Here is a 56724-nt window from a genome sequence, read left to right on the forward strand (position 1 = left end):
GCAGGACCATCTGGGTGCTGAAGCGGTAAATTTTGGATTTTGCGATTGAAGATGGAACAGCCCATGTCACAGTTGGTAGTCAACACTCTATCAAACCGTGGGCGAATAGCTGAAGTGTGCTGACGGGATCCCGTCTTGCTTTGGCAGAACCGCCATCCACGGCGATGAACCGCTCCAGCGTCAGTACGATCAACCGGACCGTATTCGTGGGCGGGTAGCCGCTCTCCATGGCTATCGGTGAATAGTTTTGCCACGCGGGCGGCTTCAATCTTGGAAAGGCGCCTTCCATTTTGTACGAAGGTGTCAACGCACTTCGGAAATGATGAATGCGCAGCGTGGGTGTCTTTGCCAACGCACTGATCAAATTAGGCAATGGCTTGTTCTCCAACCGCTGAGTTGAGTTCCGACGAGCTTTCGCGAAGCACATTCGTGGCAGATGTGGACGGGTAGACGCCGGTTTAAACGCAGCGGATGTTTGCTCGAAGGAGTCTGTCGTGGAACCGCAGCAACAAAATTAAACACAATTGTTGCTGACAACCATCCTGTGAAACGGGCTTACTAATAATCGGATCCCGACACAAATGGCCAAGCCTATGAATAACATCGTGTACAACGTTCCTACTCAAGCTTCATCCCGAATCCTCGTCGTCGAGGACGATCGGGATATCGCGAGCATGCTGATCGACCTGATGACGGAGGCAGGTTACGCCGCCGAGGCAGTCGGATCGTCGATTGAAATGGACCGCGTATTAAAAAAGAAGGACTTCCACCTTATCGTCCTGGATGGAATGCTGCCAGGTGAGGACGGTTTCAGCATATGCAGGAGAATCAGGTCGTTTGATACAATACCCATCCTCATGCTTACCGCGCGAACGAAAGAGATAGACAGGGTCGTTGGATTGGAATTGGGCGCCGACGACTATGTCACAAAACCGTTTAAATCCAGGGAACTTTTGGCGAGAATAAAGGCGCTCCTGCGCCGATCGTCGTATTCAGTACAAGTCAAGCCAAAGCAGGAACCGATGACGTTTGCGGGCTGGCGGATCGACCCGGTCACCCGAGAATTGACTGACCGTGACGGTTTTCATGTGTCGCTCACGACGGCGGAGTTCGATGTGCTGCTGGTGTTTTGCCAGAATCCTCGAAAGGTAATGAACCGCCAGGAAATACTTGCCCTCACCCACGCAGGCTCTGCGGGACCTGTTGAACGCAGCATTGATGTACACGTTAGTCGTGTCCGGCAGAAAATCGAACCGAATTACAAGGATCCGACATTCATCAAAACTGTGCGCCTGGGCGGGTATATCTTCACTCCGGAGGTTGCGATAGCACCATGATTGATCGCTTCCGCAAGGCGTCCATACGAACACAATTCATGGTGTTCGCATCTATTCCTGTTCCGTTGATGGTTATCTGTATTATTGCGGTTCTACCTGAGCCGTTCATTTTCCAAAATGAAAAAATGCTTATGGTCAAAGGCGCTCAAATCGAGCTGCTTGTGAATCAAGTCAGAAGCGCCAGAAATGACGCCGAAGTCGAGCATCTGGTGAGGGCAAGCGCATCCAGCGGTCTCGAATTGAAGATCCTGCCATGGAGCGATGTCAGTAGCGAAGGGGCGCGTCAAACGGATGACCATCTCATCTTGGATGAGCTTCAGGACGTCCTGCCCGCCGATTTTGAAGCGGTAGTTCTTGAAAACACTTCGGATGGCGAGGGACACAGTACACTTGCGGTGCGCCTTGACGCGCTGCGTGCTCTCGTCATCGGGTTCACCGGTGCCGATGTTTCGCCCTCATCTTTCAGCGCAGTCGTCGAGTTCATCGCCAAAGCCAACATCCTGATGCTGCCGATGCTCCTCCTGGTGCTCTATATAAGTCGCATGATCACGTCGCCTCTCGTTCGCTTTGCCGACGCGGCAAAGAGACTGCGCCTCGACGGCAACGAAGGAGAACAGTTCACCGCCGAAGGCGCCAAGGAACTTCGCACGCTTGCGATGGCGCTCAACAACATGCGTCACCGTATTCGTAAAATGGTCGATGATCGCACACGGATGCTCACGGCTGTGAGCCACGATCTAAGGACGCCACTGACACGACTGCGAATGCGCGTGGAGCGCTCGAAGGACCCCGCGTCAAGGGAAGCGATGCTGGCGGATATTGACAACCTTACCACTATGATTGAGGAAAGCCTTCAGTATTTAAGTAGCACTGCTACAGTCGAACCGCTTCGAAAGGTTGATATTTCAAGTCTTCTGCGGACCATCGCGTCGGAATTTTGTGATCTCGGGCATAGCGTAATTTACTGCGGACCAGAGCGGTTTGGATATTTGTGCCAACAAAAGGCTCTCATACGCGCTATCACCAATATTGCGGAGAACGCGGTAAGGTTCGGCACGAAGGTAGCTGTCGAATTGCGCAATAGTCCGCAAGGTGGAGCGGTCATCATTGTGAGCGACAACGGCCCCGGCCTTGAAGAAGGGCTCCACGGTAAAGTCCTGGAGCCCTTCTTCAAGGTTGACGAGGCCCGGTCACTAAATTCCAACAGCGGTTTTGGACTGGGGCTTTCGATTGCGGATGAAATCGTAAAAGGTCACGGTGGCTCGCTGTTGCTTGAGGACATATTGCCGCATGGTCTGCGAGTGACGATACAATTGCCGCCGGCTCAGGTTGTTCAACACCAAAGCAGCATGCCGTCCGCTGCCAAAGGAGAAGCACTCGATCGAAAGGCTTTCGCCAAGGAGAGGTAGTCGACCATATGAGCGGTTCGATCGCAAAATTCCTCCCACATCCATTGGGCCTGATCACATAGACGCCAGTGTACGACGCCATCGAGATAGGGCGTTAGGCCGGGCTTAAAAGCTTGCGCTAAGGCCGTGCGCTGATCGTCGTTCAACAACGACGGCTTGCCTGGAGCTTGGCCGTTGGCCAAGCCGCGCGCGTTGAAGCGCACCACCCAGTCACGCACGAACTGCAGGGTCCCAGCCGGCCAGCATCTTCGCGTGAGCCACCATCATAGATCGACGCAAGCGCCAGGAGCGCCGCGCCTGCCTGGCATCTTTTGTTTGTCGGTCCAGAAGACGCAGCCTGTCCCCATCAAAGTCTGCCCGTAAAGAAACTGCTGACCCCATCGCAAACCTCCTGTTTGCGCCATCGATTCAGATTGGTCGCCTTTTGGGAATCTCGAGCGTCAACATCAAAGAGGTTTGGTATCGGTCATTCCCTTGGTCACCACAGCATAACTTAACATGTCTTAAAACACAGAAACACGTCTTCCGCCTATCTGGGTAAGCGAAACTTCAGCCCTCAGGAGCAAGCCATATGTGTGTTCTACATCCACGCCAAGCGGTTGACAGGCTGCTGGTAACAATTGACCTCAGTAGCGCCTTCCTCGCCTCGCTTATGGGGATGTCTCTTCCTGTCCTGCCGTCCTATGTTCTTCTCCCAGCAATCGAAGTGAGAGCATCAGGCGTCGCTGACCTTGTTTTGCGATGTGTCTCTTGGTCCATACATCGTCGGCATCGGGATCGCGATCCGGTGGTGGTTTAGCGAGATGGACGACCGCTACGACTCGGCACCAGAAGCCGCGAGCACGGCTAGAGGGCGGCTAACTTTTGAGGCAGACCAGTGAACAATGTTTCGCTTTCCACTGTCCAACTCACCCGCATCAACATCCTTCGAAGTCTCGCATTCTTGTATTTTTGGGGTGTTTGTATCAGTCAGTCGTCCTGGCCGAGCGATGGCTTGGCTCACACGATTTTGGCTTCGACAGGTCTCGTCGCAACATTTGTAGCAATCTTTGGACGTATGTGGTCGACACTGTACGTGGGCGGAAGGAAAAGTGCCACCTTGGTCATGGACGGACCATATTCTGTAACCCGCAATCCACTCTACTTCTTCAGTCTGGTGGGGATCGCTGGTATCGGGGCGCAAACGGGCAGTATCTTGGCGATGCTAATTTTCGTCGCGACAGCCTTCGTCGTCTTTGCGGCAACCGTCGCCCAGGAAGAAAAATTCCTGCGGGAACGTTTTGGGACAGTCTTTCAAGATTATTTGGCTTCAACACCAAGGCTGCTTCCCAAGCCATCCCTCTGGCGTGACACGAACGAATTGGAAATAAAACCCCGAATCTTTCTCAGGACGCTACGAGATGGTTGTATTTTCCTTATCCCGTGGCCGGTCTTTGAGCTCATCGAAGCCGGGCAAAGCAATGGAGTCCTGCCAGTTCTTGTTCGTCTGCCTTTCTGAGAAGGCGCTGGCGGACCCGAAGGTTTGACAACTGAGTTTAATTGAAAGGGATCGATCTAAGGACCGGTATTCCAGCTGACTTAGGGTTCGATAGCGACCCGGTGTCGCGAACCTACTAGGGCATTCACGATCTTCGCAAGGCAGCTCCTTGCCGTCGTCTATCTCGGACGAATTGGCCCCAATTGGTCCGAGGTAAACTGACCGGGCTCAGCCCAAGTCCGGTCAGTTCAACCATTAATCTTCAAGAAGACTTTTATGTAGACCGCGCGAGATCGCAAGGCTTGGCCATCTGCCCATGCAACGCCGCCGTCAAAAGACAAGAGATCGAGGCGGCGATGGTTGAAGCCGCCATCCGACCATCGATGCGGTTCATGGGAGAAAACGTGCAGCGGCGTATGAGGCCTGCCCTCCGATCTTCCGGGTAAACGTGCTCCCGGCACATTAAGCGGAGCACAGGCTTATTGCGTCACAGGCATAGCGAACTGACCGTGGCAACACATGAGGTGGCTGCTCTTCTGCAATGGGATGTCGGTCGCGGACGAGCAACAACTCTTAGTAATACAAAATCCATAGCAATGACGAACCTGAATTAATTCAGCAGATACGATCCAGAAGGAAGATTACAATGAATTTCAAAAGCTACCTTATGCTGCGGAATTTCACCATAAGACTATGGAACGCGCAAACAGAACTCGCGGATGTCTGCTGTGCGGCAGGCAGAGACGTGGATGTCTCCTGCGAACAGTCGCCCGGCGCAAGGCGATAGACGTGCATCGTCTAATTGCCATCTTCATGCTGGCTTTCCTTGCTGGCTGCATGGCGCCGGACCGTATTGCCTACGGGCCGAAGGCTGCCGCGACCGCCAATATCGAGGGGTTTGGCGATATCCGTATCTATGCGGATACGAGCCGGAATCTGCCCGAGGCGCATGCGTGGCTACCCATCCCGAGACACAAGGAAATCAACTACCTCGTTTTGTCGGGCGGCGGCGCCGGAGGCGCGTTTAGCGTCGGGGCGCTGAAGGCCTGGTCGGATAGGGGACAGCGGCCCGAATTTGACATCGTCAGCGGCGTCAGCACGGGTGCGCTGATTGCGCCTTACGCCTTTCTTGGCTCGGCCTATGACAACATCCTCGTCGACCTGTACACAAGCGGCGTTGCCAAGGAGTTGGTCGATGCAGATTTCCTGCCTCAGGGTCTGTTGGGCGCAAGCCTGCTAAAGCAGAAGCCGCTTCGAACGATGGTCGAACGGTACCTGACGCTGGACGTACTGGCGAAAATCGCCACAGAGCATCGCAAGGGACGGCGCCTACTTGTTTTGACCTCGAACCTCGATTCCCAAAGAGCGGTGATCTGGAACATGGGCGCCATCGCCGACAGCGGCCGGCCCGACGCGCTACAACTCTTCCGAGACATTATCATCGCCTCGGCAAGCATCCCCGGCCTTTATCCAGCCGTGCTCATCAAGGCAAAATCAAGCGATCGGTCGTTCGAGGAGATGCACTCCGACGGAGGGTCGGCCTCCCAAATCCTGACGATTCCGGAGGGATGGATGGCCAATTCGGACAGGGTCGAGTGGCCCAAGGGCGTGAAGCTAAACATGTACATTATCATCAATAACGCGCTGATGTCTGAATTTTCAACCACCACGAACAACACGTTTACAGTCATGGCCAGGGCGAATTCCTCCCTCATCAAGGCACAGACACGAAGCGCGCTGGTGGCCACTTACGTCTATGCCCAAAAGAACGGCATTCGGTTCCGTGTGGCCTCGATCGATGCGCAGGTCGCCTACAGCATGACCGATCCATTCAACACCAATTACATGCGTGCGGTCTACAACCTCGGATACGCAAAAATGGCAAGCGACAGCCTGTGGAAAGACAGGCCTTCGTTCACCGACACGCTCACAGCCACACAGGCAGCACAGTGGCGATAGCCGCACCGACTTTCCCTCACCCAGTAGGAGAACGAAATGTTACATCCCCGACTTGGCTTGGCAGGCATCCAGCCGTGTCATCGACTGATTGCGCCCGCTCTCCTTGCTTTGTCGCTTGGTGGGTGCGCCGCTGTGCCACTCGAACGGGCAAATTCGCTGACATCCTACGACAGTTTGACATCGAACAACGGGCGATTGACCAAGGCAAATTATCGAGTCGCTTCAACCGAACTTGTATCAACCAAAACGATTTACATTGAGCCAACGAAGGTTTCAGGCGGTGCTGCACTATCCATCAAGAAATCTTCCGATCAAGCCTTGGTCGCGAATGTAATCAGCCGCGCCCTCTGCCTTGGCGTCAGCGATCGTTTCGTGGTTGTGGAGCGGAAAGAGGATGCGGATCTGGTCGTTAACGCAACCATCACCCGCATCGTGCCGACCAATGCCACGGTGGCCGCCCTCTCGACTGCAACGTCGCTCGGAGCCAACTTCGTCGTTCCGGTGCCCGTCCCGAGGCTGCCCATGGGGCTTGGAGGTCTTTCCGTAGAGGCCGAGGCAACCACAAGGGAAGGCAAGCAAGTGGGTGCGATGGTATGGGCAAAGGGAGCGAACTTCGTGACCACCAGTGCGCGCGTGTCACAGATTGGGGACGCCTATTCGCTTGCGGCGAGCTTCGGCAGTGATTTTTCCAAGATGCTCGTCACCGGCAAGACGCCCTTCAAGGGCCTCCCAAAAATTCCTTCTGGACAGAGAATCAAGTCCGGTCTTGGTGGAAAGCCGAAATACCCTGCTTGCGAGAAATTTGGCCGGTCGCCCGGTCTGGTGGACTTCGCGGCCTCTCAGGTCGGGATGCCACCGTCCTGGACCGACAAACAGCGTCCGGCCCAGGGCCAATGAAAAGGAACCGAAGAGCAAATGTTTCAAGTCGCCGAGGACCGCGTCGCACTGCCGCTCGACACGCTCGGATCATCAAGGTTGGGGTCAATGTACGAGAACGCTTCCGCACCATGATCCAGAAAACGCTTATCCTGAAACGGCTAACGGCGCTTCAAGTCGTCTGCCTGCACGACCTCGGGCGCAAACCGCCCTCGTTCGTCCGCTTCCATCAACTCGTTGCTGACGTTGCGGATATGGCGGGCCATAGCCTTGTAGGCGGCGTCAGGATTGCGAAGGCGCAACGCTGTCAGGATTGCATGGTGATCGCCGATCCAGAGCGGGCGCACGCTTGGCGCATGGATATGCTCATGCAGTTTTTTCCACATCAGCGACTCGTCGCGCTGAACCCAAAGCGCCTCGACGATTGAAACGATGATGGCATTTCCGGTCATGCGGGCGATCGTCATATGGAAATCGCGGTCGCCCTTTTCGTTATTCAGAGTGACATCGGTCTCATGCTCCATCTGAGCGATACAGTCTTCGAGCACGGCAATGTCGTAATTCGTGGCGCGTTCGGCCGCCATGGCGGCGGCACTCGCCTCAACTGCAAGCCGGGCTTCCAGAAGCTCGAACGGGCCGGGGCCGGCATCCGCGCTGATCTTGTCGAAATTGACCTGGTTGCCGCGGACCGGCAGGACGACGATGCCGGCCCTGCCCTTGACCTCGACGAGACCGCGCATCTCCAGAGCAATAACCGCCTCGCGCACGACCGGGCGGCTCACTTCGAGTTCTTCAGCAAGCTCGCGCTCTGAAGGCATGCGCCAATCCGGGTTTTTGGCGTTTGCCTCGATCATGCGCGCAATACGGCGTGCAACGATCTGATAAAGCCGCTGTTCCCCCTGAAGCCGAAGCGCTGGTACGGCTGCCCCCATGATACCTCCTTGCGGCGCCACCCTTAAGAGGGGTGGCGCATTTCTGTTTGGCGCTCAGGCGCTGGCTGCCATACGCCGCTCTTCGTCCGGAAGCCACGAGTGGTAAAGCGGATGTTCGGCGGTGATCGGCAGCGGCGTCGGCGTGCCGGTGCGCTGCGAATGATAGGCAGCCGTCACCAGTTCCAGCGAATTACGCGCGTCCTGCAGCGTCACCGGTGGCTCCTTGTCCTCGATGATCGCCTGATGGAAGAGCTCGAACTGGCGGGTATACCCGTCTTCCTTCACTTGATAGCCTGCGAGCGCTTCGTCGACCCGTTTCTGGTGTTCTTCGGTTCCCGCAATGAAGGTCCACGGATCGCGACCCATCGTATAAGGTTCGAGAATGCTTTCGGCGACGAGATCATGGAAGCAGAAGCGCAGGCGCGAGATTTCCTTGCGCGAGCCGAGCGTCATGGAAAGGGACGCCAGCGAGCCGTTCTGCATCTTGACGGCAAGCGCCATCGTGTCTTCGACTTCGATCTTATTTACCAGCGTCGCGCCAAAGGCAAAGACTTCGGCGCAGGCGCCGTGCACGTAGTTCAGCATGTCGTGCGCATGGATCGCGTGGCCAAGCAGGCCGCCGCCGAGTTCGCTCTTCCACTTTCCGCGCCACGGGACTTCGTAATAGGCAGGCCCGCGCCACCAATGGGTCTCGATCGTCGTCATGAAGGGACGCCCGGTCAGTCCACGTTCGATCAGCATCTTCAGCTTCTGAAGACCAGAGCCGTAGCGATACTGGAAGATCGGCATAAGTTTCTTGCCGCCGGAACGCGCAACGATGCGGCTCATCTCGTCCACGTCGGCGATTGAGCCGAAGAGCGGCTTTTCGCAGATCACGTGTTTTCCGGATTCGATACCCATCTTGCAGAGCTCAAAGTGGGAATCCGGCGGCGTAGAAATATCGATGATGTCGAGATCGTTCCGCGCAAAGAGTTCATCGACGTTCTGCGTATATTCCGCAATGCCGTGCGTCGCGCAAAGTTCGCGGCCGCGATCCTGGTCCAGCGAGCAAAGCACCGGCACGTCGAAAAGATCCTTGTTCCAGTCGTAGCCGATGAGATGGCGGGAAGCGATGCCCGCGCCGATCACGCCGACGCGCAATTTCTTCGTCATGATATCTCCTCCTATCGTCCGCCGAGCCGGACGGCCTTGGCCTGCGCTTCGAGTGATAGGCGGCAGACCTCGTAGACATGCGTTTGCGTCATCGCCGTTTCCGTGCGGTCGCGCACGTCCGCGGTGAATGCTTCAAAATAGTCGAGCTTCTCGCTGCTGCAATCGATGTAGGTGTTTTCCTTGCCATTCACGAGGAACAGGTGATCCTTGCCGGGGCGGCCGGAAATGTCGATGTACTTGCGAAGCTCGATGTAGCCTTCGGTGCCGAGAATGGTCAGTCGGCCATCACCCCAGGTCGGCAGCGCCTCGGGCGTGAACCAGTCGACGCGCACATAGCCGGAAGCCTTATCGGAGCGAAGCAGCACTTCGCCGAAGTCCTGAAACGCCGGCTTTTCCGGCATGCCGAAATTGCCGATCGAGCTTGCGACCACCTCGCCGCTCGTCGAGCCGGTATAGAAGAGAAACTGGTCGACCTGATGCGAGGCGATGTCGACGATAATGCCGCCGAAGGCTTCGGGATCGAAAAACCAGTCCGGCCGCGTCGGCAGCTGCAGCCGGTGCGGCCCCATGCCAAGCGTCTGGATGACCTTGCCGATCGCACCTTCCTTGACGAGATTGGCCGCTTTGACCGCCGAGCGAACGCAATGACGCTCGGAAAAGCAGATCGAGAAAATCTTGTCCGTTTCGGCTGCCGTCTTCTTGACCTCCTCCAACTGCTCGAACGTCGTGACGCCCGGCTTGTCCGTCATCACGTCCTTGCCGGCTCTCATCGCGCGGATCGCAAGGCCGGCGCGATCGCGCGGAATGGCGGAGATACAAATGACGTCGATGGACGGATCGGCGAAAATCGCCTCGCGATCGATTTGCGGTGTCTCCGGATAAGTCTTCTTGAAATTTTCGAGCAGCGCCGGAACGGAGGTCTTCGGGCAATAGCCGGCAAATTCTCCTCCCGCCGCGAGCAATCCTTTAACATGATCGAACGTGTGCCCATGGTCGATCCCGACAACGGCAAATCTCAGCATTTTAATGTCTTCCTCCTGCAAAAAGCCGCGGGAGCAGCGGCCCTCATCTCCTTGTAATTGGTCAAACCAGATACTCAAAGCTCGGACCTGTCAAGGACGTTTTTGTGACGAAATCGCGACAAAATGTGCCGCTTCTGCCGGATTTCAGCCGGCCGAAAATCTTTCAGTTTAGCGGTTGACAAACTGGTAAGACCAGACATGTTTATTGCAGATCGCCACCCGGGCGGGAGGCTCGGCCGCGATCGCTGGAGGAGCTGAATATGAAACTCACCCGCATTGGCTTATGGGCGGCGTCAACGCTACTTACGGCCACGGCGCCGATGGGTATTGTCCAGGCGCAGGAAATCACCGTTTATTGCGACGATATCGGCTTCGGCTGCCTGACGATGGATCCTGTCGTCAAACGATACGAAACTGAGAATCCGGGCGTCAAGGTCAAGCTGGAGACTGTTCCCTACCAGTCGCTTGTCGAAAGCCTGCCGGTACAGCTCGAATCCGGCGAGGGTCCGGATGCTGCGATCATCACCGACCTCGGCGGTTTGAGCCGCTACTATCTCGACCTGACACCCTATGTGAACGCGGCGAATTTCGAGAAGGAATACAGCCAGACGCTGCAGTGGCTCCGCGGTTCCGATCCGACGAGCAAGGCGATCAACGGCATGCCGACGACGCTCACCGTCAATGGCGCCTATGTCAATCTCACCTTATTCGAGCAGGCCGGCGTTCCGGTTCCCAAGGAAGGCGCTACCTGGGCTGAATGGGCGGAAGCCGCGCGCAACGTGGCCAAGGCCACCAATACCGAATTCGCCATGGAGATGGACCGTTCCGGCCATCGCTTTGCCAGCCTTGCCATCAGTTACGGTGCAGAACTGGTCGATGACCAGGGCAAACCTGTTATCGACAAGGGCTTGAAAGATGCCGTTGAACAGTTCGTCGCCTGGCACAAGGACGGGACAATGCCGATGGATCTCTGGGGAGCGGTCGGCGGTGCGACGCATCGCGAACTCTTCACAGACTTCCTGAATGCCAAGACCGTGCTTTATTTCGGCGGCTCCTGGACGCTGAGCCAGATGGATAAGGAGGTCGGCGACCTCTTCGACTGGGAAGTGGCACCTGCGCCCTGCGGGCCTTCATCCTGCACGGTCATGCCCGGCGGTGGGGCGCTCGTCGGCTTCAAGCACACCAAACAGCCGGAAGCCGTGGGCAAGCTGATCGACTATATCGCTCAGTCCAAGAACAATGCGGAAATCGTCTCGGCAGCCGTCGAAATCCCGGCATCTAAATCACTGATCGAGGGCGGCGTGCAATATCCGGGTGCTTCGCAGCGAACGCAGGAATCGCTTTCGACCTACATCGCCCAGATCCCAAAAATGGCGCCGGCAGCATACCGCTTCCAGGGCTGGCGTTATCAGCGTGCCATGATGAACGCACTGACGACGCGCATCAGCCAGGTCCTGAACAGCGAACTGGAGGTCGATGCAGCACTTGATCGTGTCAGGCAAGACGTCGAACTCGCCATCAAGGCGGCTGGCCAATAGACAGACGGATCCGGAAGGAGAGCGGTATGGGCACAAGGGCTCGACTTGCAGCAATTGCCGGTGGCATCATCCTGCTGCCGGCAAGGCTCGCGGAGCCTTTGATGGCGGGACTGCAGAAAATCCTCGGCATCAAGCGTATGCCCTGGGTCTTTCTTTTGCCGAACCTCCTCGCCGTCATGCTCTTCTCTCTCCTTCCGGTCGCAATCAACGTCTTCTATTCGGTGACCGGCAGCGACCGGCTCTATCCGAGCGAGCGGCCCTTCGTCGGCGTGGTCAATTACGAAACGCTCTTCGACTGCACCAACTATCTCGATGCATCCACCTGCTCGAGTGATCTGTTCTGGCGGGCGCTCGCCAACAGCCTCGTTTTCGTTCCCGTCCAGGTCACCTCCATGATCGGCATCGCGCTGCTTGCGGCTGTCTGCCTCAACCGCGAGATCCGCGGCCGCGGCTTCTTCCGCGCCATCTTCTTCTTTCCGGTCATGCTCTCACCTGTCGTCGTGGCCCTGACCTGGCAGTGGATCCTGCAGCGCAACGGCGCGCTGAACGGCGTTCTGACCTGGCTCGGCGTTTCGCCCGTCAACTGGCTGGTGTTTCCAAATACGGCCTTCTTCTGGTCGGTCTTCGTCACCGTCTGGGCGCATATGGGCTTCTATACGATTATCCTGCTTGCCGGCCTGCAGTCGATCCCGCGCGATGTCTACGAGGCCGCCAAGATGGATTCTGCTACGAACTGGCGTGTGTTCACACGCATCACGCTGCCGCTTCTAAAGCCGGTCCTGCTCGTCGTTTTCGTGCTCTGCGTCATTCGCTCGGTCCAGACCTTCGACGAACTCTACGTGTTGACAGGCGGCGGTCCCGGATCTGCGACGATGCTGATCGTCCAGTATATCTACGAAGTCGGTTTCGCCGTGCAGCCTCGCAATTTCGGCCTTGCGGCCGCAGCCTCCCTGCTGCTCGGCGTGGTGCTCTTGATCTTCACCGGCCTGCAGCTCCGATTGTCGAGGAATTCGCAAAATGGCTGACGTCGCCTTGTCCAAATCCGGATCTTCCATGCGCGGCCTCCTGTCTGCCCGGCGCGGCCGCAACAGGCTCGATGTTTCCGATTGGCTGACCTATGGCTTCCTCGTTCTTGGCCTGCTGATCATGTTCACGCCGGTCGCCTGGGTCGTTCTGTCTTCTTTCAAGACGCAAGCCAATCTGCAGGAATTCCCGCCGAGCATTCTGCCCTATTCCAGCGAAACAGCCATGGTTGGAGGTTTCGACCAGCCGCTGCCGCTCTTCGATGTAACCTTAAAGGACGGCACGAAGGCTAGGCTTGCGCAAATCCGCCGTGTCGGCAGGAATGCGCAGATGATCGATCCGGAAAATCCCGGCGCCGGCCGCGTCACCGTCGCCGTGACCGACGCGGTCGCCGTGCGAAAGGTGCGGCTTGCGACCGAGAACTACACCAATTTGGTCGCAAGCTCCGGCCAGGCGATGGGCCGCTATGTCTATAACAGCCTTTTTATCACGACGGTCGCGACCATCATTACACTGGTGATGAATTCCATGGCCGCCTTTGCGCTTTCAAAATACCGCTTTGCAGGCAGCAACGTCGCCTTGATCTCGATCCTGTCGACGCTGATGATCCCTGCGACCGTCGTTCTCGTGCCGACCTATCTCATCGTTGCCGAGCTTGGACTTGTCGGAAATCTCTGGGGCGTCATTTTGCCGACCGTCGCGACGCCGACCGGCGTCTTTTTGCTGCGCCAGTACATGCTGACGATCCCCGATGAACTAATCGAAGCAGCACGCATGGATCATGCGAGCGAGTGGCGCATCTTCTGGAGGATCGTCCTGCCGCTTTCCAGCCCGGCGCTTGCCGTTGTCGCGATCTTTTCGATCCTGTCGCGCTGGAACGATTTCCTGCTGCCCTTGATCGTTCTCAATCGCCGCGAGGTCTATACGCTGCAGCTGGCGCTCAACTCTTTCCAGAGCGAGTTCGAGATCCGTTACGATCTGCTGCTCGCCATGACGACCTTGACGGCGCTGCCGCTTGCCTGCGCCTTCATTTTCCTGCAGCGCTACATCACCGTCGGCGTCGCATCCACGGGTATCAAGTGAGTTTCATTCATGGCCAACCTCGTCCTTGAAAATGTCAACAAATCCTTTGGCCCGCTGCAGGTGATCCCCGATATCAATCTCGATATCAAGGATGGCGAGTTTGTCGTCTTCGTCGGCCCGTCCGGTTGCGGAAAGTCGACGCTGCTCAGAATGATCGCAGGGCTCGAAGAGGCAACAGGCGGCGACATCCGCATCGATGGCGAAAGCGTCATCGACACGCCGGCCGCCGATCGCGGCGTCGCCATGGTTTTCCAGTCCTATGCGCTTTACCCGCACATGACGGTTCGCCAGAATCTGAGCTTCGGTCTTGAGAATATCCGGATGCCGAAGGACGAGATCGTTCGGCGGGTTGAAGCAGCCGGCAAGCTTTTGCAGATCGACACGCTGCTTGAGCGACGCCCCCGCCAGCTGTCCGGCGGTCAGCGTCAGCGCGTCGCAATTGGCCGCGCCATCACCCGCGACCCGAAGATATTCCTCTTCGACGAGCCGCTTTCCAACCTCGATGCGGAATTGCGGGTGCTGATGCGCGTCGAGATCACCAAACTGCACGAGCGGCTCGGCAATACGATGATCTATGTGACGCATGACCAGATCGAGGCGATGACGATGGCCGACAAGATCGTTGTCCTGCGCAAGGGGGTGATCGAGCAGGTCGGCGCGCCGCTTGATCTTTATAATCGCCCGCGCAACACCTTCGTCGCGGGCTTCATCGGCTCGCCGCGCATGAACCTCATCGAAGGCGCAATCGGCGCTTCGACCAATGGGAGGCTCCCCTTCGAGAGCGCCGGCCTGCCGCCGCTGGAACTGGCGTCCGGAGCCGAGCTTGTGGCCGGACAGAAAGCGACGCTCGGTGTGCGGCCCGAAGATTTCCTTGCCGGCGAAAGCGGCTGGCCCGCCGAGGTCGCCGTTGCCGAACAGCACGGCGCCAACAGCTACCTGCATTGCACCCTTCCGAGCGGCGAGCCTATCCTGGTCCACCAGCAAGGCCAGAGCCGGGTCGCGCGCGGCGATGTCCTGAACATTGCGCCCCGTTCCGGCCATTGGCATCTGTTCGATGAAAACGGCCTGCGGATCAAAACGGGTTGATCCCGCCGGGACAATTCTCCGAATGAACGCTTAATGTCCGTCCGGTGGAACGGCGTCCGGCGTGATCGTGTCCCTGAGGTTCTTCCGGTGGAAGATGAAAAGCCCTGCAACGACGATGATCGCCGCACCGACGAGAATCTGCATGTCAGGCACATCATCGAAAAAGATCATGCCAAGCACGATCGCCCATAACAGCGGGGTGTATTGCAGCGGCGCCAGCAGCGAGGCGGGCGCAAGCTTCAGCGAGCGGGTGATCAGCAGATGGGCGCAGGACGCGACGACGCCGAGAAGCAGCATTCCGGAATAATCGAGAAGTGTTGCCTGACGCCACTGGCCGATACTAAGGACGATCCCCGTGACAAGAGCGGCGATCGTCTGCCAGGTGACCAGCGTGGTGTCGCTTGTTGAGCGCAGATAACGGTTCATCACCAGCGTTAGCGCGAAGGCGAAGCTACCCGTCAGACCAAAAAGAGACGGCAGGGACAACATTGCAGACGATGGACGGAGCGCAACGACGACACCGGCAAATCCGACGAAAACCGCAAGCCACCGGCGCCAGCCGATCCTCTCGCCGAGGAAGAAGTGGGAAAGCGCGGCGACATAGATCGGACCTGCCATGTAGAAGGTCATGACGTCGGCAAGCGGCAGATAGGAAACCGCGGCATAAAACAGGCTGACGTCGCAGGTCGTCATTGCGACGCGCATCACCTGCAGCCTCTTCTGCTCGACGATGAAGAGCTGCCGCGTCCCTTGCCGGATTATCATCGGACCGAGCACGATGAAAGCACCGACCGAGCGGATCACCAGCACCTGGCCGACAGTGAAACTCGCAACCAGCCATTTGCCCATCGCGTCGTTGAGCGCAAAGAGGAAATCGCCGAGCAGCATCAACAAGACGCCCGTCAGGATCACGTTCGAACTGACGGCAACGGCGTTGAGCTTCATCTCGACATTCCTTGGAACAGCCGCCGGACAAGGGGCCGTGTGCGGCTTCTGCTTTAACAGCACCGATGTCAAGCTCAGGATGAGCTTTGCAGGTTGTTAGCGGCGCGATTCTAGCGCCATGCGAACAGCAAGTCCTCCAAGCACGGTTGCCATTAGCATGCGCTGCGCCCGCATCCAGACCGGCCGCTCGCCGAGAAAGAGTGCAATGGTTCCGGCAGAAAGGGCGATCAGTGCGTTGACGCTGACGCTGATTGCGATTTGCGTAAAACCGAAAACGATCGATTGCAGAAAGACGCTTCCGACCTGCGGGTTTACGAATTGCGGCAGAAGCGAGAGATAAAGGATGGCGATCTTCGGATTGAGCAAGCTGGTGACGAAGCCCATGGCGAAGAGCTTGAGATTGGTATCGCGCGGCAGGTCGCGAACCTGAAAGGCTGAGCGGCCGCTGGGCTTTAATGCATTCCAGGCAAGCCAGGCAAGATAGGCGGCGCCTGCCAGCCGAAGCGCATCATAAGCGAGCGGCACGGCGAAGACCAATGCCGTGATGCCGAGCGCTGCCGATAGCATGTAGACGACGAAACCGAGTGCCACGCCGCCAAGCGAGATCAATCCGGCAGTCGGTCCCTGGCAGATCGAGCGCGATACGAGATAGATCATGTTCGGGCCGGGCGTCAGCACCATGCCGAGAGCGATCAGGGCAAAGGCAAGCAGACCTGGAAGTTCGGGCATGGCGGATCTCCGGCTCGATCGCCTACTGATGAAGGAGCCCCTGACACGCCGCAAGAGTGGGATTGTGAGGATGACAATTTCGAGCGGCAGCGGCTATCGTCCGCCGCCCGGAGCCCTGTCAGAGCGGGTGTTTCATGGACCGGATCAGGCGCAGGCTGCGCCGGCCCGCGGTCGCGGCGGCACCGGCAAGGACGACCCAAAGCGCAAGCCAAAGGACATGGTTTTGCAGACCCCAGTAAGGCTCGCAGATCGAGACAACAGCAGCCACAGTGACGACCGCCATGCGGTGCTGCTTCGCCATAGGGCCGGAGAAATCGCTGCCATGACCCGTCGCCCGCCCAAGCTCACGGACATAGGCCGTCAGCACTGCGAAGGCTGCAGCCGCCCAGCCAAGGCCCGGATAGCCGATGCCGAGCCCGATGCCAGCAAAGATCAGTATGTCGGCGGCGCGATCTGGAAATTCATTCCAGAAGGCACCGTCGGCTTCCGCCTTGCCCCCTTCGACCGCCACCATGCCGTCAAAGAGATTGCAGAGCAGTCTCGCCTGGCAAGAGAGCGCTGCGAACGCGAGAAGACCCATGCGCGAGTAGCCGGCGTCGCGTCCGGCAAGAAAGAACAGGAGACCGGCGATCGCAGCGGCAGCGATGCTTGCCTGCGAAATCTGGTTCGGCGTGATGGATCTTGCCGCGATCTTCTGCGCGATCGCCTTTGCCCACCAGCTGTTCCGGCTGTTCAGTGGCCGGCGGTCTTCAGTGTCGGTCATCACTTACCTTTCGCGATCGCAATGGAATAGTTGTATATCGCTGCATAGCTGGTGGAGACGGCAAGCGGCACCGCAACGGTTCTTAATATTTCGGGTGTTCCGCTGAGTGTATGGATGACAATGAGAATGCTTGCCGAGCCGAGGCAGGCGATCAGAGGAGGGGCAATGAAGTCAGCAGAACCTGAGAAGCGCTTCGAGAGGCTTTCGACCGCCGATTTCAAGAACATGGTGAGGCAGGCAGAAAGCGCACCCTGAACAAACCCGGCAAGCAGCATGCGCGGCAGCGGATGAGCGCTATTGGCGAAGATTGCCCAGCTGCCCATCGCGAGAAAGGCGAACGATACATGCACGGCGCTGCTGCGCCCAAGCCGTCCGATCCAGCCACTCATGTCAGCGACCACCAGTAGCGGACGAGGTGAAAGAAGATTGGTGCCGAAAAGACCACGGAATCGAGCCTGTCGATTAGGCCGCCATGACCCTCGATGAGATTGCCCCAATCCTTGACACCCCGGTCACGCTTGATAGCCGACATCACCAGGCCGCCGAAGAAGCCCATTAGAGTGATGACCAGCGAAAGCACGCCTGCCTGCAATGGCGTAAACGGTGTGATCCACCAGAGCGACGCCCCGATCAGCGTTGCACTGGCGACGCCGCCTGCGAAGCCCTCGACGGTTTTCGACGGCGAGAGTTTCGGGGCGATTCTCGTTCGCCCGAAAAGTTTGCCCCAGACATACTGCAAGACGTCGCTAAGCTGCACGACGATGACCAGAAATGCGATCAAAAGAACGTTGCGGCCCTCGTAGCCGGGAATATTCAGCGTCAGCAGCGCCGGCACGTGCGACGCGCAGAAGACGCAGATCATCAAAGCCCACTGAACCTCGGCAATGCGGATGAGGAAGCGTTCGGTGTCTCCCCGAAGCACGGAAATGATCGGCATCAGCAGGAACGCATAAACCGGTACGAAGATCGAATAGATCCCGTATTCTTCCGCCCACAGAAGATAATATTGAATGGGTAGAACCACGAAGAACGCCGAGGCAAGCGCCCAGTGATCGGCCCGCTTGGTGTTCGTCAGCGTGATGAATTCTCGAAGCGCTGCAAAGGAGCAGAAGGCGAAAAGAACGATGACGCCCGCGCGGCCCGCCAGAAAGGCGATACCGATGAAGATCGCCATGATCCACCAGGCCTTGATGCGGGCATTCAGGTTTTCGACGGCACTGTTCGAGCCGTCCGGCGAGAGACGCCGATGCAGGACATAGCCGACCAGCGAGGCAACGATCAGCACGGCGAAAATGCCGAGCACCAGCGTGATGAGATCGGAGCGCGCGTCGTTCATTCGCTGCCGCCTGAATGTTTCGGAGAAAGGGAAATCAAGGCTGCCCTTGCCCTTCCCAGGAAGCCATCCTTGGTCTCGCCGGGTTCAAGCCGTATCGGATTGCCGAACGTGACGGTGCAGATCAGAGGGATTGGCACGATCTCGCCTTTCGGCATCACGCGGTTGAGATTGTTGATCCAGACGGGCACGAGATCGATGCCGGCGCGCGCCGAGGCGAGGTGGAAGATGCCGCTCCTGAAGGGCAGAAGCGGCTCGTCGGTCTGGTTGCGCGTGCCTTCTGGAAACAGGATCAGCGACGAGCCGGCATCGATTGCGGCGACCATCTGCTCGATCGGGTCCTGCGTGCGCTTTTCACGGTCACGCTCGATCAGCACGGCATTGAAGACTTCGCGGCCAATGAAAGTGGTGAGCGGCGATTTCAACCAGTAGTCGGCCCCGGCCACAGGCCTTGCGCGCCTGCGCAGGCGCGGCGGCAAGACCGCCCAGATCAGAATGAAATCGCCATGGCTCGAATGATTGGCAAAATAGATGCAGCGCCGCGGTGGCAGACCTTCGCCCGCCCAGATCGCACGCACCGCCGTGATTGCGCGGGCAAACAGGACGATAGTGATCGCGACTGGCTTTGCGATCAGTCTTTGCATCTGCCTCATCAGGCTCGTATTCCCACATTCAGGAAACACGAGCGTAGCTGCGTTTTTGCCAAACCGGAAGATGTTCGAAGAGCCGGGTAAAGATTTCCACATGCGGCGGGCGGACTATGCCGTGCGCTCTTCACCTTGGGAAAGCTCCCGCGAAACGAGGATCTTGTCGACGCGGCGGCCGTCAAGATCGATGATCTCGAAGCGCCAGCCATCCTTCACGAAGCTTTCGCCAAGGTCCGGCAGGTGTTTCAACTCTTCCAGCACAAGGCCGGCGACGGTCTGGAATTCAATGTTATCCTCCAGCTTGAAGCTCATGAATTCCGCGAACTCGTCGATCGGCGTCCAGCCGGAAACAAGATAAGAACCGTCGGCGCGGCGAACGATTGCCTGCTCATCAGCAGGTCCTTCCTGCAGCGCGCCCATGATCGCTTCCATGATGTCGCCGGACGAAACGATACCCTCGAAATGGCCGTATTCGTCATAGACGAGAACCATGTGGACCGGCGATTTACGGATTGCTTGGATGACATGGGTTGCCGTCGAAAGATCCGAGATCACAGGAACGTCATGGGCAAGGGACTGGATATCGGCATGACCATGTGTGTGCAGCGCATCATAGAAGTCTTTCACGAAGAGTACGCCGAGCACCTCGTCGGAGCTGTTGCGGCGCACGGGCAAGCGCGAGCGGCGCGTCTGGTGCAACTGCTTTCGCGTTTCCTCAAGGCTGTCTTCGATATCGATGACTTCGACGTCGCGGCGCGGGGTCATCAAGGCTCTCGCCGTGCGGTCCGCAAGGCGCATGACGCCGGAGATCATTGCCGATTCCTGGCTCTCGATCACGCCGGCACTCTGCGCCTCGGCGAGCACGGTCTTGATTTCCGCGTCTGTCACGCCATCGCTGCCTTTTCCGGATTGCCCAAGTAACGAAAGCACAAGCTTACCGGAGGCATCGAGAAGCCAGACGAGCGGCAAAGCAATCTTGGAAAGTACAGCCATGGCCGGGGCCACCTTGCTGGCGACCGCTTCCGGTTCGCGCAGGGCAATCTGCTTCGGCACCAGTTCGCCGACAATGAGCGAAAGATAGGTGATGGCAACGACCACCGTGCCGACGCCAAGCGCATCGGAGACGGCAGAGGAAACGCCCTGTGCGCCCAACCAGGCAGAGAGACGGCCGCCAAGCGTGGCGCCCGAAAAGGCACCCGAGAGAACGCCGACAAGTGTAATCCCGATCTGAACGGTTGAGAGAAAGCGTCCGGGATGTTCGGCGAGTTTGATAGCTTGGGCTGCCCCTCGGCTTCCCTGATCGGCTAGCACCCTGAGACGCGCGGGACGCGAGGAAACGACGGCAAGTTCGGACATTGCGAGCACACCGTTCAAGATCGTGAGCAGCACAACGATTGTGATTTCCAGAAACAAAAGAAGCCTATGATATTGACAGCAATGCCTCAAAATAGGGGCAAAGCGCCGACAATGAAAGCAGGGCTGCACCCTTTGCGTCGGCTATTTTTGTTTTGACGCTTCCATGTGTTCGTGCGGATTGGTCTTATCACTGTGCCGAAGCCGGTGAGACCCGCCATATGGTGTTGCCGACGTCGTCGGCAACGAGCAGCGCGCCCTTGATATCGATTGCAACGCCGACAGGGCGGCCAAAGGCTTTGTCGTCAGAACCGACGAAACCCGTCAGGATATCTCGCGGCGGCCCAGATGGCTTGCCGTCGGCGAAAGGCACGAAAATCACTTTGTAGCCGCTGCGGGGCTTGCGGTTCCAGGAGCCATGCTGGCCGACGAAGGCGCCGCCGACATAATCCGGGCCAAACAGATTGCTCGTATTGAAGGTGAGACCGAGTGAGGCGGTATGCGGACCAAGGGCGTAATCCGGAACGATCGCCTTGGCGACGAGATCGGGATTCTGCGGCTTAACCCGGCTATCGACATGCTGCCCGAAATAGCTGTAGGGCCAGCCGTAGAAACCGCCATCCTTCGCCGCGGTCATGTAGTCGGGCACGAGATCGCTGCCGAGCTCATCGCGTTCGTTGACCGCAACCCACAGCGCGCCGGTCCGCGGCTGCCAGGCAAGACCATTCGGATTGCGCAAGCCGCCTGCGAAGACGCGAACGGCCGTTGAGGCAAGATCGATTTCGAGGATCGCGGCACGGTTCTTTTCGGCTTCCCTGCCGTTTTCTCCGACATTGCTGTTGGAGCCAACGGTGGCATAGAGCTTGGTGCCATCGGGACTGGCGATGAGATCCTTGGTCCAGTGACGATTGATCGGACCTGCGGGCAGATCGGCGATCTTCTCGCCTGGGGTGGTGATTTCCGTTTCACCATCCTTATAGAGAAAAGCCATGACCGCATCGGTATTGGCAACGTAAAGGATGCCGTTGGAATGCGCCATGCCGAAGGGTGAGTTGAGACCCTTCAGGAAAGCCGCCCGCATCTCGGCTACACCATCGCTATCGGCGTCGCGAAGCAGGGTAATGCGGTTTGCACTCGGCATCTCCGCTCCGGCTTTGCTCATCATCAGCCCCCCAATCCAATCACGGGCGCTGAAACCGGTCTTATCGGTATTTGGCGGCCTGTTGCTTTCGGCAATCAGGACATCGCCGTTCGGCAGGACATGGATCCAGCGCGGGTGGTCTAGGTCCTTGGCGAAGGCCTGAACCTTCAGCCCATCCGCGGCTATCGGCGTGGCGCCATCTGGCCAGCCTGCTGCTTCCGCGACATTGACCGTCGGGATCAATGTCGGGTTCGGCGCGGGCAGCGCGGGTGAGGCACCGTAACCTTGCTCGATCGGGACGGTTGCGGATTCACGCTCAAAAGCGAATATCCACCCGCCCGCGACAAGGATGAGAAGAAGGACGGCAGCGACGATCTTCTTCATGGAAGACCTCCATGCAAGTCGGGTGCTAACGCCTTGGCACGCTATAGGTTTCAACGTTCCCGAGAAAAGTTCCAACTTGGGAGCAACGTCACAATGCTCACGATGCCAACAGCTGGACGGCACGTCGGGCAAATGCAGCTCTACAGCTGAGCCCAGCCTCCATCGACCAAAAGGACGGTAATTCAGGCGGCAAGAACCTGCGATGTCGAGGGGCCAGCGGGTGCACGTGCCGCAGGCGGTTGTCGGCAGAGGTGATGGAGTAGGAGGCGGTGAGCTATCCGTGGAATGGACATCGCCGGTGTCGATGAAGACGGCGCCGGCCGGTGCGTTGAAGCTGCCGGCGGGCTCGATCCGACAAGCTCGTAGAAATGCTTGACGACATCAAATGTGCACGTGCTCACGAATTTTATCGGGAACACACGGAGCGCGAGGACATTAAGTCCTCCATAGAAGGAGGATGCCATGCCGGACGTTTTAAATTGCAGCGCGCAGTCAGAAATTATCTCGCTTCTTCCGGCGCTTAGAGCCTTTGCGCGGCGTTTCGAGCGCGTCGAAAACGACGCTGAGGATCTCGTTCAGGAGACGGTTTCGAAGGCGCTTTGCCATATCGAGCAGTTCCAGGACGGTACGAGCCTGAAATCCTGGCTCTTCACCATTATGCGCAACACTTATTGTAGCAGCTACAAACGCCGCAAGCGCGAACCGGTCGGCTGCATCGGCGACCTCACCGAATGCCAGGTGCCGGTCAAATCGACGCAGGACTGGTCGCTGAGAGCCCGTGACGTGCAGGCGGCGATCGACAAACTCGGCGCATCTCATCGCAGTGCATTGATGCTCGTGGCGAGCGGCACGAGTTACGAGGAAGCGGCTGCGATCTGCGACTGTGAGGTGGGCACCATCAAGAGCCGGGTGAACCGCGCCCGCAACCATCTTCTTGAAATGCTCGGAGAGACGCAATCTTCCGAGGCGGCTTCGATGCACTAAAATAAAAGGGACGATACGATGAACCACCAAAACAGAGACGAATGGATCGCCAAACGGGCTTATGCACTCTGGGAGGGATGCGGCCGTGAACATGGCCGCAACGCCGAGCACTGGGCACAAGCCACCCGCGAGTACGATGAACTGGAGCGGACACGCGCCTCGGCGGATGGGCAGGAGGTCTTGGTGCGGTTCCGGCCAAAGCCTGCAACCACGATATCGCCGCGACGCACCGAGCCGGGTTCCGCCGCCATGAGGGGCTGAGAATTTCAGCGACAGGGACGGCTGAGGCGCCGCAGAGGCAGCAAAATCGGGCACGTCACGACCGCGCGCTGGCACTGGAACAGGGCCTTTAAGGGGCTCTGCCTGCAGGAAGCGCGGGCGGCGTTAGTTTTTTTGTTCTAGCTTGAGATTTGGCTATCGTGGAGATATCTGTGCGGCCGAAATCTTCACCCCCCTAGAGCAACCTGCATTCATGCTCCTTTGCCCGTAGGCAAGGCGATTGCCGAAGTTCAGCGCCGCTGGATGCAGGCTGTTGCCGCTGTCGCCCGGAGCCCTTCCATCCAGGTTTATGAGCCGACTAACAGATTCAGCCGAGACCTATCGCTTCCTTCACCCTCTTGCGCGATAGCGGCAGATCGACCAGCCGCTTTCCGGTCGCGTTGCGGATCGCGTTGGCGACTGCCGCACAAGCCGGTCCTTGCGCCGCCTCGCCTGTACCGAGGAAAGGCTGACCGGGCCGGTCGATAATATGCACTTCGACACTTTCTGGAACGCTTGCAAAGCGCAGCATCGGATAGCTCGACCAATCGGTGCTGGTAATGCGCGTGCGATCGAAGGTGACGGCTTCGTAAAGCGTCCAACTGATCGATTGCAAGATGCCGCCCTCCGTTTGGTTGCGGATGCCGTCGGGATTGACGGCCTGGCCGCTGTCGATGGCGGCGACGGCGCGCAGCACCTGCACGCGCCCGGTTTCGCGCTCGACCTTCGCTTCCATGGCGACCGCCAGATAGGCGGCGTGGTTCTTGTAGCGTGCGAAAGCAAAGCCGCGGCCATGGCCCTGTGGCACTTCGCCCCTTCCCCAGCCGAATTTCTCGGCCGCGAGCTTCACGACATCGCTGGCGCGATCATCTTCCAGGTGACGCAGGCGGAATTCGACAGGATCGGCCCTGGCGGCGATCGCCAGTTCGTCCATGGTGCTTTCGATCGAGAAGACATTGGCATAGGCACCCAAGCCGCGCAGCGCCGAAACCCGGAGCGGCATATCAGGCATGAAATGCCAAAGCACCCTGCGGTTCGGGATCGCGTAGAGAGGATCGGCATTCCGATCGCCGCTGCCGTTGGGATTGATACTAAGTTTCGGCGGCTTTTGAGGCGTTGGCCGCTCCTTGGTGCGGCCGGCAAGCAGCGCGCCGGCATCGCCGGGGCGCGTGCTGTGCGTATTGCTCCACAGATCATAGGTCCAGTTGTCGATCCTGCCGTTTGCATCAAGCGATGCCCGAACCTTTGACACCATGCCAGGCCCGTAAGGTTCCCACGTGTGTTCCTGCTCGCGCATCCACTGAACGCGTACCGGGCGACCGGGAATTTTCATGGCGATGAGTGCTGCGTCGGCTGCCGCGTCGTCCGCGCCATTGTGCCCGTAGCAGCCGGAGCCTTCCATATGGATGACCCGCACCTTGTCTTCCGACAGGGCAAGCATTTGCGCGATCGCCGTACGATCGGGGAAAACGCCCTGGGTGTGAGACCAGATATCGAGGTTGCCCTCGGCCTTTAGAAGCGCCACCGCACAGGAGGGGCCGATCGAACCGTGCATCTGATAAGGGCGCGTGAAGGTTGCCTCATAGATCGCGCCGTCCAGGAAGCTCGGATTGCCGGATTCCGCCACGGTTCCGACATCCCTTTCCAGGGCGACGAGAACGGCGGCCAGATCGGTCTGGTCAGGAAGCGTCGCGGGCTCGTCCCAATGGGCCGCCCTTTCGATGGCGCGCATCGCCTTCACCGCCTGCCATTCTTTCTCCGCCACGACGGCAAGGAAACTGCCATCACGGATGACGGAAATGATACCGGCCATGGCAGCGGCCGCAGTGGAATCGATGTCTTTCAGCACCGCGCCGTAGCTCGGCGGGCGTATGACGCGCGCGTGCACCATGCCTTCGAGGCGCAAATCCTGCACATAGGCCACCGCACCGGTGACCTTGCCGGGAATGTCGATGCGCGGCACATCGCGGCCGATGATGCTCAGCGCGTCCGGCGGTTTCAGCTTCGATTGCGGCTGGGCTTCGAGATGCAGGAACTGGCCCGTGACCAGTTCGCCATAGGTCACCGATCTGCCGTCCGGAGCCGAAACGCTTTTCTTTTCCGCCTTGAGCTGTTCAGGCGGCACGTTAAAGCGCCGCGCCGCCCCGGCAATCAGCAGTTCGCGAACCTGCGCGGCGGCATTGCGGATTGCGGTGCCGCTGTTCTGCATCGACTGGCTGCCGGCCGTAAAGCCTTCGTCAGGCGTGCGTCCGGTATCGGCTGTCACGAGCGTGATGTCGCCGGGCTCGACTTCCAGTTCCTCGGCGGCGACCTGGATCAGCGGCGTGCGGATACCTTGCCCAAGCTCGGCTTTGCCTGTGAATACCGTGATCTTGCCGTCAGAATCGATCCTTATCCAGCTATCGAGATAGCGGTCGTCGTCCAGGCTGCCCGGCAGCTTGGGTTTTTCGGGCGCCGCAGCCGGCGTATCCTGCGCCAGCGCGCGGATTGCAGAGAAGCTGACAACGAGTGCTCCTGTGCCGGCAAGCAGGCCGCGCCGGGTGATTTCATGCTTGGTAAGAATATCCATCATCCTGCACTCCCATCGGCAGCCGGAAGCCCGGCAGCTTCCATCAATTCGCTAGCCCGCCTGATGGCGGCAAGGATGCGCATATGCGTGCCGCAGCGACAGAGATTGGTGCGTAACGCCGACCGGATTTCCTCGTCGGTCGGTTTAGTATTCTTCTTCAGCAGCGCTGCTGCGCTCATCATCATGCCGGGAATGCAAAAGCCGCATTGCACCGCCTGTTTCTCGATGAAGGCCGCCGGCAGCGGGCCGGGTTTTTCGGCCGTTCCAAGCCCCTCTACGGTCACGATTTCCTTGCCTTCGACGACGACGAGCGGCGTCACACAGGAAAGCACGGCCTGACCATCAACCACGACGGTGCAGGCTCCGCATTGGCCGAGGCCGCAGCCGAATTTCGCGGCGTTGAGTTCAAGATCGTTGCGAAGCACATAAAGCAGTGGCGTGTCGGGCTCGCTGGCGACTTCATGGATTTGTCCGTTGACGTTGAGCGTTGTCATTTCGCCTCCTTCGCGCCGACATTGGACGGCGCTCTCTCAATTCCTTCCGAGGGGCGGACGGCGACGAAATACTCGCCGGAACGTGTGCGGCTGACGAGCTGCTGCAGATCGAGCCAGGCGTCGCGTGTCGTGAAGCGCCGGCGCATGAAATCCAGCAGATCGACGACCTGCCGGTCGTTCAATGCGCCAGCAAAGCCGGGCATCACAGCACTTGTCTGACCATCGGCAGGCGACAGGCCGAAAAGCACGATATTGACGATGTTCTGCGGGTTGGCGGCATTGACGGCGGTGCTGAGATTGAAGTTCAACCCGCCAAACGGCGCCGCGCGGCCGGACTCATGACAGGTGGCACAAGCCGCACCATAGATGGCGGCACCCGGATGCGCGGCAAGGTCGGCCGAGGCTCTGTTCTCATCGATCGACGCAGTAAGCATCCCGTCCTGGTCCGGGACGAACTGTTTCTTCAGCTGCTCGGCCTTCTGCACACGCTCGGGAGCCGGCTCGCCCATAATCGAGGCGACATAGACTGCGATCGCGTTAATATCGCTATCGGGAAGCGCACCGAGATTGCCCGTGACTTCCGCCATCGGACCACGCGAAACACCGTGGAACACGTGGTAGCCGTGGCGAAGATAAAAGGCGAGCGACTCCTTGTCCCACGGGATCGGCGACGGGCTTTCGGCATTGATTGCATAAGCCTGCCAGCCTTCCGCCTCACCGCCTCCGAGGTGTCTGCTGCGATCCTCGGCGCCGAGGGCGTTTCGCGGCGTATGGCAGGCGCCGCAATGGCCGAGGCCTTCCGCAAGATAGGCACCGCGGTTCCATTCGCCGCTTTTCTGCGGATCGGGCGCGAAAGCTCCCTTGGTGAAGAAGAGCAGCTTCCAGCCGGCAAGGATCGGCCGCACATGGAGCAGGAACGGCAACTCATTTTCCGGTGCCGTTGCCTTGATCGGCGTACGCGTCATCAGGAAGGCATAGAGTGCTTTGTTGTCCTCATCGGTGACGCGGGTAAAGTGATCGTAAGGGAAAGCCGGATAAAGGTGATTGCCTTCCCGATCCACCCCTTCGCGCATGGCGCGCTGGAAGGCAGCTTCGCCCCAGCGCCCGATGCCGGTTTCATCATCCGGCGTGATGTTCGTCGAATAGATGTTCCCGAAAGGCGTCGGGAGTTTAAGTCCCCCGGAGAAAGCTTCCTTTTCCGGGACCGTATGACAGGCGATACAGTTTCCGACCGCCGCGAGGCTTGCTCCCTTGGCGATCAGCGCGTCATCGAAGCGCGCGTTCTCCGACGGGTTCCGAGGCTTGATTTCTGGGCGCCAGGCAAGAAAGAAGAATGCGAGACCGAAAATGATGAAGAGGGTAAGGATCGTCGAGAGCAGGCTGATGGCTCGCATTGCCGATATGACCCTCCCGGAGTGCAAACCGAACTCCACAAAACGCGAGGGATAGGGATTTGTTCCCGAAATACGCGCTGGTATCGCTAGCGCTTGGCGATCGTGCGGGCCTGCTTCAGGTCGCCGCGGGCCGCGTCATCGTCGCAAGTGCGCATAAGACGCCCGGTGGCGCGCAGCATCTCGATCAGGTCAGTGCCATCGCTGGACGCCTTTGTCATTTCGAGCTGTTCAAACTCGGCCGCCGCCTGCCGCCAGTTTTCCGCATCGCTCCCATAGGGGCGTCCCTCCGCCTCCCAGATGGCATAGGCGCGCTGGCTGATCCAATCTTCCTTATTGCGAAACATGACACCCAGCTAAAACGAGAAAAAATATCGGGTTGGAGGTTGCCAGATTTCGCTTACGGAGTTGTTACTTCAGCCCGCGAATTTGACCAGAAATTCTTTGCAAATGCGCCATTTCAGATCTTCTCTAAATTCCGCCTTCCGAAGCAGCCACGAAACCCGCTGCCTCAACCCATCCGCTCAGCAAGCTCGATGAGGATGCCGTCGGGATCGCGCAGGAAAGCAACCTTGTGCAGAACTTCGGAATTGTAAGCGTGACGCGGGCGCTCCTTCATCTCGACGCCGGCCGCTTCGAGCTTTGCGAAGGTTTCATCGACGCTGCCGAACAGAAATGTCAGATGGCGGAGACCGGCCGCGCCTTCCGGCACGTCGGTTGCCCGCACGGCACCGCTCGCGGGCGCGAAGATTTCCAGCATGCCGCCGCCGGCATCGAGAAAAGCAACGTGCGAGCCGTCCGGCATCGTCTTGCGCAGATGCAGCCGAAGCCCGAGCAGGTCGCAATAAAAGGCGACGGCACGGTCGATGTCGCTTACCGTCATGCCGATATGTTCGAAGGATTTCAGCATTCAAAATTCCTCCCGGAGATAACACTCGAACTGACTGCCGTGGCTTGCCGCCGTCAAGACAGAATCGTGTGATGGCAATCGAAGCGACCGTTCGGCTTGCGGTCGATGAAATCGGACGCTATCTGACTGGAGCCGCTAAATCACGACTTAACCATCGAAAGCCGGGAGATAGGGCATGCGAAAAGCGATCATCGTCTGGGGCGGCTGGCAGGGCCACGAACCGGAAGCATGCGCAAACGCCGTCGGCGAACTGCTGCGGGAAGACGGCTTTTCGGTCGAGATTACCGCCGATCTCGACATCTTCGGCTCGCCGGTGATTGCCAACACCGATCTGCTTGTTCCGATCATTACCGGGGAAAAGCTGGAGAAGGAGCATGCCAATGCGCTAGTGACGGCGGTTCGCGGCGGCCTTGGCCTCGGCGGACATCACGGCGCGCTTGCCACATCCTTCAAGGAGAGTGCGCCATTCCGCTATGTTTCGGGCGTCACCTGGGTTTCGCATCCAGGCAACATCATCGACTTCCGCGTGAATGTGAGCCGGCAAAACGATCCGCTGATGCAAGGCATTCCGGACTTCGACTACCACTCGGAGCAGTACTACTTGCACTACGATCCGTCGATTGAAATCCTGGCGACAACCACATTCACCGGCGAGTATGACGAGGCCGCACGCAATGTCGTGATGCCGGTGGTCTTCAAGCGCCATTTCGGTGCGGGCCGTGTCTTTTATTCCGCGCTGGGCCATGTTGCGGCCGAATTCGACCATCCGTACATGCCTCTCATTCTTCGCCGTGGCCTTGCCTGGGCTTCACGCCGGTAGCTCTTCGCCCGGCGGCGGCCTGTCCAGTCATAATTTGACCTTGCCCCGCCGGGACAGATGTGATCGATTTCGGGCGCTGCTGAAGGGCGGCAAATTTCAAATCACATGAGCGCAAGCTCGACCGCGACGGAAGGTCATCATGTCTCAGCTTCTCGACGACGCCTCATCGGGCGGCCTGTTTGTCGGCCGCGTCTGGAATCCGCAGGCAGCCGGTCCGGCCATTGTCACGATCCGTGACGGAGAGATTGTCGACATAACGTCCAGGGAAGCGCCGACATTGAGCGCGCTTCTGGAGAAGGATGATCCGGTCGCCTTTGCGCGCGCTGTAACCGGCAAAACACTCGCTTCGCTCGAAACAGTGGCGGCAAATAGCGTCGGCCGACCTGATGCGGCTAGGCCTTATCTACTGGCACCAGCAGACCTTCAGACCGTGAAGGCTTGCGGCGTGACCTTCGCGCAATCGATGATCGAGCGGGTGATCGAGGAGAAGGCTGCCGGCAATCCGGATCGTGCGGCGTCGATCCGCGACCGCGTCGGTGCGCTGATCGGTGGTAGCCTCGCCAACATCAAGGCAGGCTCTCCGGAAGCGGCAAGGGTCAAGCAGGCGCTGATCGATGAAGGCATGTGGTCGCAGTATCTCGAAGTCGGCATCGGGCCGGACGCCGAGGTCTTCACCAAATCCCCGGTACTGTCCTCCGTCGGCTGGGGGGCCGATGTCGGCCTGCATCCGATTTCGACCTGGAACAATCCGGAACCGGAAATCGTGCTTGCGGTGAACAGCCGCGGCGAGATCAAGGGCGCGACCCTCGGAAACGACGTCAACCTTCGCGATATCGAAGGCCGCTCGGCACTGCTGCTTGGCAAGGCGAAAGATAATAATGCCTCCTGCTCCATCGGCCCTTTCGTTCGGCTATTCGACGACTCTTACGGCCTCGACGATGTCCGCAAGGCCGAGCTCGACCTGAAGGTCACCGGCGAGGACGGCTTCGTGCTTAACGGAAAGAGTTCAATGTCGAAGATCAGCCGCGACCCGACCGATCTCGTCAGGCAGACCTGCGGAGCCCATCATCAATATCCGGACGGTTTCATGCTGTTCCTCGGCACGCTTTTTGCCCCGACACAGGACCGCGACGCACCCAATCAAGGCTTTACGCACAAAATCGGCGATGTAGTCGAGATCTCTTCAGTTGGGCTCGGAACGCTTACAAATACGGTTCGTCTCTCAACCGAATGCTCTCCATGGACGTTTGGCATTTCGGCGCTGATGACCAACCTCGCAAAGCGGGGGCTGCTCTAGCTTGGGAGCGCCAACAGGCTGCTCTCGCTCAAGCCGTTGCGAAGCGATGCCGTTGTCATCCAGCCAGCACTCAAATCTGCACGATCAGGCCGTCTTCGGCAGTCTCGAAATTTACGGTCGGTCGCTCAGCCAACATGTCCTCGCTCATGTGGGTCAAGATGACACGCTTCGCACAGATCGCCGGAAGATGGTTCTCGAGGGTCGCCAGATCGAGATGGAGCGGCACGGGCTTTTGCCGGAAGTACGCCTCGGCGATCAGGAGATCGGCGCCTTTAGCCGCTGCGACCAAGGTGTCGGTCCATTCGGTGTCACCCGTGTAGGTCACGGTGCGTTTTCCAATCTCGAGTCTAAGCGCGAAGAACGACCCCTCCGGCTGCCCGTGCCTGACAAGGAAGGGCGTCACCTTCACATTGCCGAAATCTGCCTGCATCCCGGGCTCGAGTTCCCGCAATTGCAGATCAAAACGCTGTTTTGTTTTTGCAGACCCTGGAAATCCCGTTTCCATCACCCTGACGAACCAGTCCGGCAGCCCTGGAGGCCCGGCGATGAGCAGAGGCTCCGTCCGCTTTGAAAAGAATTGCGCATCCAGAATGAAGAACGGCAGGCCGCCGAAGTGATCGGCGTGGAAATGGGTCACGAAGATCGCCTGGATATCGTTTCGGCCGATCCCCAGCTTCTTCATCGCAACGAGTGACGAAGCTCCACAGTCGATCAGGAAGTTCGCGCGCTCGCCTGTCACATGGAAGCAAGTGTTGAAGCGACCGCCGCTGCCGAAGGCATCGCCGCATCCGACAAATTGCAGTTGCACCGTCATATTATTCTCCAACGCGAATGTAGCCGTTTGCTTAACCGCTACCGGTTGCGCCGAATCCCCTGCAGGAGATCGAGAACGGAGTTGGCGGCATCAAGGACGTTCGTGCCGGGGCCGAAAACGGCGGAGATGCCGTGGTCGGCCAGAAACTGATAGTCCTGACGCGGAATGACACCGCCACAGATGACGATGACATCGCCGCCGCCCTTGGCTCTCAAGCTATCGACGAGCTGCGGCAGCAGGGTCTTGTGGCCGGCTGCAAGCGACGAGACACCGATGACGTTGACCGTCTCGCTGATCGCCATTTGGGCGGCCTCTTCCGGTGTCTGGAAGAGGGGGCCTGTCAGTACATCGAAGCCGATATCGCCGAAAGCCGACGCAATCACCTTGGCGCCGCGGTCATGCCCATCCTGGCCGAGTTTAGCGACCATGATCTTCGGCTTGCGGCCGAGCGCCTTGCTTACCGTCGACATGCGGTTTTTCAAAACGGCGAGTTCCGGCTCGCCGCGATAGGCTTCGCCGTAGACATCCTTGATGACCTCGGGTGTCGCCACATGGTCGCCGAAGGCCCGGCGCATCGCATCCGTTATCTCGCCGACGGTGGCCCGCGCCCGCGCCGCCTCGATGGCGGCTTCGAGCAGATTGCCTTTGCCGCTGCGCGCCACCTCCGCGAGGGCTGCGAGCGTTTCAGCGGCCTTGGCGCCGTCGCGCCGCCGCCTCGTCTCCTCGAGCCGCTTGATCTGCGACGTTCTCACGGCACTGTTGTCGATATTGAGGATGTCGATCGGCTGTTCGTTGTCGAGACGGTATTTGTTGACGCCGACGATGATCTCGTCGCCCTTGTCAACCGCCGCCTGGCGGCGGGCAGCGGCTTCCTCGATCAACCGCTTCGGCAGGCCGTCGTTGACGGCGCGCGTCATGCCGCCAAGCGCCTCAACCTCCTCGATCAGGCTCCATGCCTTGTCGGCAAGTTCCTTGGTCAAGCTTTCGACGTAGTAGGAGCCGGCGAGCGGATCGACGACCTTGGTGACGCCGGTCTCGTGGCTCAGGATGAGCTGTGTGTTGCGGGCGATGCGGGCGGAAAATTCCGTGGGCAGCGCGAGGGCCTCGTCGAAGGAATTGGTGTGCAGCGACTGCGTGCCGCCAAGCACCGCCGACATCGCCTCGAAGGCGGTGCGGACGATATTGTTGTAGGGATCCTGTTCCTGCAGCGACACGCCGGAGGTCTGGCAATGGGTGCGCAGCATCAGCGATGCCGATTTTTGCGGTTTGAAGTCCTCCATGATCCGGGTCCAGAGCAGGCGGGCGGCGCGCAGCTTTGCCGCCTCCATGAAGAAGTTCATGCCGACCGCGAAGAAGAAGGACAGACGTCCGGCGAAATCGTCCACATTCAGGCCCTTGGCGATGGCGGCCCGCACATATTCGCGGCCGTCGGCCAGCGTGAAGGCAAGCTCCTGCACCAGCGTCGCACCTGCTTCCTGCATGTGATAGCCCGAGATCGAGATCGAATTGAACTTCGGCATTTCCTTCGCCGTATATTCGATGATGTCTGCAACGATCCGCATCGAAGGTTCGGGTGGATAGATATAGGTATTGCGGACCATGAACTCCTTGAGGATGTCGTTCTGGATGGTTCCGGAAAGCTCTGCCCTCGATACGCCTTGCTCCTCGCCTGCCACGATGAAGGAGGCGAGGATCGGGATCACCGCACCGTTCATGGTCATCGACACGGACATCTCGCTCAGCGGAATGCCGTCGAAGAGGATCTTCATGTCTTCGACGCTGTCGATCGCCACGCCGGCCTTGCCGACATCACCCTCGACGCGAGGATGGTCGCTGTCGTAGCCGCGATGGGTGGCGAGATCGAAGGCGACGGAGAGGCCTTTCTGGCCGGCGGCGAGATTGCGGCGGTAGAACGCATTGGATTCCTCAGCCGTCGAAAACCCCGCATATTGCCGGATCGTCCAAGGCCTGCCGGCGTACATGGTGGCGCGCGGGCCGCGGGTGAAAGGCGCAAATCCCGGAAGGGAGTCGAGATGCCCAGCGCCTTCCAGATCTGCGGCCGTGTAGAGCGGCTTGACGTCGATGCCTTCCGGTGTGTGCCAGGTCAACGTCTCGGGCGGAGCGCGCAGCTCTTTCTCCGCTAATGCCGCCCAATCGGCAGTCGTCTTCTTGGCCATGTCTTCCTCCGGCATTTCCTTTGGCTGCACGCTATCACTCGAAGCGCATGCGGCGCGATACGCCCTTAGCATAATTTACGCAGGAAGCCGGCCATTTCCATGGCCAGCGTGGCGCGCCGGAAGCCTACAGAGGCGCGGCAAAAGCGAGATGCCAGTCCCGCGCTGATGGATTAAGTAAGACGGCTCATCTCGGCCGCCAAGTACCAGACGGGAATGCTGGGGCGGTGTGCCTTATCGGCCAGGTTGCCAGTGATGCTGCAACCGGGGAAGATGATGATACTTGCCGGCATCACCGGAAGCATGTCGTTGGGCCGGAAGGGTAGCTGTAGACTATAGGGTGGCGAGGAAGTGGGCGGCCGGCTCACGCAGCGTTGCGCCTCGGAATGCGCGGCAGGAAGACCGTGAGCAGGCCGAGCAGCGGCAGATACGAGCTGATCCGGTAGACGAATTCAATGCCATGACTGTCGGCGAAATCACCGAGGAAGGCAGCACCCAGGCCTCCTGCCCCGAAGGCGAAACCGAAAAACACACCGGCAATCAGGCCGACACGGCCGGGCACCAGTTCCTGCGCAAAGACGACGATCGCCGAGAATGCAGAGGCAAAGACGAGGCCAATGACGACGCTGAGCACGCCGGTCCAGAGGAGGTTTGCATAAGGGAGCAGCAATGCGAAGGGGATGACGCCAAGGATCGAGAACCAGATGACGAAACGAGACCCGAAGCGATCCCCGATCGGGCCGCCGAGGAAGGTGCCGACGGCGACCGAACCGAGGAAGAGGAAGAGCATGAGCTGCGCCTGCTGCACATCGAGCTGGAACCTCTCGATGACGTAGAATGTGAAGTAGCTCGACACGCTCGCCATATAGACGTTCTTCGTTGCCGTCAGCAGGACGAGAATAGTGAGTGCGATGACCACCTTGTTCTGCGGCAAGGGCAGAGTGCGGCTTACGGCGTGCTTCCCAGCATTCTGCCGGCGGTGGCTCATGTACCAGTTGCCGACCCAGCCGAGCACGACAATACCGACCATGGCGATGGCAGAAATCCAGGAGACGCTATGCTGGCCGAACGGCAACACGATGAAGGCCGCAATCAGCGGGCCGATCGCCTGCCCGGCATTGCCGCCGACCTGGAAGAAGGACTGCGCAAAACCGTGACGGCCGCCGGAGGCAAGGCGGGCGACGCGCGAACTTTCGGGATGGAAGACGGCCGAACCGAAACCAATGAGGCTGGCGGCGACCAGCAGCAGCTCGAAACTTCCTGCGTTGCCGAGCAGAATGAGGCCGCAGAAGGTGCTCGCCATGCCGACCGGTAGCGAATAGGGCATCGGCCAGCGGTCGGTGACGATCCCGACCAAGGGCTGCAACAGGGAAGCTGTGACCTGGAACGTCATCGTCAGAAGTCCGATCTGGACGAAATCGAGATCGTAATTCGCCTTGAAGAGCGGATAAAGCGAGGCAAGCAGCGACTGCATGATATCGTTCAGCATATGGCAGAAGCTGACTGCCACGAGGATCGACATTGTCGTCTTCTCGAAACGGGGCGCGGTCTCGCTCAATACGGCCATAGGCATTACTCCCGCGGCTCGCTGCTGATGCCGCTATCACTTTTCATGAAGAAGATTCTAACGAACGGAGCCAAGGCTTTCGGCAACGGCCGCCTGGGGATGCATTTATCGCAACCTAGGCGTCAGTTACAGCCCAGTTTTTGCCAGATCGGTACGCCGATGCCTTAATTTTTCACTGGAACGCCTTTATTGCTGCGCGAATGGACCTGCCACACGAAAGTATCAATTGAATTTTCCTATATGCTCATACACAATCACTTCGCCCGCGATGCTGCCTCGAAAAGGCGCCCCCTCAACACAGTCCATGGAAATAACGAAATGAATGCAAAAGCTCCAAATGCAATCGACATCTATGTGGGCTCGCGCGTGAGGATGCGCAGACTGTTATTGGGGTTTAGCCAGGAGCGGCTGGCAGATCAGATCGGCGTTACCTTTCAGCAGGTGCAGAAATACGAGAAGGGCATGAACCGCATCGGCGCGAGCCGGCTACAGAGGATTGCCGAAGTGCTCGCCGTACCGCCGAGCTTCTTCTTCCAGCAGGATCCTTCTAAGCCGCTGAGCCTCGACGGCCTGGAGCTTTCCGGGAATACCGATCCGGTCGGCGAATTCCTGCATTCGAAGGAGGGCCTGGCGCTCAACCGCGCGTTTCTGAAAATTACGGACGCCACCGTGCGCGAAAAGGTGCTTTCGCTGGTCAAGGCGATGGCCCAAGCCGGAGACCGCCAGGATATGGATGCCGGCACCACAAAATCGGAAACGGGTGTTCCGCTGAACGGCTGATGGGAACGCTGCGCAACTCATGAAGTCCTTACCCCGGCTTCTGCCGGGGTAAATGACGGCCGCCCTAAAGGCATCGCCGCTTAAATCAGCTTTTCGAGCGTGATTGGCAGCTCGCGAATGCGCTTGCCGGTCGCGTGGAAGACCGCGTTGGCGATCGCGGGCGCCACCCCGACGATCGGCAATTCGCCGACAGCCTTGCCGCCAAGCACGGACGCATGGTGATCGGGAATGCCGACGGAAATGACCTCAAGATCCGGCACGTCCGAATTGGTGGGCACGAGATAATCCGCCAAGTTGTTGTTGATGACGCGGGCATAGCGTTCATCGACAATACCCTCCTCCATAAGCGCCTGCCCGATACCCATGATGATACCGCCGCGCCATTGGCTTTCGGCGAGCTTCGGGTTGTAGAGCCTGCCTGAATCGAGCGCTGAAACCATGCGCGACACGCGAACGGTGCCGAAATCCTCATCGACGCGGACTTCGACGAAATGCGCACACCAGCTGTGAAGCGAATAGCCGCCTTCGGTAGGCGCTTTCATCGTCATCATCGTCGTGAAGTTGTCGTAGCGATCTTTTCCCTCCCGCTTGTCTTCCGGCAGCGTATCGCGGAGCGTCTCGACCTTTTCGCGGCCAATTTGCCGCATGAAATCTATGATCGCAACGCCATCTCCTTCTCCTCTCGGCGGCAAGATCCGCCCTTCGGAGATCGTCAGCGTATTGGCCTGCGCATCCCGGAACGGCGAGTTCGGGTCATTGAGGGCAAGCCCGATCAACTCGTCGCGCGCGGCAAGGGCGGCCTTATAGACGGCACCTGTCATCAGGTTCGCGAGCTGCGAGCCGCCGGCGACGGGCGCACGCGGCAAGGCCGAGTCGCCGAGCTTGACGCGGACCTGCTCGACCGGGATGCCGAGGACTTCGGCGGCCGTCTGAGCCAGGATTGTATAGGTTCCCTGGCCCATGTCGATGCCACTGCTTGCAACCTCGGCTGTACCATCGGCAAGGATTCGGACAAGCGCCTCGCCAGGCGTGCGGCGCACCGGATAGGTGCCGGCTGCCACGCCCCAGCCGATCAGCTGCTTGCCGTCCCGCATGGAACGAGGCTCAGGCGAGCGTTTCGGCCAGCCAAAGGCTTCCCCACCTGCGGCAAAAGCCTCGCGCAGTTGTCTCGTCGACCATGGGATCTTGGCATGCGGGTCGCGCTCGGCATAGTTCAGCAGGCGGATTTCGACAGGGTCGATGCCGACTGCATAGGCGAGTTCATCGATCGCCGACTCGAGGCCCCATGCGCTGGGATTTTCGCCGGGCGCCCGGAGCGCGCCGGGCAGAACCGTATTCACCGGGATGATATTCTGCTTCGAGCTGAAGTTCGGAACATCATACATGATCGAGGTAACGGCACCGAGCGGCTCGACGGCAACACCAGTCATCGCGGTTTCGTTGGCACCGCGCTGGACGATCGAAAGCAGCCTGCCTTGCTTCGTTGCGCCGAGCGCCAGCGTCTGCCGGGTGGCGGGGCGGCCGCCGAAGGCCGTGAATGTCTGCGGACGGGTGACCGCGAGCTTGACGGGACGGCCAAGTTTCTTTGCCGCCATGATTGCAAGCGCCGCATGCGGAAGCGAAAGCGCCTTTGAGCCGAAACCGCCGCCGATATAAGGGGAGATAATCCGGACGTTCTCGAACGGCAATCCGAACCACTCGGCATAGCTGCGCGCCATGCCGTCCACCCATTGGCTCGGCTCCCAAAGCGTCAGCACGTCGCCGTCCCATTTGGCGATCAGCCCATGGGGTTCGATAGGCACGTTGTATTCACGGGGTGTCTTATATTCGTGTTCGATCCGAACGGGGGCTTCAGCCAGCGCGCCTTCCGCATCGCCCCATTCGATCGTCATTTGTTCGACGGCAATGCCGTCCCCTGCCCGTGGATCATCAAAGCCGAAGATTGCCGGTTTTTCGTCGTAGCTGACGTCGATCAGCGCCGCTGCCGCGGTTGCCTGCTCGAGCGTTTCGGCGATCACGGCCGCCACATGCTGTCCGCTGAAGGTAATCTCCTTCGTCAGCGCGAGATAGGGACCTTCGGGACCTGGCGTGCCGGCCCAGGTGGTTGCCGATTTGAGTTGCATGATGTTGTCGGGCGTCAGCACGAGCAGCACACCAGGGGCGGCCTCAGCCGCGGAAATGTCCATGGATTTGATGCTGCCTGCCGCCACCGTACTCTGGATCGTCACGCCATGGACGACATCGTCGAGTTGGTTTTCGATCGCGTAGATTGCCTTGCCGGTGATCTTCGCAGGTCCGTCCATGCGCGATAGGCGCCCGCCGAGCACGCCATCGGCGGCATCGCCGCGCTTGATCTTCGTTTCCATGACGGTCATGCGAGACCTCCCACTTTCTCTATGGCGCGGGCAACGACCCGCGGCGCCAGATCGATCTTGTAGCGGTTGGCGCCATGATCTACGGCACCTTCCATCGCGAGCAGGCTTGCTTTTGCAATCGCGGCGGCATCGAGCGTCTTGCCGATCAAGGCACGTTCGACCGCGCCGGCGCGCCACGGCTTAGTCGCAACCCCTCCGAGTGCAACGCGAAGGTCACGGATCGTTTTGCCGTCATCTTCCAGCGCGAGGCCGACGGCAGCGCTGGCTGCGGCGAACTCGTAGGATTGCCGGTCGCGGACCTTGAGATAGGTGGAACACCGGGCCGCTTGCGAAGCGGGGATAGAAATGGCGGTTATGAGTTCACCGCGTTCAATACTGTGTTCCAGATGCGGCGTGTTGCCCGGAGCCACAAAGAAGTCGTCGACAGCAATCTGCCGCTCGCCGAGATGGATCACGGCGTCGAAAGCGACGAGTGCTACCGCGAGATCACCTGGATTGCCGGCGATGCAATGCGCGCTGGTACCCAGGACTGCGTGATTGCGGGTGATCCCGCCGATTGCCGAGCATCCCGAGCCCGGTTCGCGCTTGTTGCAGGCCTTAAAAACTGCCGGATCGCGGAAATACGGACAGCGGGTACGCTGAAGGAGGTTGCCGCCGATCGTCGCCATGTTGCGAAGCTGGGCGGATGCCGCCAATGACAGCGATTCCGAAACCGCCGGGAACGCCTCCATTATGACTGGATGCTCAGCGACTTCGGCCATCTTGGCAAGCGCACCGATCGTAACGCCCGTCTCGGTCGATGAGATTGAATTCAAGCCGGGAATAAAGGTGATATCGACGACCGTTTCCGGCTCGGCAATACCGCATTTAGCAAGATCGAGCAGCGTGGTGCCGCCGGCAATCAGCATCGCGCCTTGCCGGACGGCTGCCTCACGGGCCTGGTCAGTCGACGACGCGCGGAGATAGGAAAACTCTTTCATCGGGCCATCTCCGCAGCTTCACGCACCGCCGCAACGATGCTGTTGTGGGCCCCGCACCGACAGAGATTACCGGACATATATTCGCGGATCTCGCTATCGGAACCCGTATGACCCTCGCGAATGCAGGCAACCGCCGACATGATCTGGCCTGGCGTGCAATAGCCGCACTGGAAAGCATCATGCTCAAGGAATGCCGCCTGGACCGGATGAAGGCCGCCATCCGCCGCAGCCAGACCTTCGATCGTCGTGACTTGCCGCCCTTCGGCCTGAGCCGCGAGTGTAAGACAGGCAAGCACGCGCTTGCCATCGATATGGACGGTGCAGGCGCCACACTGCCCCTGGTCGCAGCCTTTCTTCGTGCCGGTGAGGACCAGATGTTCACGCAGTGCATCGAGCAGCGTCACACGCGGTTCGACAGCAAGCGCGTGTGACGTGCCGTTGATATCAAGCCTGAGGTTGATTGTCCGGGTCATGGTGTTCTCCTGCCTTGACGGAAGAATTTGCATCGTCATCGAAAGTTGCCGGTCTTGAACCGCAAAGTGCGTGAACCAGCTAAAGCCTGGCCTCTGCGGGATTCGCTTTCATCTAGGGCGCCTTCGCAATTGAGACATGACATTCCGCCTCTTTCTGCGATAACAGGTGCAAGGCACTCTACTTAAACGGAGGCGCCTCCGATTAAACTAGCGGCTTGCGCGGCAGCGTCAAGCCCCTATCCGCAGGAGAGGCTTTTGAGCGGAAAGGCAATAGCCGGAGGCGAGACGAAAACCGAAAGGCGCACGCGTGCCGATGCGCTGCGCAATCGCGACAAGCTGATCGCCGTTGCCGCTGTTGTCTTCGCCGACCACGGCGTCGAAGGTTCGCTGGAGGAGATCGCCCGGCGCGCCGGTGTCGGCATCGGCACGCTTTACCGCCACTTTCCGACGCGCGAACATCTGGTCGAGGTTGTCTATCGGCGGGAACTGCAGAATCTGGCGACAGCCGCCAGCGATCTTGCGGCCACGCGTCCGGCCGACCAGGCACTTGAGGAATGGATGCACCGTTTCGTCAACTACATCGCCGCCAAGCGCGGCATGGCACGAAGCCTGCGGATTTTGCTCAATTCCAACTCGGAGCTCTTTGCCGAAAGCTCTGGCATCATCTCCGGTGCCCTTCGACAGTTGGTGGACAACGCCGCCATAAAGGGCATGATCCGCAACGACGTGGAGAGCACCGACCTTTTGCATGCGCTTTCCAGCATCTATTCGATGCCCGACTCGCCGGAATGGCGTGAGCGCTCAGGCAGGCTGATCCGCCTGCTGATGGATGGACTTAAATGGGGTGCGAATAAGTCTGGTTGATTGGGCCGCCCGATTCGGCTTGTTCGGACGCTTGGCCCTTCCCAGGTAATACGATGATATGATTAGTCTTCGTCTCGTTACTGAAGTCAACAGCCAGTTCATTTCTGTCAGCCATACCTTTGGGCAGAGTGCCAGATGCGTGCGGCGGCGACCGAGAATTGTGCGAAAACCTCTAAGAAAGAGGCCTTAACCCGCTGTTAAGTCTAATGGCCTTGCAAGAAAATGAGAATCGGCGCTAAATGCGGTTTCATAGCCATCGCGGCGTTAAAATCGCATTTTCGAGATTTCCATGAATATGGCACCTACAATTGGTAAAGCAATTTCTGATGTCGATCAGCTGATCATCGGCCAGGCACAGGAACTGTCCGACAAACTGAAGCAGCATCGCCTGGAAATGTTTCCGCCCCGCTCTATGAAGAGTCTGCGCGAATTCCAGCTTGCAGAAGTCGGGCGTTTCCTTGGTGTTACAAGTGGCTATCTTCGCAATCTCTCGCTGGAGGGCAAGGGCCCCCTGCCTCAAGTGACGCCATCGGGACGCAGGTCCTACACGGCAAGGCAGATGGATGAAATGCGACTGTTTTTGGATCAGAATGCCAGAGGCAGCACACGCTACGTCCCTCACCGCACGGGCAATGAACACCTGCAGGTCATCGCCGTCGTGAATTTCAAAGGCGGCAGTGGCAAGACCACGAGTGCGGCCCATCTTGCCCAGCATCTGGCGCTGACCGGCCACCGCGTTCTTGCCGTCGACCTCGATCCACAGGCCTCGCTTTCGGCAATCCACGGCTTCCAGCCGGAGTTCGACGTCGACGAGAACGAGACGCTTTACGCAGCGATCCGCTATGACGACGAGCGGCGACCGCTGAAGGAAATCATCCGCAAGACCAATTTCCCCAATCTCGATCTCGTACCCGGCAACCTGGAACTCATGGAGTTCGAGCACGATACGCCGCGCGTTCTTGCCCAGGGAAAAGCCAGCGACTACGGCCGCATTTTCTTTGCCCGCCTTGACGAGGCGCTGTCTTCCGTCGCCGACGATTATGACGTGGTTGTCATCGACTGCCCTCCTCAGCTCGGCTTCCTGACGATGAGCGCCATCTGTAGCGCAACCGCCGTGCTCATCACCGTTCACCCGCAAATGCTCGACGTGATGTCCATGTGCCAGTTCCTGCAGATGCTGGGCGAGGTACTGAACACGCTGAAAGGCGCCGGCGGCAACATGAATCTCGACTGGCTGCGTTATCTCGTCACCCGTTACGACCCGCAGGACGGCCCGCAGACGCAAATGGTCGCCTTCATGCGCTCCATGTTCCGCAACCACGTGCTCACCAATCCTATGCTTCGAAGCGTGGCGATTTCGGATGCGGCGATGACCAACCAGACCCTCTACGAGGTGGAGCGCAATCAGTTTACCCGCGCGACCTATGACCGCGCCATGGAGGCCATGAGTGCAGTGAACGGTGAAATCACCGAACTGATCCACAGGGCATGGGGGCGCAGATGAAGGCGCACCGATTGATCGCGATAAACCGTTCAGCCGCCAGGAGGAGAAAGAATGGCACGTAAGAATATCCTCTCGGGCCTGATGGATGATTCCAAGAAGTTTACCGCCGTAAACAGCGAGCCCGCGAGCGACGGTGACAGACAGCCGATCAGTTTCAAGGGTATTGGCGCGCTAGGTGCAGTTACCCGCAGCATAGATGCCCTTGCTTCAAGGGCCGATGCTGCGCGCGCGATCGAAGAGAAGCTAGCTCACGGCGAAACCGTGATTGATCTCGACACCGCGCTCATCGAGGATTCCTTCGTCAGCGACCGCCTCGCGCACAATGACGAACAGTTTCAGGAATTGGTAGAGGCTATCCGCCTGCGAGGGCAGGATTCGCCCATTCTCGTCCGCCCGCATCCGGAAAAGGACGGAAAATATCAGATCGCTTTCGGCCATCGGCGGGCACGCGCCGCCAAGGAGCTTGGACGGCCGGTGCGCGCCGTCGTCAAGAAGCTTGCCGATCGCGACCATGTGATTGCCCAGGGTCAAGAGAACTCCGCACGCGCGGATCTCTCCTTTATCGAGCGTACGATGTTTGCCGACAAACTCGACAAGCTCGGCTTCGATCGGGAGACGATCATGGCAGCACTCAGCGCCGACAAGACGACGATCTCCAAGATGCTGTCCGTCACCCGGCGTATCCCTGAAGGGGTTCTTTCGGCCATCGGAGCAGCACGCGCAACCGGCCGCGACCGTTGGCACGATCTTTCGGTGAAATTCGAAGAAGAGAACGCCACTGAGCGGGCGATGCTGTTCATCGAGACACCGGCCTTCGAAGCCGCCGAGCCGGATGCCCGCTTCGAGATGCTCGTCGCTTTCTTCAGCAAGAAGCCGGCCTCAACTGCACAGACCACAATGCCCACCTCGGCAGTGAGCCAGTGGCAGCTGAGAGATGGCTCCGTAAAGGCGAAGATCAAGGACGACGGAAAACAATTCACTATCGCGCTGAGGGCAGGGAAGGCATCGGCCTTCGGCACCTATATCGCGGACAACCTGGATCGTCTCTACGAGGCGTTCGAGAACAGCAGGAATATTGGAAAGAACGGAGATCAATAGCAAAAGAAAAGGCCCCCGAACGTTGCCGTAGCGGAAGCCCTCTCTGATCTAGACACCCAGAGAATCACATTTCCGCACAACATAGTCAAGAGTCTCCGGCACCTATTTTCGGTGAGCTGATACCTTTTGCCTTGAAGAAGGCGAAGAAAATGGAAAGCGGAAGTGTGACGACGCCTTTTGGGCGGCGGCCGATGACACTTGGCATGCTCGCAAGTCAAGTCAACAGCCAAAAAATCGAGGCAGGCGCCTCAACCGATAAATGGAAAATCTATCGCGCGCTTTGCGAAGCCAAGCCCCTGCTCGATATATCCGACAGGGCCCTCACGGTATTGAACGCGCTTTTGAGCTTCTACCCGAAAAGCGAGCTTGCTGAGGGTGAAAATCTCGTGGTGTTCCCCTCCAACGCGCAGCTTTCGCTCCGCTGCCACGGGATGGCCGAGCAGACGATCCGCCGGCATATGGCGGCACTCGTCGCTGCCGGTCTCGTGATCCGCAAGGACAGTCCCAACGGAAAGCGCTACGCTCGTAAGAGCCGCAATGGCGAGATCAACGACGCTTACGGATTCTCGCTCGCGCCCCTGCTTGCCCGCGCCGCAGAAATCGAACGCCTGGCCGCAAAAGTCGCCGCCGACCGTCTCTACATCCAAACACTCAAGGAACGCCTCACGCTCACCCGCCGCGACATCTCAAAGCTTGTCCACGCAGCGATCAGCGAAGAGCTTGCGGGAGACTGGCAAGCGGTCAACGGCCGCTTTCACGAGATCCTGAACCAATTACCCCGTACCGCGGGGCCCCATGCGATTGCATCCACCTTGCATCTTCTGGAAACGTTGCGGGATGAAATCCTCAAGCGACTGGAATTACAGATTAAAACTCAAACTTTGAGCGGCAATGACTCACAAAATGAGCGGCACATACAGATAACAGAATCTGAATCTAATCTTGATTCTGAAGCTGCTGTCGAAACAACGGTCTCTGAGTTGACCGCAGTAAACTCGTCGTTGGCCAACTCCGTAAACGTCAGCGGCACTGAACTCACCCGCAACGCAGCAGAAACCAACGCGGCATCTGCGATATTTCCACTCTCCCTCGTCCTGCAGGCATGCCCGGAGGTGCGCAATTACGGTCCCGCTGGAACTGTCGGATCCTGGCAGGACCTCATTGCCGCGGGAACTGTCGTCAGCTCAATGTTGCAGATCAGTCCTTCAGCCTACAAGAACGCCTACCGTGTCATGGGCCCGCAAATAGCGTCGGCCGTTCTCGCCTGTATTTTGGAACGGGCTGGGACGATCAATTCAGCCGGCGGCTACTTACGCGACCTGACACGGCGCGCCCAACGTGGCGAGTTTGCGATCGGATCGATGTTATTGGCCCTGGCAAGGGCAAGGGAACATGATGCCCCGCACTGAGTTGACTGCAGTAAACTCGCCAGTAGCCAGCCCCCGAAACATTAACGGCATAGCATTCCTAGGCCACCCGCCACGAACCGGCCGAATGTCAAACCCCGGCAAGACATCGTTGTCTGGAGGAACTATGGCCGGTTCAATGCAACAGATCAGACCTTCGGCACACACGGACGCTTGCTGTGTCGTGGGTCCGCAACGTGCGTTAGTCGCGCGCGCTCGCCTTCTTGGACGGCAAAGGCAATCGATTCTGCCGGCAGTTTTTTGTGACTCACACCGCGTGCGTACCGCGAGCGCTCAAGATCGGATCGAAGTTAGTGGCTTTGGTAGGCAAGGAACCCTCAGGGCGCGCATCACCGGTTCAATGCTGCGATATGCTACCTTACGCGACCGGAAACGACCCATCTGCAGTGACTGAAAGGAAGAGGGAGATTATTTCCGTTAGACGTCGAATGGTCTATGATAACAAACTGTTAGAGATCGGATAAATTTGATCTGACCTCCCGGAAATCATGTCATGATGATAGAGAAGCAGGGGCTTTTGGTCAAGGAAAGGTCGCGTTGAATTGCGGAGAACCGCAAGATAGCAACGTAGCGACACGCTTCCGGCAAAACCTGAGAGCGGACGCGGCAGCACTAACCCGGCAAGGGCCGGGCGTCTTCCGGCTCGTTAGCAAAAATCGACCCGACGGCTTCTCTTCGCGCGGCCACTAGTCGCTGATGTCTGATTTGAAGTCAGACGTTCCTAACCGACAAAATACTGAATGTGATGCCGGCCGTGCACCGCGGACTTTTCGATGCGAGCCCGAACTCCGAATACATCGCGAACAAGTGTCTCAGTGAGAACCGTCTCGGGCGGACCGACGGCGACCACACGACCACCCTGCAGGACGGCCAGGCTGTCGCAGAACATTGCCGCCAGATTGAGATCATGCAGCGCGATAACGCTGGTGACCGGCAGTCTCGTGACGAGATCCAGCAGCTCCAACTGATGCTGGATGTCCAGATGGTTGGTCGGTTCGTCGAGCAGCAGTTCCGTCGGCGTTTGCGCAAGCGCGCGGGCGATGTGCGCGCGCTGGCGCTCGCCACCTGACAGCGTCCGCCACAGCTGTGTAGCCTTGCTGGTCATGCCGACCTGTTCCAGTGCCGCATTGACGGCGGCCTCGTCCCTCGCATCCCAGGGGGAGAGGGAGCCTCGATGCGGCGTTCGCCCTAAGCGGACAACATCCTTCACGGTGATTTCCGCATCGGTTGTCGCTTGCTGTTCGACCAGTGCGAGACGCCGGGCAATTTCGGGACGAGCCATCGTGCTGATATCGCTCTCGTCAAGTTTGATGACCCCGCTCTTGACCTGCCGCAGCCGGCAGATGAGACGCAACAGGCTTGACTTGCCTGAGCCATTGGGCCCGAGCAGACCAAGCGTCTTGCCTGCCGCAACATGAAGGCTCACGCCGTCGACGATCATTGTGTCGCCGGCGGACCAGCAGACATTCTGGATCGATATGCTCATACCGGCCTCCTTGCCTTGTAGAGGATGAAGGCGAAGGCAGGAGCACCGAAAAGCGCCGTGACTACGCCGATCGGAAGCACCTGCTGCGGGATGATGGTGCGCGAGACGATATCGGCAAGCACCATGAAGATCGCGCCGATCAACGCTGTCGCCGGCAGTATCCGCCGGTGCGCGGGGCCGACCAGAAAGCGGGCCGCGTGCGGAATGACGAGGCCGACGAAGCCGATTGAGCCGACGATGCTGACAACGGCAGCGGTCATCACGGCCGTCAGCCCAAGGAGGATGAGGCGCACGCGCTTGACCGGAATGCCGAGCGCTGCGGCAGAATCCGTTCCGAAAGTGAAAGCGTCGAGCGCACGCGCATGAAACATGCAGATGAGAAAGCCGCTGCCGGCGACGGGGGCCACGAGAAAAACGTCCGGCCAGCGCACGCCGCCGAGACTGCCGAGCAGCCAGAACATGACGCCCCTTGCCTGCTCGGCGTTGGCCGCGGTCGTGACAATGTAGGATGTCAGCGCATTGAAGAGCTGCGAACCGGCGACACCTGCCAGGATGATCCGATCGGTGCCGCCTCCTGCGCCTGCGGCCAAAAGGGAGACGAGACCGAAGGCTGCCACTGCACCGAGAAAGGCACCGGCGGAAAGTGTCAGTACACCTGAGCCGATATTGAGGATCATGACGGCGACCGCGCCGGTCGAGGCACCCGCCGAAATGCCAAGCACATAAGGTTCGGCAAGCGGATTGCGGAGCAGGGCCTGCAGGATGGCGCCCGTTACGGCAAGAGCCGCGCCGGAACTTGCAGCGACCAGGGCACGGCTCAGGCGATATTCCCAGATGACACCTTCATGAACCGGCTTGATCGCGAAGGAGGCACCGAAGATGCGATTGGCAATCGCTTCCGCAATCGTCTGCAACGGAATGACGATTTCGCCGATCGACACGGCGAGGCTTATCGCCAGCATCAGAGCAGCTAGCGATAGCAGGAACAAGGCGGCAAAGCCGCCCCGCCCGTTGCGTTGCATGGCGCCGGTGGTCACTGAACCAGTCCAAACTGCCGAATGGCTTCCGCGAGCGTCTCGATCCCGTCGACAAGGCGGATCGACGGGCTCATTGCTTGCGAGTCCATCACGACGAGGTGCTTCCTTTCAACGGCGTCGATCTTGCTTGCGACAGGATCGGTTTTAAGAAACTCCAGCTTGACGGCCGGATCGTCGGCGGCATAGCGGCGCCGATCCATGCCGGCGATGACGATGATCGCAGGATCGAGGCCCGCGGCTGTTTCCCAGCCGACCAACGGCCATTCCTCGTTGGTGGTGATCACATTCTTCGCCCCAAGGGCTTGCATAATATAGGCCGGCGCTCCGTTGCGGCCGGCCATGAAGGCTTCGCCGTTGATTTCTTTGCTGGAGAACCAGAAGATGACGGGAATGTCCTTCACCTTGACACGGGCAACGGAGGCGATCGCTTTTGCCTCGCGTTCCTTCAGCCTTGCGATCAGCGCCTCGCCGCGGTCCTGAACGTTAAAGATCGCGGCCAGCTCGGCGATCTCCTGATAAATCACCTCCGTCTTCAGCATCTCCTTGCGGACGCCATCGCCGCCGGTGGCATTGTCCTTGGCCGCGCAATCGGCCGGCGCGACATAGCTGTTGATTCCAACCTTCGAGAACTGGTCGTAGGTTCCGACGGAACCGTTCGGGCCGACATGCCACTCGAACTCGGCAGTCACAAGTTCAGGATCGGTTTCGACCACCGACTCAAAGCTCGGATCATTGTCGGCAAGACGCTTGATCTTGTTGTTTTCGGCTTCGAACGGCTTCAGCACGGGGCTGAACCAGACCGCGGTGCCGGTGATGCGATCCGCAAGGCCGAGCGATAACAGGATTTCGGTCATCGCTTGCCCGACCGATACCACTCTCTCCGGTGCTTTCTCAAAAGTGACGGATCGTCCGCAATTTGTAATCGTCAAAGGGTAGGCGGTGGGCGCGGCGAAAGCGGACGCAGAAATCCCGCAGACCGCCAGTGCCGCAAAAGCGAAGTGCAGTAGATATCGCCGAAAGTCTAAATTGTTTGGCATGGGAATGCTCACGAAGAATTGGGGAGGCGTCGGCGCGGTGGCGCGATCGCTCCGATGCTGATGGGAAACGCGTAGGTGTTCACCGGCCATGTCGGCGGGCGTGCCGCCGGAATGACTGGCGTCCGTCTTAGCGATTGCGTTGTATTGAAAAGAGCGATCCGTTCCGTATTGTGCGGAAGGGCCTGCGCCTGATGGCGGCGTCAAAAGAAATCATCTGGTCTCCTGTTCCGGGCAACCCCGCCCGTTCAATTGGATCTCTCTTTGACGGCAGGTCTCCTGGCTCGCGGATATGCGCCGGACCATCTGCCTTCCCGTGGGAACGAGCCCACAGTGGCATGGCGCTTGGCGCCACGAGGATGATCGGCAATCCGCTTACAGTTGCGGGGGCAGCCACGGTCTTGGTCCCTTCTGGGTCGTCCGCACCGTGTTCCCTATTAATCCCCTTGGAGTCTTCCTCGGGGAACCGTCCCGCTCAGTTATGCCGAGCGCGACCGCCGCGTCAAGCTGCGCCAAGGCAAAAGCGATTAATGGATGGCGCCCGACCCGCCGACGGCGACGACGCTGAATGGCTGACCCTCAACCGGAATGGCTCGAACCTTTTTCATGGTCGCAATATCGATGACCCGGACGAGGCTATGGCGAGGATCAGTGATAGCGATCTGATCGCCAGCTACCGCAAGCCTGGGGCGCGGATCGCGCCAGTGCCCATCCTTGCTGTATGGCTCGGTAACGGTTGTCGATGTCGTGATTTCGCCGCTCAGGATGTCGACGAGATGCAGTTGCCCGTCTTCGGTCAACACATAGGCGTTCTTAACACGCGCAGGATCGAGCGCGAAATCGATGCGGCGGGTCGGCAGGTCTACTAGGCGATAGGGTGCGGTGCTGTCTGGATCGATCAGCACAATCTTGTCCTCGCCATAGTTGCCCAGGAAGAATTGCATCGCCTTGCTGCCAAGCAAGGTCGTCACTTTTCCCTTCGGCAGCTTGTCGCCATATTCCAGCATCTTAAGTTGCACGGTCTGCTCTTTGCCGGGACGTGCAATCAGGACACCTTCCTCGCAGCCGAAGGCAACGAGCTTTGCGGAGAAGGCTTCTCCGTGCAGCGCCGTGCAGGGTGCGACGTCGCCGACCTGTGCACCGCTTTCACCCAGAACGCGCAATCCCAGCCGTGGCGGCAGTTCATCCGCTTTGGTTTCCTGGGTGGTATCCGGAACCGAGACGAGCATATTCCGCCCCATGGGCACGGCGACACCATGGTGAGGTGCCGTCGCGTCGATGAGCTTTTCGGACGGCTTGCCTTCGAGGATGCCTTCTTCGGAAACGAGCTTGGCTTTGCCTTCGCCGTCGTAGAACAATACCACGTCGTCGCCATGCATGACGGCGTGAACCGGCCGTTTTCCGTCGAGTGCGGTTGGCAGCAGCGCAGCTTCGGACGTTTCCAGATCGCGATGCTCGCCATGATCAGAAAGCACCACACCGGATTTGATCATTTCGACGGTATCGGCCTCCGACTGGATGGCGAAGATAGTCTGGCCAGAACTGCTGGCTGCAAGTGCCGCATAGCCCCTCAACCGAAACTCGCCGATCTGCTCTCCTGTCATGAGGTCGAATGACCGCGCTATGGGAGCCGTATGATCGGCGACGAACAGGCGCCATGTCTGCTTTTCCTCTTCAGCAAAAGCCGGGTTCATCAGGATACTTGCTACTGCAAACCCTCCGGCCATCGTCAATCTGTGTACCATGGAAAATCCCCGCTGATATGTAATAACATTACAATCAATAGGGATGTTTTGAGAAAGTGTCCAGCCTCCGAAGCTGAAATCAGGAAGCTCCTGAAGCCAGACGGTCCCGATGCGGTTCTCAAATGAACTCATCAACGCACTCAAATGAGCGAATGGCGGGTTGAGATGGCATCCAACAATGACTATCTGGTGCCAGCTTCAAGCGGACTCTCCAAGCAACAAAAAGGTATATTCCGGCATGATCCCAGGTTTCCTCGTCACCCATTCCGGTGGCTTCCATGCCGACGAACTAATGTCCAGCGTCATCCTGACCCGGCTCTTCCCGCAGGCCCGTCTCATCCGCAGCAGGGCGCCGGAATGGATCACGCCCGGCGTGGACCGCATCATCTACGATGTGGGCGGCGCGTATGACGCAGCAGCGCAGATCTTCGACCACCATCAGCGTGGCGCGCCGGTGCGTGAGGACGGCCGACCGTATAGTTCGTTCGGATTGATCTGGAAGCATTATGGCCGTGACTATCTTAATGCCTCGGGCCTTCCCGAAGCGCATATCGAGACCATACATGCCTCTTTCGATGCCAGCTTCGTGCTGCCGGTCGATCTGGTGGACAATGGCGCGTTTAGTCCATCCGTTGCGGGACCACTGGCAGGGCTGACGCTGCCCGCGTTGCTGGAAACCTTGAAACCCGTTTTCGATGAGACAGACCCGGAGGCGGAAGACCGCGGATTCCACTCCGCGCTGGCCATCGCCCGGAGTTTCGTGGAGGCAAGGATAGCCCAAAGCGCTGCAAAATTGCGGGCAGAGGCGCTTGTCCATCAGGCAATCGAGGATACGGGCCAAGGACGCATTCTGGAGCTTCCAATGGGAATGCCCTTCCGTCCCGCGATCATGAAGGCAGGCGCCGATCACCTGCTGTTTGTCGTTCACCCGCGCGAAAAGGATTGGTGCCTGACGGGCATCCGACGCGAGGACGAAGGCTTTGAGCTGCGGGCAAATCTGCCTGCAGCCTGGGCTGGGCTGACGAACGGTGATCTGGAGGCGGCTTGCGGCGTCGATGGTGCGAGTTTTTGCCATAACGGCCGCTTCATCGCCGCCGCCAAGACCCGTGAGGCCGCACTCGCCATGGCGGAGTTGGCGGTAAAGGACGCTACCTCCATCGGGCACAAATCGATAGTCGTCTAAAGCGGAGCCGTTTTAGTCGCTTGGACGCCCGGAAAGCGATGGGTAAGATTGGCGGTCCGATAATTGTCGGTGTATGCTGTGGTTCGACAACCGTGGGCAATCGGCCCATGCGCTGCAAGAGCCCATCGCACTTAGACGGAGTTCAAGATTGGCCGTTGCTTTCACCAAGGAAGAGAGTTTCGAAACGGCTTCGGAAACCCTCTTGCCAGACCGTCCGATTTCACCGCATCCGAACCTTGTTACGGAAGCGGGGTTGAGGGCTCTGGAGTTGCAGCTTCAACAAGCTCGCGAGGCCTACGATGGCGCAAGCACGATCGAAGACGTGAATGAACGGCGACGGCAATCAGCCAACCCATTGCGTGATCTGCGCTACTTTTCGGAAAGAGTTCGCACGGCTCAACTTGTCCCTGACCCGGTTTCAACAGACACGGTTGCCTTTGGGAGCACGGTGACCTTCAGGCGTGACGACGGGCGCGTCCAGACCTATCGCATCGTGGGAGAGGACGAAGCGGATCCCAAGGCCGGATCGATGTCCTTCGTATCGCCGGTCGCAGGAACACTCAGGGGCAAAGCGGTTGGGGATATCGTCAGCGTGGGCGATCAAGAACTCGAGATCATTGCGATTTCTTAAAGCGCACATCTCACCGCTGCGAACGACGGCTCTGCAAGCGTTTCTCGAACAGCTTCTGGCCCTATGAAATGTCGGGCATCGATCATTCTCTCGTCGCGGAGGCATGCTCGCGTAGCTTCTCCAGTCGGCCCAAGGTCGACATCGATTGGTTGGTGTGCCATGCAATCAGCCAAGGTTCACATGCCACCGGCATTGGAACGCTGGCCGCAGACCTGCGCCATCCCATGTTTTAATGCGGAGTGAGGGCGGCCGGTCTCGCATCTGCCTTGTCGTGGATAGCAAAGCGGTCGACCATGGTCGCGCTTGCCTGATTGAAACCTACGACGGAAACATCGACGCCACTTCGACGATACCTGAGGACCACCTTGTCGAGCGCCGCCACTGAGGTGATATCCCAGAGGTGGGCAAGACTGACGTCGATGACGACCTTGCGCACCGAATCGGTGAAGTCGAAGGCTGCAACGAAGCTTTCGGTGGATGCGAAGAATATCTGTCCATCCACAGCATAGGTTCGTTCCTGCCCGTCCATGCTGGTGGTCTTGGTAACCCGAAACATCCTTGCGACCTTGCCAGCAAAGAAGACACCCGACAGGAGCACACCCACGATGACGCCTTTTGCGAGGTCTTGGGTGGACACCACCGTGACAACGGTCACCAGCATAACAACGGACGACAGGAGCGGATTGCGACGCAGGTCGAGGATTGAACGCCAGGAGAACGTGCCGATAGACACCATGATCATCACAGCCACCAATGCCGCCATGGGAATGATCCTCACGAGGTCGTCGAGCACAAGGATCAAGAAGAGCAGAAATGCCCCGGCGACGAAAGTTGAGAGCCTTCCGCGGCCGCCCGAACTGACGTTGATCACCGATTGGCCGATCATCGCGCAACCGCCCATGCCTCCGATCAGGGCGGACGCGATGTTGCCCGTACCCTGTCCAATGCATTCCTGGCTCTTGTTGCTGGCCGTATCGGTCATGTCGTCGACGATCTGCGCCGTCAACAGTGATTCGAGGAGCCCGACCGCTGCGAGCGTGATCGAGTATGGCAGGATGACCTGCAGTGTCTCCAGCGTAAACGGCACTTGCGGCAGTGCGAGGATCGGAAATGAGGATGGCAGTTCGCCAAGGTCGCCGACGGTCCGCAGATCCATGCCGGTCCACCAAGCTGCAACGGTCAGTGCGACGATAGCCACCAGCGGCGAGGGAATTGCTTCGGTGAGACGAGGGAATAGATAAATGATGGCGAGTCCGGCAGCGATCATCCAATAAGTCTGAACGGGCACGTTGATCAGCTCCGGAAGCTGGGCCATGAAGATCAGGACAGCCAGGGCATTCACGAAGCCAGTGATGACCGAGCGCGACACGAACCGCATCAGGCGGCCGAGCTTCAGAAATCCTGCGATGATCTGGAGTACGCCCATGAGCATGGTTGCGGCAAAGAGGTATTGGATGCCATGTTCTTTCACCAGCGCCACCATCACGACTGCGGTGGCGGCTGTCGCGGCGGAGATCATGCCCGGACGACCGCCCGTAAACGCACAGACACACGCGATTGCAAAGGAGGCGAACAGGCCGACTTTGGGATCAACGCCTGCGATCACAGAGAAACCGATCGCTTCCGGGATGAGCGCCAGGGCGACGACGATGCCGGAAAGAATATCGCCGCGAATGTTGGAGAACCATTCCTGGCGGTAAAAAGAGAGACTTTTCATTGAGAATTCCGCAAAAGTTCAGGACTAACCGGACGATATGGGCCGGTTCAACATCAGGATGTTGTTGCGTTGTCTGGCGGATAGGCGGCCAGAAGAGCCACCCGGAGTTTCACCGGGTCCGTGCGAATGCTCCCGTATAGCCAGAAGTCTTGCTGCATTGCAATATGCTGCTAGCGAAGCCGTGCGTCTTGGAAGTTTGACGTTCCCGTACTGAGCGGGGCTTCAACGAGAAATTCGAGGAACACGACCTGATGAGGATGTCGCTTATCGCCGCGACGACACCTGGCTATCTGCGTCGCTGGTCCGGCCCGGCTTGAAATCGGTTCTGTGCCGGATGATCTGCCAAGTCGGAATTTCGAGTTGGGAAGGCCAGCGGCATCGCTTTCCGGATCGGCCGCGGTTGGATCTTGTTCGCGCAGGCACGTGAGGCGATCGCAGCAGATGAAAGGGGGCAATGGGGTGAGCTGGCCCTGCTGCGCGATCCGTGTCTAGCATTCCAAGAAACACGATGGTTGCGTCCGAAACCATACAATCCCGAAAAACCAACGGCCTCAGCATACATCATGGCCGCTCATTCGGCTCGTCCGGTCGTGCGGCCTTGGGCCAAGGTAAATTCCACCGCTTCGCCGGGCGCCGTTTGACAGCCGCCCGTGAAAATCATCTTGGATCTAGCCTCAGTGAGAAATCAGTGAGGATAGCCCGCTGGTTTTTGAGTATCTTCTGCTCGGCCTGCGGCAGCGAAAACCAGTTCGCCCTGTCCACTTCCGGAAACGACCTCATGGTTCCCGATCGTGGTGGCCATTCGATGTGGAATGTGTTGCTGGTGATTGTTTTCACATCGATGCAGACGTCGGCCTCGACCGCCCAGGCGATCACGATTTTGCCGCCAGGCTGTTTGTACTCTCCGAGACGAGCGAAGCATCCATCGATGCCCACACCGAGCTCTTCCTTGACCTCGCGCCGAGCTGCCATCAACTCATCTTCTCCCTCATTAATCAGACCCTTCGGTATCGACCAGGCGCCGTCGTCCTTCTTGGTCCAGAACGGTCCTCCCGGATGAACCAGCAAGACTTCATGATGGCCATCGACCTGGCGGTATACTAACAAACCGGCACTGCGCTTTGCCATCGTGGCCTCCTAGCTGTGCTGCCGCCTCATCTCCATGGCAACCTCAATCCGATCTTGCCCAACAGGTTCCACTGTGTGCTCCCTTGCGAAAACGGCGGCGATGTTCCCGCTCCGCTTCGTAAGGTCGTCCAACTGGTCTCCTCAGGCAGCCACGATAACGCTGGGCTTTCTTTTCTGTGTTGCGCGTGGTCATGGCATTCCAATGGCATCATGAACTTGCCGAAAGGCACCGATGATAACATCGGATGCATCGCGCCGCCCGCCTGCGCTTTAACCTTACCGGCTAAGCTTAACGCGACCTTGGGCTTGCAAGATTGATTGGCTGTGACAATGTGATGCCATGACGAACATCAGGCCTCCTCAATACAGTGTCGAACAGCTCGAACGCTCGCGCGATTGTGATGCGATCTGCTATGAAGCCCTTACCGATGTCGTGCGCTGCGCCGTGGCGGCAGGATGGCGCGAGGAGGAGGTGGCTCTCCATCTCGCTGATGCAGCAGAAAGCTATATTGTTTATCTGGCAACCAAGCCGACACGTCGCTGGATCGCAGCCAATAGCAACTGATGGGAAAGTGGGCCTAGTGGACTAGGATCCGCGTTTGGTGCCAATATGCTGGCTTGGACGACGGTCGTGCTCTATCAGTGCCTCGCGATGCGGTTAACGAACTGGGTGCTCTGCGGGGTTGCGTGGTTGAGACCGATGTAACGCCGTCCTTTGCAAGCACAGCCCCGAAAGGAACGACGAAGCGATATGGAAAACGTGGATACTGTACATCTGGCCCACAATCCGCGCAGAACAACGGACGTGGATGCGGTGATCGGAGCTCGTCTCAGGCTCGCACGTGCTAATGCGGGCTTGTCTCAGACGATAGTTGCGGAACAGCTCGGGGTGACCTTCCAACAAATCCAAAAATACGAAAAAGGGTCGAACCGGATCAGTGCTGCGACACTGCATAACATCTCGTTGATCTTTGGCCTGCCCATTACGTTTTTCTTCGACGACGTAGGAAAAGCGGACGTCGCGCCAAATCAGGCGCTTGAACGGCAGGTCGAGCTCGCGATGACAAAGCGGGGACAGAAGCTTCTTGGCGTTTTCCAGCGCGCGTCGCCAAAGCTTCAAGCCAGCATCGTTGCCTTGTTGCAGGCGGCGGCCGGAAGCGGTGACGATGAGGATCTCGAGCTCGACGAATGACGAGCCGCCCATACCGCCTCGATCGCTCGTGAGGTGATGCTAATTGCCGGCTGCATAGGCACGCGCCGGGCCGCCGTCGCAGCGACAGAGACCCGGCGGCAGCTTCCTGCGGCCCCACCGGGTCTCTTTTGCCGCAGTAGGGGTCCCACGGCCTGACAACGTTGATTGCTGTCGGTGAGTCGCGCCACCTCAATGAAATGGTAAGGATAACGGCCGGTAAATATCCACTGGTAATGCTTCCGCCCGGAACGTTGTCCGTGAGCGTGCTGGTTGCGACATCCGCTTCGAACTGAGGAGGATTGACCAGTGGAGAACCTTGCACGTGGAGATCTCGTCAAAACCGGGACCGGCGCGTCTAAGCGAGACGTTCGAGCTGTGCCCGGACTGCCAGCATCGGCAATGTGGCTGACCCCGGTAAGTGGCCTCGACGTCGATCTGCCTCGTTGAATCTCATTAGCAAATTTCCGCTGTTGCGCGGCTGATGCTGACGGACTCGAGCCGAAGGAATTCTGTTCCCTCGCATCCCTGGATACGTTTCGCGCCTGCCTTACCGGAATTTGCGGCAAGACGCCGTCTAGGTCTATTCAAGGCCATGACGGCCAT

At 58.9% G+C, this 56724-nt stretch carries 52 protein-coding genes, 1 riboswitch and 1 other annotated feature (1 of these 54 cut by a window edge); of the genes, 23 read left to right on the forward strand and 29 right to left on the reverse strand.

The window, feature by feature from the left end:
• A protein-coding gene (locus ACZ9BX_RS24405; protein WP_476220641.1) for a hypothetical protein crosses the window boundary here: on the forward strand, positions 1-29 show its end. The gene continues 346 nt to the left of window position 1, outside the view; the window shows 29 of its 375 coding nt (coding positions 347-375); its start codon lies off the left edge, out of view; it ends in the stop codon at positions 27-29.
• A gap of 50 nt (positions 30-79) precedes the next feature.
• On the opposite strand, the gene ACZ9BX_RS24410 is transcribed toward ACZ9BX_RS24405, so the two are convergent.
• Entirely contained in the window at positions 80-373 is a 294-nt protein-coding gene (locus ACZ9BX_RS24410; protein WP_476220642.1) for a hypothetical protein, read from the reverse strand.
• Between the two features lie 208 nt (positions 374-581).
• Here ACZ9BX_RS24410 and ACZ9BX_RS24415 point away from each other — a divergent pair, with 208 nt between their 5' ends.
• The 5 genes from ACZ9BX_RS24415 (at position 582) to ACZ9BX_RS24435 (ending at position 7079) form a co-directional block, all read left to right on the forward strand.
• A complete protein-coding gene (locus tag ACZ9BX_RS24415; protein WP_037142712.1) occupies positions 582-1337 on the forward strand; it encodes a response regulator in 756 nt (251 codons plus the stop codon).
• Positions 1334-2746: a sensor histidine kinase gene (locus ACZ9BX_RS24420; RefSeq protein ID WP_476220643.1), complete on the forward strand. Its 1413-nt coding sequence runs from the start codon at positions 1334-1336 to the stop codon at positions 2744-2746. Before ACZ9BX_RS24415 ends, ACZ9BX_RS24420 begins: the two co-directional genes overlap by 4 nt.
• A gap of 877 nt (positions 2747-3623) precedes the next feature.
• Positions 3624-4244: a methyltransferase family protein gene (locus tag ACZ9BX_RS24425; RefSeq protein ID WP_476220644.1), complete on the forward strand. Its 621-nt coding sequence runs from the start codon at positions 3624-3626 to the stop codon at positions 4242-4244.
• 768 nt (positions 4245-5012) lie between these two features.
• Positions 5013-6182 carry a patatin-like phospholipase family protein gene (locus ACZ9BX_RS24430; protein ID WP_476220645.1) on the forward strand — a complete coding sequence of 390 codons (1170 nt, stop codon included), beginning with the start codon at positions 5013-5015 and terminating at the stop codon, positions 6180-6182.
• 36 nt (positions 6183-6218) lie between these two features.
• Positions 6219-7079 carry a DUF3313 domain-containing protein gene (locus ACZ9BX_RS24435; protein ID WP_476220647.1) on the forward strand — a complete coding sequence of 287 codons (861 nt, stop codon included), beginning with the start codon at positions 6219-6221 and terminating at the stop codon, positions 7077-7079.
• Between the two features lie 140 nt (positions 7080-7219).
• On the opposite strand, the gene ACZ9BX_RS24440 is transcribed toward ACZ9BX_RS24435, so the two are convergent.
• Genes ACZ9BX_RS24440 through ACZ9BX_RS24450 form a run of 3 tightly spaced genes read right to left on the reverse strand, consistent with a single transcriptional unit; the run spans position 7220 to position 10164 of the window.
• A complete protein-coding gene (locus ACZ9BX_RS24440) occupies positions 7220-7990 on the reverse strand; it encodes a FadR/GntR family transcriptional regulator (RefSeq protein ID WP_476220648.1) in 771 nt (256 codons plus the stop codon).
• Between the two features lie 54 nt (positions 7991-8044).
• The gene (locus tag ACZ9BX_RS24445) at positions 8045-9142 is read right to left on the reverse strand and encodes a Gfo/Idh/MocA family protein (RefSeq protein ID WP_476220649.1); all 1098 of its coding nucleotides are present in this window, start codon (positions 9140-9142) and stop codon (positions 8045-8047) included.
• Positions 9143-9153: 11 nt separating this feature from the next.
• On the reverse strand, positions 9154-10164 hold the full coding sequence (locus ACZ9BX_RS24450) for a Gfo/Idh/MocA family protein (protein ID WP_476220650.1): 1011 nt from the start codon (positions 10162-10164) through the stop codon (positions 9154-9156).
• Between the two features lie 260 nt (positions 10165-10424).
• Here ACZ9BX_RS24450 and ACZ9BX_RS24455 point away from each other — a divergent pair, with 260 nt between their 5' ends.
• From ACZ9BX_RS24455 to ACZ9BX_RS24470, 4 genes are read left to right on the forward strand one after another with little or no spacing between them, the layout of a single operon-like run.
• Complete coding sequence (locus tag ACZ9BX_RS24455; protein WP_476220652.1) at positions 10425-11702, forward strand: ABC transporter substrate-binding protein; 1278 nt, start codon at positions 10425-10427, stop codon at positions 11700-11702.
• Positions 11703-11728: 26 nt separating this feature from the next.
• Positions 11729-12727, forward strand: a complete 999-nt coding sequence (locus ACZ9BX_RS24460) for a carbohydrate ABC transporter permease (protein ID WP_476220654.1) — start codon at positions 11729-11731, stop codon at positions 12725-12727.
• The gene (locus tag ACZ9BX_RS24465; protein ID WP_476220656.1) at positions 12720-13808 is read left to right on the forward strand and encodes a carbohydrate ABC transporter permease; all 1089 of its coding nucleotides are present in this window, start codon (positions 12720-12722) and stop codon (positions 13806-13808) included. The genes ACZ9BX_RS24460 and ACZ9BX_RS24465 overlap by 8 nt, the downstream gene beginning before the upstream one ends.
• Before the next feature lie 9 nt (positions 13809-13817).
• On the forward strand, positions 13818-14894 hold the full coding sequence (locus ACZ9BX_RS24470) for an ABC transporter ATP-binding protein (RefSeq protein WP_476220658.1): 1077 nt from the start codon (positions 13818-13820) through the stop codon (positions 14892-14894).
• A 30-nt stretch (positions 14895-14924) separates the two neighbouring features.
• Here the strand turns inward: ACZ9BX_RS24470 and ACZ9BX_RS24475 are convergent, their stop codons facing one another.
• From ACZ9BX_RS24475 to ACZ9BX_RS24510, 8 genes are all read right to left on the reverse strand, one after another.
• Positions 14925-15839: a DMT family transporter gene (locus ACZ9BX_RS24475; protein WP_476220660.1), complete on the reverse strand. Its 915-nt coding sequence runs from the start codon at positions 15837-15839 to the stop codon at positions 14925-14927.
• A gap of 96 nt (positions 15840-15935) precedes the next feature.
• Complete coding sequence (locus tag ACZ9BX_RS24480) at positions 15936-16568, reverse strand: LysE family translocator (protein ID WP_476220661.1); 633 nt, start codon at positions 16566-16568, stop codon at positions 15936-15938.
• Positions 16569-16686: 118 nt separating this feature from the next.
• Positions 16687-17331 carry a CDP-alcohol phosphatidyltransferase family protein gene (locus tag ACZ9BX_RS24485; protein ID WP_476220663.1) on the reverse strand — a complete coding sequence of 215 codons (645 nt, stop codon included), beginning with the start codon at positions 17329-17331 and terminating at the stop codon, positions 16687-16689.
• Positions 17331-17720: a hypothetical protein gene (locus ACZ9BX_RS24490; protein WP_476220664.1), complete on the reverse strand. Its 390-nt coding sequence runs from the start codon at positions 17718-17720 to the stop codon at positions 17331-17333. The genes ACZ9BX_RS24485 and ACZ9BX_RS24490 overlap by 1 nt, the downstream gene beginning before the upstream one ends.
• The gene (locus tag ACZ9BX_RS24495; RefSeq protein WP_476220666.1) at positions 17717-18667 is read right to left on the reverse strand and encodes a phosphatidate cytidylyltransferase; all 951 of its coding nucleotides are present in this window, start codon (positions 18665-18667) and stop codon (positions 17717-17719) included. The genes ACZ9BX_RS24490 and ACZ9BX_RS24495 overlap by 4 nt, the downstream gene beginning before the upstream one ends.
• A complete protein-coding gene (locus ACZ9BX_RS24500; RefSeq protein WP_100770577.1) occupies positions 18664-19308 on the reverse strand; it encodes a lysophospholipid acyltransferase family protein in 645 nt (214 codons plus the stop codon). Before ACZ9BX_RS24500 ends, ACZ9BX_RS24495 begins: the two co-directional genes overlap by 4 nt.
• Before the next feature lie 114 nt (positions 19309-19422).
• Complete coding sequence (locus tag ACZ9BX_RS24505; protein WP_476220669.1) at positions 19423-20724, reverse strand: hemolysin family protein; 1302 nt, start codon at positions 20722-20724, stop codon at positions 19423-19425.
• A 130-nt stretch (positions 20725-20854) separates the two neighbouring features.
• Positions 20855-22189, reverse strand: coding sequence for a PQQ-dependent sugar dehydrogenase (locus tag ACZ9BX_RS24510; protein ID WP_476220670.1), 1335 nt, complete (start codon positions 22187-22189; stop codon positions 20855-20857).
• Between the two features lie 462 nt (positions 22190-22651).
• Here ACZ9BX_RS24510 and ACZ9BX_RS24515 point away from each other — a divergent pair, with 462 nt between their 5' ends.
• Both ACZ9BX_RS24515 and ACZ9BX_RS24520 read left to right on the forward strand, forming a co-directional pair.
• Entirely contained in the window at positions 22652-23173 is a 522-nt protein-coding gene (locus ACZ9BX_RS24515; RefSeq protein ID WP_476220671.1) for a sigma-70 family RNA polymerase sigma factor, read from the forward strand.
• 18 nt (positions 23174-23191) lie between these two features.
• Complete coding sequence (locus tag ACZ9BX_RS24520) at positions 23192-23434, forward strand: DUF2934 domain-containing protein (protein WP_476220672.1); 243 nt, start codon at positions 23192-23194, stop codon at positions 23432-23434.
• A gap of 325 nt (positions 23435-23759) precedes the next feature.
• On the opposite strand, the gene ACZ9BX_RS24525 is transcribed toward ACZ9BX_RS24520, so the two are convergent.
• From ACZ9BX_RS24525 to ACZ9BX_RS24545, 5 genes are all read right to left on the reverse strand, one after another.
• Positions 23760-26003, reverse strand: a complete 2244-nt coding sequence (locus ACZ9BX_RS24525; RefSeq protein ID WP_476220674.1) for a xanthine dehydrogenase family protein molybdopterin-binding subunit — start codon at positions 26001-26003, stop codon at positions 23760-23762.
• Positions 26000-26494, reverse strand: coding sequence for a (2Fe-2S)-binding protein (locus ACZ9BX_RS24530; protein ID WP_476220675.1), 495 nt, complete (start codon positions 26492-26494; stop codon positions 26000-26002). The genes ACZ9BX_RS24525 and ACZ9BX_RS24530 overlap by 4 nt, the downstream gene beginning before the upstream one ends.
• Positions 26491-27888, reverse strand: coding sequence for a c-type cytochrome (locus ACZ9BX_RS24535; RefSeq protein WP_476220676.1), 1398 nt, complete (start codon positions 27886-27888; stop codon positions 26491-26493). The genes ACZ9BX_RS24530 and ACZ9BX_RS24535 overlap by 4 nt, the downstream gene beginning before the upstream one ends.
• Before the next feature lie 86 nt (positions 27889-27974).
• The gene (locus ACZ9BX_RS24540; protein ID WP_476220677.1) at positions 27975-28232 is read right to left on the reverse strand and encodes a DUF2934 domain-containing protein; all 258 of its coding nucleotides are present in this window, start codon (positions 28230-28232) and stop codon (positions 27975-27977) included.
• 164 nt (positions 28233-28396) lie between these two features.
• Positions 28397-28795: a VOC family protein gene (locus ACZ9BX_RS24545; RefSeq protein ID WP_476220679.1), complete on the reverse strand. Its 399-nt coding sequence runs from the start codon at positions 28793-28795 to the stop codon at positions 28397-28399.
• Between the two features lie 175 nt (positions 28796-28970).
• Between ACZ9BX_RS24545 and ACZ9BX_RS24550 the strand changes: the two genes are divergently transcribed.
• Together ACZ9BX_RS24550 and ACZ9BX_RS24555 are read left to right on the forward strand one after the other, a co-directional pair.
• Complete coding sequence (locus ACZ9BX_RS24550; protein ID WP_476220681.1) at positions 28971-29615, forward strand: ThuA domain-containing protein; 645 nt, start codon at positions 28971-28973, stop codon at positions 29613-29615.
• 139 nt (positions 29616-29754) lie between these two features.
• Positions 29755-30912: a fumarylacetoacetate hydrolase family protein gene (locus tag ACZ9BX_RS24555; protein WP_476220683.1), complete on the forward strand. Its 1158-nt coding sequence runs from the start codon at positions 29755-29757 to the stop codon at positions 30910-30912.
• Between the two features lie 70 nt (positions 30913-30982).
• On the opposite strand, the gene ACZ9BX_RS24560 is transcribed toward ACZ9BX_RS24555, so the two are convergent.
• The 3 genes from ACZ9BX_RS24560 to ACZ9BX_RS24570 form a co-directional block, all read right to left on the reverse strand.
• Positions 30983-31720 (reverse strand): MBL fold metallo-hydrolase, encoded by a 738-nt coding sequence (locus ACZ9BX_RS24560; RefSeq protein ID WP_476223024.1) that lies wholly within the window; start codon positions 31718-31720, stop codon positions 30983-30985.
• Positions 31721-31764: 44 nt separating this feature from the next.
• Positions 31765-33903: a methylmalonyl-CoA mutase gene (gene scpA / locus ACZ9BX_RS24565; protein WP_476220685.1), complete on the reverse strand. Its 2139-nt coding sequence runs from the start codon at positions 33901-33903 to the stop codon at positions 31765-31767.
• 361 nt (positions 33904-34264) lie between these two features.
• Positions 34265-35467 carry an MFS transporter gene (locus ACZ9BX_RS24570; RefSeq protein WP_087000244.1) on the reverse strand — a complete coding sequence of 401 codons (1203 nt, stop codon included), beginning with the start codon at positions 35465-35467 and terminating at the stop codon, positions 34265-34267.
• A 318-nt stretch (positions 35468-35785) separates the two neighbouring features.
• Between ACZ9BX_RS24570 and ACZ9BX_RS24575 the strand changes: the two genes are divergently transcribed.
• Positions 35786-36247 (forward strand): helix-turn-helix domain-containing protein, encoded by a 462-nt coding sequence (locus ACZ9BX_RS24575; protein ID WP_027511557.1) that lies wholly within the window; start codon positions 35786-35788, stop codon positions 36245-36247.
• Positions 36248-36327: 80 nt separating this feature from the next.
• Here the strand turns inward: ACZ9BX_RS24575 and ACZ9BX_RS24580 are convergent, their stop codons facing one another.
• Genes ACZ9BX_RS24580 through ACZ9BX_RS24590 form a run of 3 tightly spaced genes read right to left on the reverse strand, consistent with a single transcriptional unit; the run spans position 36328 to position 40075 of the window.
• Positions 36328-38622, reverse strand: a complete 2295-nt coding sequence (locus tag ACZ9BX_RS24580; protein WP_476220688.1) for a xanthine dehydrogenase family protein molybdopterin-binding subunit — start codon at positions 38620-38622, stop codon at positions 36328-36330.
• Positions 38619-39602: an FAD binding domain-containing protein gene (locus tag ACZ9BX_RS24585; RefSeq protein ID WP_476220690.1), complete on the reverse strand. Its 984-nt coding sequence runs from the start codon at positions 39600-39602 to the stop codon at positions 38619-38621. Before ACZ9BX_RS24585 ends, ACZ9BX_RS24580 begins: the two co-directional genes overlap by 4 nt.
• Complete coding sequence (locus tag ACZ9BX_RS24590; protein WP_476220692.1) at positions 39599-40075, reverse strand: (2Fe-2S)-binding protein; 477 nt, start codon at positions 40073-40075, stop codon at positions 39599-39601. Before ACZ9BX_RS24590 ends, ACZ9BX_RS24585 begins: the two co-directional genes overlap by 4 nt.
• A gap of 255 nt (positions 40076-40330) precedes the next feature.
• Between ACZ9BX_RS24590 and ACZ9BX_RS24595 the strand changes: the two genes are divergently transcribed.
• The 4 genes from ACZ9BX_RS24595 (at position 40331) to repC (ending at position 44950) form a co-directional block, all read left to right on the forward strand.
• Positions 40331-40939 carry a TetR/AcrR family transcriptional regulator gene (locus ACZ9BX_RS24595; protein ID WP_476220694.1) on the forward strand — a complete coding sequence of 203 codons (609 nt, stop codon included), beginning with the start codon at positions 40331-40333 and terminating at the stop codon, positions 40937-40939.
• Between the two features lie 289 nt (positions 40940-41228).
• Positions 41229-42443 (forward strand): plasmid partitioning protein RepA, encoded by a 1215-nt coding sequence (gene repA / locus ACZ9BX_RS24600; RefSeq protein WP_027511562.1) that lies wholly within the window; start codon positions 41229-41231, stop codon positions 42441-42443.
• Between the two features lie 51 nt (positions 42444-42494).
• Complete coding sequence (repB, locus tag ACZ9BX_RS24605; RefSeq protein WP_087000256.1) at positions 42495-43541, forward strand: plasmid partitioning protein RepB; 1047 nt, start codon at positions 42495-42497, stop codon at positions 43539-43541.
• 149 nt (positions 43542-43690) lie between these two features.
• On the forward strand, positions 43691-44950 hold the full coding sequence (gene repC, locus ACZ9BX_RS24610) for a plasmid replication protein RepC (protein WP_476223025.1): 1260 nt from the start codon (positions 43691-43693) through the stop codon (positions 44948-44950).
• A gap of 739 nt (positions 44951-45689) precedes the next feature.
• Here the strand turns inward: repC and ACZ9BX_RS24615 are convergent.
• From ACZ9BX_RS24615 to ACZ9BX_RS24630, 4 genes are all read right to left on the reverse strand, one after another.
• Positions 45690-46454, reverse strand: coding sequence for an ABC transporter ATP-binding protein (locus ACZ9BX_RS24615; RefSeq protein WP_476220696.1), 765 nt, complete (start codon positions 46452-46454; stop codon positions 45690-45692).
• Positions 46451-47476 carry a FecCD family ABC transporter permease gene (locus ACZ9BX_RS24620; protein WP_476223026.1) on the reverse strand — a complete coding sequence of 342 codons (1026 nt, stop codon included), beginning with the start codon at positions 47474-47476 and terminating at the stop codon, positions 46451-46453. The genes ACZ9BX_RS24615 and ACZ9BX_RS24620 overlap by 4 nt, the downstream gene beginning before the upstream one ends.
• Positions 47477-47487: 11 nt before the next feature.
• Complete coding sequence (locus ACZ9BX_RS24625; RefSeq protein ID WP_476220697.1) at positions 47488-48528, reverse strand: ABC transporter substrate-binding protein; 1041 nt, start codon at positions 48526-48528, stop codon at positions 47488-47490.
• Between the two features lie 249 nt (positions 48529-48777).
• Positions 48778-49011, reverse strand: a riboswitch (cobalamin riboswitch).
• Between the two features lie 41 nt (positions 49012-49052).
• The gene (locus tag ACZ9BX_RS24630) at positions 49053-50270 is read right to left on the reverse strand and encodes a hypothetical protein (RefSeq protein WP_476220698.1); all 1218 of its coding nucleotides are present in this window, start codon (positions 50268-50270) and stop codon (positions 49053-49055) included.
• A gap of 238 nt (positions 50271-50508) precedes the next feature.
• Between ACZ9BX_RS24630 and ACZ9BX_RS24635 the strand changes: the two genes are divergently transcribed.
• On the forward strand, positions 50509-51453 hold the full coding sequence (locus ACZ9BX_RS24635; protein WP_476220699.1) for an MYG1 family protein: 945 nt from the start codon (positions 50509-50511) through the stop codon (positions 51451-51453).
• A 148-nt stretch (positions 51454-51601) separates the two neighbouring features.
• Positions 51602-52084: a transcription elongation factor GreA gene (gene greA / locus ACZ9BX_RS24640; protein ID WP_476223027.1), complete on the forward strand. Its 483-nt coding sequence runs from the start codon at positions 51602-51604 to the stop codon at positions 52082-52084.
• 229 nt (positions 52085-52313) lie between these two features.
• Here the strand turns inward: greA and ACZ9BX_RS24645 are convergent, their stop codons facing one another.
• Together ACZ9BX_RS24645 and ACZ9BX_RS24650 are read right to left on the reverse strand one after the other, a co-directional pair.
• Complete coding sequence (locus ACZ9BX_RS24645) at positions 52314-53801, reverse strand: SulP family inorganic anion transporter (RefSeq protein ID WP_476220701.1); 1488 nt, start codon at positions 53799-53801, stop codon at positions 52314-52316.
• 67 nt (positions 53802-53868) lie between these two features.
• Positions 53869-53924 (reverse strand) — a sequence feature (sul1 is cis-regulatory element that is thought to sense ions involved in sulfur or methionine metabolism; They are found in Alphaproteobacteria).
• A gap of 534 nt (positions 53925-54458) precedes the next feature.
• On the reverse strand, positions 54459-54929 hold the full coding sequence (locus tag ACZ9BX_RS24650) for an NUDIX hydrolase (RefSeq protein ID WP_476220703.1): 471 nt from the start codon (positions 54927-54929) through the stop codon (positions 54459-54461).
• Positions 54930-55269: 340 nt separating this feature from the next.
• On the opposite strand from ACZ9BX_RS24650, the gene ACZ9BX_RS24655 reads away from it, so the two are divergent.
• Both ACZ9BX_RS24655 and ACZ9BX_RS24660 read left to right on the forward strand, forming a co-directional pair.
• Complete coding sequence (locus tag ACZ9BX_RS24655; protein ID WP_027511572.1) at positions 55270-55494, forward strand: hypothetical protein; 225 nt, start codon at positions 55270-55272, stop codon at positions 55492-55494.
• 186 nt (positions 55495-55680) lie between these two features.
• Positions 55681-56121: a helix-turn-helix domain-containing protein gene (locus ACZ9BX_RS24660; protein WP_476220705.1), complete on the forward strand. Its 441-nt coding sequence runs from the start codon at positions 55681-55683 to the stop codon at positions 56119-56121.
• The last annotated feature ends 603 nt before the right edge of the window (positions 56122-56724 follow it).

It is taken from the genome of Rhizobium sp. USDA 3886, assembly GCF_056279785.1.

What these genes read in the sequence shown, in the direction of transcription:
- scpA (WP_476220685.1), bottom strand. Translation starts at nt 33,903, where the DNA reads ATGGCCAAGAAGACGACTGCCGATTGGGCGGCATTAGCGGAGAAAGAG.
- ACZ9BX_RS24455 (WP_476220652.1), top strand. Translation starts at nt 10,425, where the DNA reads ATGAAACTCACCCGCATTGGCTTATGGGCGGCGTCAACGCTACTTACG.
- repC (WP_476223025.1), top strand. Translation starts at nt 43,691, where the DNA reads ATGGAAAGCGGAAGTGTGACGACGCCTTTTGGGCGGCGGCCGATGACA.
- ACZ9BX_RS24530 (WP_476220675.1), bottom strand. Translation starts at nt 26,494, where the DNA reads ATGACAACGCTCAACGTCAACGGACAAATCCATGAAGTCGCCAGCGAG.
- ACZ9BX_RS24635 (WP_476220699.1), top strand. Translation starts at nt 50,509, where the DNA reads ATGATCCCAGGTTTCCTCGTCACCCATTCCGGTGGCTTCCATGCCGAC.
- ACZ9BX_RS24645 (WP_476220701.1), bottom strand. Translation starts at nt 53,801, where the DNA reads ATGAAAAGTCTCTCTTTTTACCGCCAGGAATGGTTCTCCAACATTCGC.
- ACZ9BX_RS24480 (WP_476220661.1), bottom strand. Translation starts at nt 16,568, where the DNA reads ATGCCCGAACTTCCAGGTCTGCTTGCCTTTGCCCTGATCGCTCTCGGC.
- ACZ9BX_RS24585 (WP_476220690.1), bottom strand. Translation starts at nt 39,602, where the DNA reads ATGAAAGAGTTTTCCTATCTCCGCGCGTCGTCGACTGACCAGGCCCGT.
- ACZ9BX_RS24510 (WP_476220670.1), bottom strand. Translation starts at nt 22,189, where the DNA reads ATGAAGAAGATCGTCGCTGCCGTCCTTCTTCTCATCCTTGTCGCGGGC.
- ACZ9BX_RS24440 (WP_476220648.1), bottom strand. Translation starts at nt 7,990, where the DNA reads ATGGGGGCAGCCGTACCAGCGCTTCGGCTTCAGGGGGAACAGCGGCTT.
- ACZ9BX_RS24630 (WP_476220698.1), bottom strand. Translation starts at nt 50,270, where the DNA reads ATGGTACACAGATTGACGATGGCCGGAGGGTTTGCAGTAGCAAGTATC.
- ACZ9BX_RS24590 (WP_476220692.1), bottom strand. Translation starts at nt 40,075, where the DNA reads ATGACCCGGACAATCAACCTCAGGCTTGATATCAACGGCACGTCACAC.
- ACZ9BX_RS24535 (WP_476220676.1), bottom strand. Translation starts at nt 27,888, where the DNA reads ATGCGAGCCATCAGCCTGCTCTCGACGATCCTTACCCTCTTCATCATT.
- ACZ9BX_RS24460 (WP_476220654.1), top strand. Translation starts at nt 11,729, where the DNA reads ATGGGCACAAGGGCTCGACTTGCAGCAATTGCCGGTGGCATCATCCTG.
- ACZ9BX_RS24570 (WP_087000244.1), bottom strand. Translation starts at nt 35,467, where the DNA reads ATGGCCGTATTGAGCGAGACCGCGCCCCGTTTCGAGAAGACGACAATG.
- ACZ9BX_RS24545 (WP_476220679.1), bottom strand. Translation starts at nt 28,795, where the DNA reads ATGCTGAAATCCTTCGAACATATCGGCATGACGGTAAGCGACATCGAC.
- ACZ9BX_RS24420 (WP_476220643.1), top strand. Translation starts at nt 1,334, where the DNA reads ATGATTGATCGCTTCCGCAAGGCGTCCATACGAACACAATTCATGGTG.
- ACZ9BX_RS24615 (WP_476220696.1), bottom strand. Translation starts at nt 46,454, where the DNA reads ATGAGCATATCGATCCAGAATGTCTGCTGGTCCGCCGGCGACACAATG.
- ACZ9BX_RS24525 (WP_476220674.1), bottom strand. Translation starts at nt 26,003, where the DNA reads ATGATGGATATTCTTACCAAGCATGAAATCACCCGGCGCGGCCTGCTT.
- ACZ9BX_RS24655 (WP_027511572.1), top strand. Translation starts at nt 55,270, where the DNA reads ATGACGAACATCAGGCCTCCTCAATACAGTGTCGAACAGCTCGAACGC.
- ACZ9BX_RS24625 (WP_476220697.1), bottom strand. Translation starts at nt 48,528, where the DNA reads ATGCCAAACAATTTAGACTTTCGGCGATATCTACTGCACTTCGCTTTT.
- ACZ9BX_RS24650 (WP_476220703.1), bottom strand. Translation starts at nt 54,929, where the DNA reads ATGGCAAAGCGCAGTGCCGGTTTGTTAGTATACCGCCAGGTCGATGGC.
- ACZ9BX_RS24475 (WP_476220660.1), bottom strand. Translation starts at nt 15,839, where the DNA reads ATGAAGCTCAACGCCGTTGCCGTCAGTTCGAACGTGATCCTGACGGGC.
- ACZ9BX_RS24620 (WP_476223026.1), bottom strand. Translation starts at nt 47,476, where the DNA reads ATGCAACGCAACGGGCGGGGCGGCTTTGCCGCCTTGTTCCTGCTATCG.
- ACZ9BX_RS24485 (WP_476220663.1), bottom strand. Translation starts at nt 17,331, where the DNA reads ATGACCGACACTGAAGACCGCCGGCCACTGAACAGCCGGAACAGCTGG.
- repA (WP_027511562.1), top strand. Translation starts at nt 41,229, where the DNA reads ATGAATATGGCACCTACAATTGGTAAAGCAATTTCTGATGTCGATCAG.
- ACZ9BX_RS24550 (WP_476220681.1), top strand. Translation starts at nt 28,971, where the DNA reads ATGCGAAAAGCGATCATCGTCTGGGGCGGCTGGCAGGGCCACGAACCG.
- ACZ9BX_RS24660 (WP_476220705.1), top strand. Translation starts at nt 55,681, where the DNA reads ATGGAAAACGTGGATACTGTACATCTGGCCCACAATCCGCGCAGAACA.
- ACZ9BX_RS24435 (WP_476220647.1), top strand. Translation starts at nt 6,219, where the DNA reads ATGTTACATCCCCGACTTGGCTTGGCAGGCATCCAGCCGTGTCATCGA.
- ACZ9BX_RS24555 (WP_476220683.1), top strand. Translation starts at nt 29,755, where the DNA reads ATGTCTCAGCTTCTCGACGACGCCTCATCGGGCGGCCTGTTTGTCGGC.
- ACZ9BX_RS24575 (WP_027511557.1), top strand. Translation starts at nt 35,786, where the DNA reads ATGAATGCAAAAGCTCCAAATGCAATCGACATCTATGTGGGCTCGCGC.
- ACZ9BX_RS24445 (WP_476220649.1), bottom strand. Translation starts at nt 9,142, where the DNA reads ATGACGAAGAAATTGCGCGTCGGCGTGATCGGCGCGGGCATCGCTTCC.
- ACZ9BX_RS24515 (WP_476220671.1), top strand. Translation starts at nt 22,652, where the DNA reads ATGCCGGACGTTTTAAATTGCAGCGCGCAGTCAGAAATTATCTCGCTT.
- ACZ9BX_RS24580 (WP_476220688.1), bottom strand. Translation starts at nt 38,622, where the DNA reads ATGACCGTCATGGAAACGAAGATCAAGCGCGGCGATGCCGCCGATGGC.
- ACZ9BX_RS24490 (WP_476220664.1), bottom strand. Translation starts at nt 17,720, where the DNA reads ATGAGTGGCTGGATCGGACGGCTTGGGCGCAGCAGCGCCGTGCATGTA.
- ACZ9BX_RS24520 (WP_476220672.1), top strand. Translation starts at nt 23,192, where the DNA reads ATGAACCACCAAAACAGAGACGAATGGATCGCCAAACGGGCTTATGCA.
- ACZ9BX_RS24465 (WP_476220656.1), top strand. Translation starts at nt 12,720, where the DNA reads ATGGCTGACGTCGCCTTGTCCAAATCCGGATCTTCCATGCGCGGCCTC.
- ACZ9BX_RS24450 (WP_476220650.1), bottom strand. Translation starts at nt 10,164, where the DNA reads ATGCTGAGATTTGCCGTTGTCGGGATCGACCATGGGCACACGTTCGAT.
- ACZ9BX_RS24540 (WP_476220677.1), bottom strand. Translation starts at nt 28,232, where the DNA reads ATGTTTCGCAATAAGGAAGATTGGATCAGCCAGCGCGCCTATGCCATC.
- ACZ9BX_RS24470 (WP_476220658.1), top strand. Translation starts at nt 13,818, where the DNA reads ATGGCCAACCTCGTCCTTGAAAATGTCAACAAATCCTTTGGCCCGCTG.
- repB (WP_087000256.1), top strand. Translation starts at nt 42,495, where the DNA reads ATGGCACGTAAGAATATCCTCTCGGGCCTGATGGATGATTCCAAGAAG.
- ACZ9BX_RS24495 (WP_476220666.1), bottom strand. Translation starts at nt 18,667, where the DNA reads ATGAACGACGCGCGCTCCGATCTCATCACGCTGGTGCTCGGCATTTTC.
- ACZ9BX_RS24415 (WP_037142712.1), top strand. Translation starts at nt 582, where the DNA reads ATGGCCAAGCCTATGAATAACATCGTGTACAACGTTCCTACTCAAGCT.
- ACZ9BX_RS24500 (WP_100770577.1), bottom strand. Translation starts at nt 19,308, where the DNA reads ATGCAAAGACTGATCGCAAAGCCAGTCGCGATCACTATCGTCCTGTTT.